The 57,179-nt window shown below is 54.0% G+C and carries 53 protein-coding genes and 1 riboswitch (2 of these 54 only partly in view); of the genes, 29 read left to right on the top strand and 24 right to left on the bottom strand.

The features are described 5' to 3' along the window. Window positions 1–279, bottom strand: the 5' end (the start) of a protein-coding gene (locus tag ACX3P5_RS21895) for a BCCT family transporter (protein ID WP_458969385.1). Its footprint begins 1,713 nt before the window's first position; the window shows 279 of its 1,992 coding nt (coding positions 1–279); its start codon is at window positions 277–279; the stop codon falls past the left edge of the window. Window positions 280–632: 353 nt separating this feature from the next. Between ACX3P5_RS21895 and ACX3P5_RS21890 the strand changes: the two genes are divergently transcribed. From ACX3P5_RS21890 to ACX3P5_RS21880, 3 genes are all read left to right on the top strand, one after another. Then, a complete protein-coding gene (locus ACX3P5_RS21890; protein ID WP_233988257.1) occupies window positions 633–1,112 on the top strand; it encodes an OsmC family protein in 480 nt (159 codons plus the stop codon). A 425-nt stretch (window positions 1,113–1,537) separates the two neighbouring features. Continuing rightward, entirely contained in the window at window positions 1,538–1,903 is a 366-nt protein-coding gene (locus ACX3P5_RS21885) for a hypothetical protein (protein ID WP_233988258.1), read from the top strand. 37 nt (window positions 1,904–1,940) lie between these two features. Beyond that, window positions 1,941–4,013, top strand: coding sequence for a pyrroloquinoline quinone-dependent dehydrogenase (locus tag ACX3P5_RS21880; protein ID WP_458969478.1), 2,073 nt, complete (start codon window positions 1,941–1,943; stop codon window positions 4,011–4,013). Between the two features lie 731 nt (window positions 4,014–4,744). Here ACX3P5_RS21880 and ACX3P5_RS21875 read toward each other — a convergent pair. After that, the gene (locus ACX3P5_RS21875) at window positions 4,745–6,103 is read right to left on the bottom strand and encodes an esterase-like activity of phytase family protein (protein ID WP_233988260.1); all 1,359 of its coding nucleotides are present in this window, start codon (window positions 6,101–6,103) and stop codon (window positions 4,745–4,747) included. 182 nt (window positions 6,104–6,285) lie between these two features. Here ACX3P5_RS21875 and ACX3P5_RS21870 point away from each other — a divergent pair, with 182 nt between their 5' ends. From ACX3P5_RS21870 to ACX3P5_RS21855, 4 genes are all read left to right on the top strand, one after another. Beyond that, a complete protein-coding gene (locus tag ACX3P5_RS21870) occupies window positions 6,286–6,801 on the top strand; it encodes a GrpB family protein (protein ID WP_458969384.1) in 516 nt (171 codons plus the stop codon). Window positions 6,802–7,189: 388 nt separating this feature from the next. After that, window positions 7,190–8,155 (top strand): lysozyme inhibitor LprI family protein, encoded by a 966-nt coding sequence (locus ACX3P5_RS21865; RefSeq protein ID WP_233988262.1) that lies wholly within the window; start codon window positions 7,190–7,192, stop codon window positions 8,153–8,155. A gap of 414 nt (window positions 8,156–8,569) precedes the next feature. Next, on the top strand, window positions 8,570–9,613 hold the full coding sequence (locus tag ACX3P5_RS21860; RefSeq protein WP_458969383.1) for an NAD-dependent epimerase/dehydratase family protein: 1,044 nt from the start codon (window positions 8,570–8,572) through the stop codon (window positions 9,611–9,613). A gap of 279 nt (window positions 9,614–9,892) precedes the next feature. After that, complete coding sequence (locus ACX3P5_RS21855; RefSeq protein WP_233988264.1) at window positions 9,893–10,474, top strand: DUF6886 family protein; 582 nt, start codon at window positions 9,893–9,895, stop codon at window positions 10,472–10,474. Between the two features lie 88 nt (window positions 10,475–10,562). Here ACX3P5_RS21855 and ACX3P5_RS21850 read toward each other — a convergent pair whose 3' ends face one another. Further along, window positions 10,563–11,438, bottom strand: a complete 876-nt coding sequence (locus ACX3P5_RS21850) for a LysR family transcriptional regulator (RefSeq protein WP_458969382.1) — start codon at window positions 11,436–11,438, stop codon at window positions 10,563–10,565. Between the two features lie 131 nt (window positions 11,439–11,569). Between ACX3P5_RS21850 and gstA the strand changes: the two genes are divergently transcribed. The 3 genes from gstA to map all read left to right on the top strand — a co-directional run bounded on the left by gstA (window position 11,570) and on the right by map (window position 13,387). Then, complete coding sequence (gene gstA / locus ACX3P5_RS21845; protein ID WP_458969381.1) at window positions 11,570–12,172, top strand: glutathione transferase GstA; 603 nt, start codon at window positions 11,570–11,572, stop codon at window positions 12,170–12,172. 187 nt (window positions 12,173–12,359) lie between these two features. Continuing rightward, window positions 12,360–12,605 carry a ParD-like family protein gene (locus tag ACX3P5_RS21840; RefSeq protein ID WP_233988267.1) on the top strand — a complete coding sequence of 82 codons (246 nt, stop codon included), beginning with the start codon at window positions 12,360–12,362 and terminating at the stop codon, window positions 12,603–12,605. After that, on the top strand, window positions 12,602–13,387 hold the full coding sequence (gene map / locus ACX3P5_RS21835) for a type I methionyl aminopeptidase (RefSeq protein WP_233988269.1): 786 nt from the start codon (window positions 12,602–12,604) through the stop codon (window positions 13,385–13,387). The genes ACX3P5_RS21840 and map overlap by 4 nt, the downstream gene beginning before the upstream one ends. A 52-nt stretch (window positions 13,388–13,439) precedes the next feature. Here the strand turns inward: map and ACX3P5_RS21830 are convergent, their stop codons facing one another. Beyond that, on the bottom strand, window positions 13,440–13,748 hold the full coding sequence (locus ACX3P5_RS21830) for a hypothetical protein (protein ID WP_233988271.1): 309 nt from the start codon (window positions 13,746–13,748) through the stop codon (window positions 13,440–13,442). 219 nt (window positions 13,749–13,967) lie between these two features. Between ACX3P5_RS21830 and ACX3P5_RS21825 the strand changes: the two genes are divergently transcribed. Next, complete coding sequence (locus tag ACX3P5_RS21825) at window positions 13,968–14,189, top strand: hypothetical protein (protein WP_233988272.1); 222 nt, start codon at window positions 13,968–13,970, stop codon at window positions 14,187–14,189. Between the two features lie 191 nt (window positions 14,190–14,380). Then, the gene (locus ACX3P5_RS21820; RefSeq protein ID WP_233988273.1) at window positions 14,381–15,091 is read left to right on the top strand and encodes a RipA family octameric membrane protein; all 711 of its coding nucleotides are present in this window, start codon (window positions 14,381–14,383) and stop codon (window positions 15,089–15,091) included. Between the two features lie 294 nt (window positions 15,092–15,385). On the opposite strand, the gene ACX3P5_RS21815 is transcribed toward ACX3P5_RS21820, so the two are convergent. Continuing rightward, window positions 15,386–16,435 (bottom strand): NAD(P)-dependent alcohol dehydrogenase, encoded by a 1,050-nt coding sequence (locus ACX3P5_RS21815; RefSeq protein WP_458969380.1) that lies wholly within the window; start codon window positions 16,433–16,435, stop codon window positions 15,386–15,388. Window positions 16,436–16,542: 107 nt separating this feature from the next. On the opposite strand from ACX3P5_RS21815, the gene ACX3P5_RS21810 reads away from it, so the two are divergent. Next, window positions 16,543–16,935 carry a winged helix-turn-helix transcriptional regulator gene (locus ACX3P5_RS21810; protein ID WP_233988276.1) on the top strand — a complete coding sequence of 131 codons (393 nt, stop codon included), beginning with the start codon at window positions 16,543–16,545 and terminating at the stop codon, window positions 16,933–16,935. A gap of 55 nt (window positions 16,936–16,990) precedes the next feature. Here the strand turns inward: ACX3P5_RS21810 and ACX3P5_RS21805 are convergent, their stop codons facing one another. Continuing rightward, window positions 16,991–17,812, bottom strand: a complete 822-nt coding sequence (locus tag ACX3P5_RS21805; RefSeq protein WP_458969477.1) for a Cof-type HAD-IIB family hydrolase — start codon at window positions 17,810–17,812, stop codon at window positions 16,991–16,993. Window positions 17,813–18,067: 255 nt separating this feature from the next. Here ACX3P5_RS21805 and ACX3P5_RS21800 point away from each other — a divergent pair, with 255 nt between their 5' ends. Further along, window positions 18,068–19,330 (top strand): DUF1479 domain-containing protein, encoded by a 1,263-nt coding sequence (locus ACX3P5_RS21800; protein WP_458969379.1) that lies wholly within the window; start codon window positions 18,068–18,070, stop codon window positions 19,328–19,330. A 77-nt stretch (window positions 19,331–19,407) separates the two neighbouring features. Continuing rightward, on the top strand, window positions 19,408–20,157 hold the full coding sequence (locus ACX3P5_RS21795) for a DeoR family transcriptional regulator (protein ID WP_458969378.1): 750 nt from the start codon (window positions 19,408–19,410) through the stop codon (window positions 20,155–20,157). Here the strand turns inward: ACX3P5_RS21795 and ACX3P5_RS21790 are convergent. Beyond that, window positions 20,154–21,173 (bottom strand): LacI family DNA-binding transcriptional regulator, encoded by a 1,020-nt coding sequence (locus ACX3P5_RS21790; protein ID WP_233988279.1) that lies wholly within the window; start codon window positions 21,171–21,173, stop codon window positions 20,154–20,156. The two genes, ACX3P5_RS21795 and ACX3P5_RS21790, sit on opposite strands and share 4 nt — an antisense overlap. 255 nt (window positions 21,174–21,428) lie before the next feature. On the opposite strand from ACX3P5_RS21790, the gene ascF reads away from it, so the two are divergent. The 6 genes from ascF (at window position 21,429) to ACX3P5_RS21760 (ending at window position 27,803) form a co-directional block, all read left to right on the top strand. Beyond that, a complete protein-coding gene (ascF, locus tag ACX3P5_RS21785) occupies window positions 21,429–22,877 on the top strand; it encodes a PTS cellobiose/arbutin/salicin transporter subunit IIBC (protein ID WP_336756105.1) in 1,449 nt (482 codons plus the stop codon). A 32-nt stretch (window positions 22,878–22,909) separates the two neighbouring features. After that, on the top strand, window positions 22,910–24,340 hold the full coding sequence (locus tag ACX3P5_RS21780; protein ID WP_336756104.1) for a 6-phospho-beta-glucosidase: 1,431 nt from the start codon (window positions 22,910–22,912) through the stop codon (window positions 24,338–24,340). A 106-nt stretch (window positions 24,341–24,446) separates the two neighbouring features. Beyond that, window positions 24,447–24,549, top strand: a riboswitch (TPP riboswitch). Between the two features lie 95 nt (window positions 24,550–24,644). Next, on the top strand, window positions 24,645–25,340 hold the full coding sequence (tenA, locus tag ACX3P5_RS21775; RefSeq protein ID WP_458969377.1) for a thiaminase II: 696 nt from the start codon (window positions 24,645–24,647) through the stop codon (window positions 25,338–25,340). Next, window positions 25,337–26,083, top strand: a complete 747-nt coding sequence (locus ACX3P5_RS21770; protein WP_233988283.1) for an ABC transporter ATP-binding protein — start codon at window positions 25,337–25,339, stop codon at window positions 26,081–26,083. The genes tenA and ACX3P5_RS21770 overlap by 4 nt, the downstream gene beginning before the upstream one ends. After that, the gene (locus tag ACX3P5_RS21765) at window positions 26,080–26,844 is read left to right on the top strand and encodes an ABC transporter permease (protein ID WP_336756099.1); all 765 of its coding nucleotides are present in this window, start codon (window positions 26,080–26,082) and stop codon (window positions 26,842–26,844) included. Before ACX3P5_RS21770 ends, ACX3P5_RS21765 begins: the two co-directional genes overlap by 4 nt. A gap of 23 nt (window positions 26,845–26,867) precedes the next feature. Then, complete coding sequence (locus ACX3P5_RS21760) at window positions 26,868–27,803, top strand: ABC transporter substrate-binding protein (protein WP_458969376.1); 936 nt, start codon at window positions 26,868–26,870, stop codon at window positions 27,801–27,803. A 36-nt stretch (window positions 27,804–27,839) separates the two neighbouring features. Here the strand turns inward: ACX3P5_RS21760 and ACX3P5_RS21755 are convergent, their stop codons facing one another. Both ACX3P5_RS21755 and ACX3P5_RS21750 read right to left on the bottom strand, forming a co-directional pair. Then, the gene (locus ACX3P5_RS21755; RefSeq protein WP_458969375.1) at window positions 27,840–29,612 is read right to left on the bottom strand and encodes a sensor domain-containing phosphodiesterase; all 1,773 of its coding nucleotides are present in this window, start codon (window positions 29,610–29,612) and stop codon (window positions 27,840–27,842) included. Between the two features lie 164 nt (window positions 29,613–29,776). Then, on the bottom strand, window positions 29,777–30,988 hold the full coding sequence (locus ACX3P5_RS21750; RefSeq protein ID WP_458969374.1) for an FAD-dependent oxidoreductase: 1,212 nt from the start codon (window positions 30,986–30,988) through the stop codon (window positions 29,777–29,779). 165 nt (window positions 30,989–31,153) lie between these two features. Between ACX3P5_RS21750 and ACX3P5_RS21745 the strand changes: the two genes are divergently transcribed. After that, a complete protein-coding gene (locus ACX3P5_RS21745; RefSeq protein ID WP_458969373.1) occupies window positions 31,154–31,453 on the top strand; it encodes a YicS family protein in 300 nt (99 codons plus the stop codon). Between the two features lie 105 nt (window positions 31,454–31,558). Next, complete coding sequence (gene clcA / locus ACX3P5_RS21740; protein WP_233988290.1) at window positions 31,559–32,959, top strand: H(+)/Cl(-) exchange transporter ClcA; 1,401 nt, start codon at window positions 31,559–31,561, stop codon at window positions 32,957–32,959. A gap of 9 nt (window positions 32,960–32,968) precedes the next feature. Here the strand turns inward: clcA and ACX3P5_RS21735 are convergent, their stop codons facing one another. Both ACX3P5_RS21735 and ACX3P5_RS21730 read right to left on the bottom strand, forming a co-directional pair. Further along, a complete protein-coding gene (locus ACX3P5_RS21735) occupies window positions 32,969–33,493 on the bottom strand; it encodes a phenolic acid decarboxylase (RefSeq protein ID WP_262287746.1) in 525 nt (174 codons plus the stop codon). Between the two features lie 623 nt (window positions 33,494–34,116). Next, a complete protein-coding gene (locus tag ACX3P5_RS21730) occupies window positions 34,117–34,632 on the bottom strand; it encodes an SRPBCC family protein (protein WP_458969476.1) in 516 nt (171 codons plus the stop codon). 170 nt (window positions 34,633–34,802) lie between these two features. Between ACX3P5_RS21730 and ACX3P5_RS21725 the strand changes: the two genes are divergently transcribed. Next, window positions 34,803–35,744: a LysR family transcriptional regulator gene (locus ACX3P5_RS21725; protein ID WP_458969372.1), complete on the top strand. Its 942-nt coding sequence runs from the start codon at window positions 34,803–34,805 to the stop codon at window positions 35,742–35,744. A 320-nt stretch (window positions 35,745–36,064) separates the two neighbouring features. Here the strand turns inward: ACX3P5_RS21725 and ACX3P5_RS21720 are convergent, their stop codons facing one another. Together ACX3P5_RS21720 and ACX3P5_RS21715 are read right to left on the bottom strand one after the other, a co-directional pair. Further along, a complete protein-coding gene (locus tag ACX3P5_RS21720) occupies window positions 36,065–36,244 on the bottom strand; it encodes a con-10 family general stress protein (RefSeq protein ID WP_233988292.1) in 180 nt (59 codons plus the stop codon). Window positions 36,245–37,840: 1,596 nt separating this feature from the next. Next, complete coding sequence (locus tag ACX3P5_RS21715) at window positions 37,841–38,521, bottom strand: type 1 glutamine amidotransferase domain-containing protein (RefSeq protein ID WP_233988293.1); 681 nt, start codon at window positions 38,519–38,521, stop codon at window positions 37,841–37,843. 160 nt (window positions 38,522–38,681) lie between these two features. Between ACX3P5_RS21715 and ACX3P5_RS21710 the strand changes: the two genes are divergently transcribed. Then, on the top strand, window positions 38,682–39,599 hold the full coding sequence (locus ACX3P5_RS21710; protein WP_458969371.1) for a LysR family transcriptional regulator: 918 nt from the start codon (window positions 38,682–38,684) through the stop codon (window positions 39,597–39,599). Between the two features lie 108 nt (window positions 39,600–39,707). After that, window positions 39,708–39,923, top strand: coding sequence for a YdgH/BhsA/McbA-like domain containing protein (locus ACX3P5_RS21705; protein WP_031375549.1), 216 nt, complete (start codon window positions 39,708–39,710; stop codon window positions 39,921–39,923). A gap of 63 nt (window positions 39,924–39,986) precedes the next feature. Here the strand turns inward: ACX3P5_RS21705 and ACX3P5_RS21700 are convergent, their stop codons facing one another. From ACX3P5_RS21700 to ACX3P5_RS21675, 6 genes are all read right to left on the bottom strand, one after another. Continuing rightward, window positions 39,987–41,189 (bottom strand): MFS transporter, encoded by a 1,203-nt coding sequence (locus ACX3P5_RS21700; RefSeq protein ID WP_458969370.1) that lies wholly within the window; start codon window positions 41,187–41,189, stop codon window positions 39,987–39,989. Window positions 41,190–41,372: 183 nt separating this feature from the next. Beyond that, window positions 41,373–42,113 carry a nitroreductase family protein gene (locus tag ACX3P5_RS21695; protein WP_233988296.1) on the bottom strand — a complete coding sequence of 247 codons (741 nt, stop codon included), beginning with the start codon at window positions 42,111–42,113 and terminating at the stop codon, window positions 41,373–41,375. 82 nt (window positions 42,114–42,195) lie between these two features. After that, window positions 42,196–43,572, bottom strand: a complete 1,377-nt coding sequence (locus tag ACX3P5_RS21690) for a glycoside hydrolase family 10 protein (RefSeq protein WP_336756090.1) — start codon at window positions 43,570–43,572, stop codon at window positions 42,196–42,198. 120 nt (window positions 43,573–43,692) lie between these two features. Further along, window positions 43,693–45,828 (bottom strand): glycoside hydrolase family 3 C-terminal domain-containing protein, encoded by a 2,136-nt coding sequence (locus ACX3P5_RS21685; RefSeq protein WP_458969369.1) that lies wholly within the window; start codon window positions 45,826–45,828, stop codon window positions 43,693–43,695. A 65-nt stretch (window positions 45,829–45,893) separates the two neighbouring features. Beyond that, entirely contained in the window at window positions 45,894–46,979 is a 1,086-nt protein-coding gene (locus ACX3P5_RS21680) for an aldo/keto reductase (protein WP_458969368.1), read from the bottom strand. Window positions 46,980–47,779: 800 nt separating this feature from the next. After that, on the bottom strand, window positions 47,780–48,091 hold the full coding sequence (locus ACX3P5_RS21675; protein WP_233988300.1) for a type 1 fimbrial protein: 312 nt from the start codon (window positions 48,089–48,091) through the stop codon (window positions 47,780–47,782). A gap of 865 nt (window positions 48,092–48,956) precedes the next feature. Here ACX3P5_RS21675 and ACX3P5_RS21670 point away from each other — a divergent pair. Then, complete coding sequence (locus ACX3P5_RS21670; protein ID WP_233988301.1) at window positions 48,957–49,235, top strand: hypothetical protein; 279 nt, start codon at window positions 48,957–48,959, stop codon at window positions 49,233–49,235. Between the two features lie 159 nt (window positions 49,236–49,394). On the opposite strand, the gene ACX3P5_RS21665 is transcribed toward ACX3P5_RS21670, so the two are convergent. Continuing rightward, window positions 49,395–49,814, bottom strand: coding sequence for a bleomycin resistance protein (locus tag ACX3P5_RS21665; RefSeq protein ID WP_458969367.1), 420 nt, complete (start codon window positions 49,812–49,814; stop codon window positions 49,395–49,397). A 43-nt stretch (window positions 49,815–49,857) separates the two neighbouring features. Continuing rightward, a complete protein-coding gene (locus tag ACX3P5_RS21660; RefSeq protein WP_458969366.1) occupies window positions 49,858–50,745 on the bottom strand; it encodes a LysR family transcriptional regulator in 888 nt (295 codons plus the stop codon). 198 nt (window positions 50,746–50,943) lie between these two features. Between ACX3P5_RS21660 and ACX3P5_RS21655 the strand changes: the two genes are divergently transcribed. Further along, window positions 50,944–51,795 (top strand): Vmh family MBL fold metallo-hydrolase, encoded by an 852-nt coding sequence (locus ACX3P5_RS21655; protein ID WP_233988305.1) that lies wholly within the window; start codon window positions 50,944–50,946, stop codon window positions 51,793–51,795. 206 nt (window positions 51,796–52,001) lie between these two features. On the opposite strand, the gene ACX3P5_RS21650 is transcribed toward ACX3P5_RS21655, so the two are convergent. Next, on the bottom strand, window positions 52,002–53,417 hold the full coding sequence (locus tag ACX3P5_RS21650; protein WP_458969365.1) for an amidase: 1,416 nt from the start codon (window positions 53,415–53,417) through the stop codon (window positions 52,002–52,004). 110 nt (window positions 53,418–53,527) lie between these two features. Between ACX3P5_RS21650 and ACX3P5_RS21645 the strand changes: the two genes are divergently transcribed. After that, a complete protein-coding gene (locus ACX3P5_RS21645) occupies window positions 53,528–54,091 on the top strand; it encodes a TetR/AcrR family transcriptional regulator (RefSeq protein WP_458969364.1) in 564 nt (187 codons plus the stop codon). A gap of 76 nt (window positions 54,092–54,167) precedes the next feature. Here ACX3P5_RS21645 and ACX3P5_RS21640 read toward each other — a convergent pair whose 3' ends face one another. Together ACX3P5_RS21640 and ACX3P5_RS21635 are read right to left on the bottom strand one after the other, a co-directional pair. Further along, entirely contained in the window at window positions 54,168–55,358 is a 1,191-nt protein-coding gene (locus ACX3P5_RS21640) for an HlyD family efflux transporter periplasmic adaptor subunit (RefSeq protein WP_458969363.1), read from the bottom strand. Further along, a protein-coding gene (locus tag ACX3P5_RS21635) for a type I secretion system permease/ATPase (RefSeq protein ID WP_458969362.1) crosses the window boundary here: on the bottom strand, window positions 55,355–57,179 show its 3' portion. It continues 299 nt past the right edge of the window; only the last 1,825 of its 2,124 coding nucleotides appear in the window; its start codon lies beyond the right edge, outside the window; its stop codon occupies window positions 55,355–55,357. The genes ACX3P5_RS21640 and ACX3P5_RS21635 overlap by 4 nt, the downstream gene beginning before the upstream one ends.

The raw sequence follows: 57,179 nt of genomic DNA, 5'->3' as shown, positions 1-57,179 counted from the left end.
GAAATCGGGTTCAGAGTGATCGGGACCTAGTTTGATCTCACCAAACCGGGACATGCCCAGATAGGCGACGCTCATGAGTATCAGGGCAACAGTCAGAATGTAAAACCAGCTGGCATTGGCGAAGATGCCGCTTTGCAGCGCGCTGAGCTGCTTGTCGGCTTGTTCAGGGAAAATGGCAGCAAAAGCAACGATGATAAAGATCAATATGGCGGAGCTGTAAAACACCGGCGGATTGATTTTACTTCGCTGAGTGTGCTCTGTTATTTTTGATTGAGACATATAACCTCTCTGCTGGTGCATTTCTGAATGTAACAGCCATTATGGCAGAGCATATTAAAATTTCAGGGAAGGATCGGATTTTTATAGTTTTTTTTCCCCATACCGACTATTCCCGACAGGAGGCGTTACCGTCACTGCGGGTCGATGCGCGGGTTAACGGCGGCTGAAAAGACCCACCTTCACGACCGCGGGTAGATGATGACAGAAGTTCCTGCTGACCCTTCACGCAGAGGAATGGCTGCAGCATTCCCCGCCTTGCTTCAGGTATCGTTCATTGCGTATCAACAACAGTGGCCGATGCTTCATAGATTATCAGTCTATATCTTCATCATGCAGAGGAGTTCGGCAAAATAATGGAACACAGTTATAGATCACATATCGCGTGGACAGGTAACAGAGGCACGGGCACGTCAGGCTATCACTCCTATGCGCGGACATGGGATATCGCCATAACCGGCAAGGAAATCGTTCATTGCTCTAATGACCCATTGCTGGGCGGCGATCCGGGTAAAATGAACCCTGAAGATCTCCTGTTATCCTCGCTTTCAGCCTGCCATATGCTTTGGTATCTGCATCTCGCCTCCGATGCGGGCATCACCGTCGTGGATTATGAAGATTCACCGGTAGCCACAGGTGAAGTTTTAAAAGGGGGAGCAGGCCGCTTTATTTCAGCCATACTCAGGCCAAAAATTACGGTCCTGGCGGGCACAAATATCGATGCGGCAACGGCTATTCACCATGAAATTCATAAAGTCTGTTTTATTGCCAGATCGGTGAATTTTCCTGTTTTCTACCAGCCTGAATTTATCATCACTCCTTTGCCCTCTCCTTAATACCGATCTTTCATTACGTGGATGCCGGCTCTGTAAACCGGCACCCGCCAGCAGAGATGGCGGCGATGCGTCTATTATTTGCCGCAAGCGGCATGGCTGATATCCCGCCTGGTTAATAACCGCCGTTTGAACTGTGGCTGTGGGTCGAGGCGTTATAATTTGATCAAAAAGGCATCATTAATACGCACAATTAAAATAGCCATGATTGATCTAAGTCCGGTTTGTCAGCCATCGTGAATGCGATATCCGGTTGAGTCCCCCCAATAAGAAACCATCTTCTATACTCTGTTACGTTTAGTTAACTTTGCCGCTGTTCATCGTGCTGCGTGGGTTTTTTTAATCACCGTTTTGCGCGAAAGCTGCTGCCTGAACCCTTCAATACGCCATTTTTACTCTTTGTTCATTTCAACGGGGGACGTCCTGATATGTCGCAATCTCAACCCTCACGCCTGGGCAGCTTACTGCTGTTGCTGGCAGCCGTGATCGGCTTCGCGGTGGCTTTATACGCGTGGCTGACACCTCTCACCGGTGTTACCGGAACTATCGGAGCTCTGGGTGTGGCCATCGCCAGCGCCGTGCTGGCGTTACTGACCTTTCTTTTACGCGGCGCATCCCGCCGCGGCGCGCGCACTACGCTGATTGTTATCGTTTTTCTGATGCTATTCGCGATTGGTTTTGCAGCTGCGCTACTGCATCAGTACATCATTACGGCAGCAATGGTGGTCGGCCTGATTGGTCTGATTACGCTGAGCCGCAATTCCGTTCGTCACAATCATCGCGTCAGAGCCTGAGGAGCTGCCCGTGCATAATGATCTCTACTCTCCATTAATGAAAGTCAGCATCACGGCGCTGGCGCTGCTGTGCATACCAGTGACGCAGGCGCAGAAGCAGGATAACGCTGCTGAAGCCTCTATGGGCACCCAGGAAAAACTTAATGTGGATTCCGCCAATCAACAGGCGCCGGGAACCACTGAAACCACGGAAGAGGCGTCCACCGGCAAGCGTGACGGGCAGAAAGTCGAGTCTGCCAGTTCCGCCGCCAGCTCACTGGTGCCCTCTTCTGCCACCTGGGACAGCTTCCATGGTCAGCTCAACGCACAAAAATATAGTCCGCTGAAACAGATCACTGCGGATAACGTCAGCAAGCTGAAGAAAATCTGGGAATTTCATACCGGAGATGTCTCGGATGGCAAAGGTGACATCCCTGCCACCGTCTGGTCAGCAACGCCCATTTTTGCCAACCAGACGCTCTACATTGGTACTCCGTTTGATCGCCTGATTGCGCTGGACCCCGGTACAGGTAAAGAAAAGTGGCACTATGACACCAAATCCTCGCGCAAAGCTCTGACGCAGCCGGTACTGAAGAACCGCGGCGTCTCCTACTGGCAGGCCAGACAACCGGCTGCCGGACAAGCTTGTCAGAAGATCGTCTATATGGGGACCGTTGATGGCAAGCTCTTTGCGCTGGATGCCGATTCGGGGAAACCATGCAGTAACTTTGCTGACAACGGCGTGCTGGACCTTAATCAGTGGAACACGGTTAACGCTAAATACCCGCTATCTGTGCTGCAGCCGCCCACCGTCGTCGGCAACCATCTGCTTGTGGGCTGGGCTGGCAAAGACTGGGCTTATGCTGAAGCGCCTCCGGGCACTGTGTTTTCAATTAATGCGCAGACCGGCGAACGCGAATGGACTTTTGACGCTATTCCGGCCGATATCCGCAAACGCACCGGTACCGCCAACGTCTGGACACATATGTCTGCCGATGAGGCGCATGGCCTGGTCTATCTGCCGGTCTCATCCCCGTCTCCCAACTACTGGGGCGGTAACCGCGTCGATCCGATTCCGCTCGGCACCTCTACCACCGCGCTGGACATCAACACCGGTAAAGTGGTCTGGTCGCGCCAGTGGGTGCATCACGACGTGTGGGATTACGATATCAACTCGGCACCCACGCTGATGGATATCACCGTCAACGGCAAAAAGATCCCGGCGCTGATCCAGGCGACCAAGCAGGGTTTTCTGTTTGTGGTGAACCGTCTGACGGGTGAGGATGTCTGGCCTATAGAAGAGCGTCCGGTGCCTCAGGGCGATGGTTCGGTGCAGGGCGAAGTGCTTTCGCCAACACAACCATTCCCGACTAAACCTGCGCCACTGCTCGATCAATCGAAAAAGCCAGAGATCTGGAAACTGGCGGATATGGTGGGCGCCGGCCAGTGTTCACGGCTGTGGGATAAGCTGACCTATGAGGGAATGTACACGCCACCCACTACCAGGGGCGAAGGGACGCTAACCTATCCGGACAGTGCCGGGGGCGTTCAGTGGGGCGGCGTGGCGTACGATCCACAAAAACAGATTGCGATCGTGAACACCTCTCACATTGTGCAGTATGTGAAGCTCTATAGCCGTGAAGATTACGACAAAGCGGATAATGGTTCCGGCAACGAGAGCGGTTTTGCCCCGCAGGAAGGCGCACCTTATGGGCTGCGTCTGATGGTGGCGAACAACTGGCTGGGTATGCCGTGCTGGCAGCCACCCTTTGGTGAAATCGTGGCACTGGATATGCATACGGGTGACGTAAAATGGCGTCGTCCGGTTGGCGCTTCGCAGCAGTATGGCTTCTTTATGCCAGAAAGCTGGGGCTCACCCACCATTGGCGGTCCGGCTGTGACCGCGGGTGGCGTGATCTTTATTGGTGCCTCAATGGATGCCAAAGTTCGCGCTTACTCAGTAGATAATGGTGAAGAGCTGTGGTCCGATCAGGTTGAAGCACCTGCGGTAGCGAATCCATCGGTCTATGAGTATAAAGGCCGTCAGTATGTCGCCTTTGTCGCGGGGGGGAATACTATTCTCAAGGATCAGGTGGGCGATCAGGTGGTGGTTTATGCGCTACCGGAATAGTCGTTTATAAAAATATTGATGGAAACAGAATGGGGCCTCAGCGCCTAATGCCTGTCAGTTAAGCGACAGGTGATAACGCAGTCTGGTGCCGCTCAGGGGCTGGCGGTCCTCGCGCCGCTGCGCGGTACCTTCACTTCATTCGTCTGCCTGACGGACCGCCGGGGATGGCACATCCTGTGCCGCCCCGCCTTTCGCCCGCGTCCTGCGGGCTCTCCTGGCGAATGTTCAGCGCTGCGGATTGCCTGCCCCTGATCGGCCCCCGCCTGCTCTGAAGCTTCAGTGCGTGCTGTTAAAAAGGGCACGATGGTGAAGGCCTGAGCGCCTCTGCTGCTGAAAGGGCTATCCGCAGCGCTGAGGCGTGATGTTGGGCCAGAACGCCACGCCGGGAAGCGTGGCGAGTTCGGGGCCGGCCAGGGAAGGCCGATCCCCGAACGGTTCGTCGGCACGACGTCAAAGCTGAAGGTACCGCGAAGCGGCGCGAGGACGGCCCGGCAGCAGCAGAGGTGCTCAGGCCCGTACTCCGGCACGCTCGCCCAGACAAAAAAGCTGCCACGTCTGACCGTGACAGCCTTTGCACATTTAACCTTAACTGACAGGCATTAGGCCTCAGCGCCCCATTTTTTGTACCACAAAACGGCGGGAATGATCAGTGGATAGTAAAACCGGCTGCATCCGTCTCTTTTACAGGAGGTAATGCTATGAGGGAACGCAGCCTGGATTGAGAAGAGCGCTTATTTCAGCGGGTCCGCCAGTTTTATGATCAATAACTCGCTGTCCGACTCGGGTTTCTTCAGCGGCTTCACACCGATCGTCGTGGCAACCGGCTTATCATCGACTGTAAGCGATCCCTGTTCACTGACCCGATAATCCTTGCGCTTTTTACCTTCAACCGGATTTTGCATTACCGCTTTTACGCCGAAGTCATTGTCATTGGCGACCGCCAGCGTTTGATTGTCGATCAGCGCCAGCCCTTCGGCCTTCTCCTGCTGCCAGCTAAGTTGACGTAAATCGACTACCTGAGTTTTTGCGGCCAGCTTTATGCCGCGCTGTGCCAGGCTTTTCTGGTCGTCAAACTCCGGATACTCGCCAGGCTTATCGAAAGCGGCAAGATCGCTAGCGCCGCTGAGATCCACCTTATAGATAAGGTTGCGCATCGCGTCGTTTTTGTCGCTGCCTTGTTCAATCAGCAGGATATGCTGATTATCGAGCGCCACGATATCACCAATTTTCGCGTCGCTGTTTTTAGCATAAGCCTCGCTGTCGACAGGGTATCCATACATCGCAGTTTTGCCGGTCGCCGGATCGAAGCTGACCAGGCGGGTAAAGCGCGCCTGCTTTTTACTTTTACCGTCGATATCCAGCGTGCTCTGCACCGCGGCGATGATACGTCCATCCGGCATGCGGGTGAGCCCTTCAAAGCCACGATTCGGCTGGCGCCATTTAATAACGTTCGGCAGACCGCCCGCGATCGATTTCTCCCCTTCCGCGGCCTGCGGTCCGTGAATCGCCAGGATCTTGCCGCGCTGATCAACGTTAATCAGAAACGGACCATATTCATCGCAGAGCCAGTATCCGCCCTTCCCGTCCGTGGTAATGCCTTCGGTATCCAGACCACGGTTATCGCTATGCAGCATTTTCAACCTATCGCTTAGCGCGACTTCATTGGTGGAGCCGATGATGCCATCCTGTAGCGGTAATCCGTTAATATTGCCCTTATCGTCATGCAGCGGTCGGGCATCCGTGGCCACCGCTTTGCCGTTCTGCACCCGAATGGTCATCAGCAACGGGGCGAAGTCTGGCGTGACGAAAATTTTCGCCTCCTTTTTACCCACATCAGGCGAGTCAGCATTCGGCCCGCGGTCTGTGACGGTCACGAAGGTGAGCGCATCTCCCTGCTTGCCGGTAAACAGCAAACCGGAGCCGATCCCCACCGGCAAACCATTCGGAAACGCGCTGGCGAATGCGCCGTTGTAGCTTACGTGCGTACCTTCGGGAAAACTGACGATAGCGTGCTGGGTTTGTGGCTGCGCCGCCAGGGTTGGTAAAGAGAGCGCACAACCGATAACCAGAGGAATAATTTTTCTTTTCATATTGTTAGCATCCATAAAGGGAATCCAGCATCGTAAAGATTGAAAATGACAGAAAAATGATATGCCGATTAACAGTGGCAGCTAACAGGTTGATTTAACCTTGTTAAAACGCTGGCTGCTGAGGTGATGAACCTCTATCTGGCTATTATGATGAATATCTACGGGCAAACGAGGAGGTCTCTATGCGATCAGCTACTCTGGTGCCATACGATAAGCAGTGGCCTGTGATGTTTGACGCAGAAAGCTCACGATTAAAGGCATTGTTAGGTAAGTGTGTTAAGCATGTTTATCACATCGGCAGCACCTCCGTGCCTGGCCTGTCAGCAAAGCCCGTTATCGACATACTGCTGGAAGTTTGCGATATCAATGAACTGGATAAATACAACGCTGCAATGCTCTGCGCCGGATACGTTGCGCGCGGTGAGAACGGGATTGCGGGACGTCGCTACTTCACTAAGGGGGGTGATCGGCGTAGTCATCACGTTCATGCCTTTTCAGTCGGAGATATTCAAATATTGAGACATCTTGCCTTCCGTGATTACCTCAGAAAAAACCGAGATATTGCGGCGAATTACGCCGAGATAAAGCGTGTAGCAGCATCAAACTGTAACGATGCTCATCGTTACAGTGCATTCAAAGCAGACTTTATTGAGCATCATCTGCAACTGGCACTCATCGATCTGGAACGAGAAATATAAAGCCCTGTTCCAGCTACCTGCTGCTGTGGCTTTTGAATTGGTTATTTTATGAAAAGCCCTGAAAAGTGTGAGTGCGACTATGAGAAGCCGTCGCCGGACGGTTTTTTCACACCCTTCTGTTTCAGTTCGGCAAGATGGCCATGATTTACCGAAAAATTAATCAGTCAGCGTTATGTGCGGTCAGGCCGGTGCTTAATCTGATTCAAATTACTGACCTGCACACTCCATTCCAGAGTGAGGAATCCCTAAAGTTCGCCTAATCAGTGCCGATATGTGCATGTTATTGACCAGTGGTTTTGAATCAGGTTATCGAGAAGAGACAGATATTGCTTCAAGGATGATCTTCTGGCCGCTATCGATCTCAGACATTTTATCCTAAAGGGAACTCATGAGACTAAAATATGCCGCTCTGTTACTCGCTATAGCGCTATCCGGTTGTGACAACAATAAGGAAGTTATTGGCTGCTCTTCTGAAATGACGCAGTCTGCTTTCGTCGATTTAATCAGGAAAGCCGCTTATGAAGGCCTGTCTCAGCAGGTCGACGAATATCCAGACGTCACCAGCCAGACCAAAAGAAGTGCTCTGGAGAAAATCAAACTGGTGCTTTCTGAAATATCTACCACGTCCAGTGACTCAGGCAGCACAATGAAAACCTGTGAAGCCACGGTATCCATGACACTGCCTGCTGATGAATATTCTCAGCTCTCAGAAGCCTATCGTAAGAACTTTAACCGCAATCTGGATAAACAACTGGAAAGTCTTTCGCTTGAAAGCAACGCTAATGCGTTTTACAAGCGCATCAGTTACACAGCTCAGGCGACTGACGATCAAAAAAATGTATTTGTTAAAGCCTCCACGACAAATCCGGTATCGATGGGAATGGGGCTGATCACGGCATTGTCCATTATCAACCCAATTGTTGAGCAACAGAAAATCCAGCAGGCTAAAGATGTCCAGCAGCGCCTGATTGAGAGCCAGAAGCAGGCGCAACAGCAGGCTCAGTACGAAGCTCAGCAGCAACTCCAGAGACAGGCTCAGCTACAGGCACAAGAGAGATCTGAGCAACAGGCCGATCAGCAATCAATTCAGCAGCCACAGCAGCAGAACGCTGATAGTCTGACCCAGTCACGAATTTTATTCGCGAATGCCGACTCTGATTTGAATACGGCCTGGTCATCGTTAACCCCCGCAATGAAGAAGGAATTATTGCCCTCTCAGCGGCAGTGGATTAAAACCAAAGATGCCATGTGCGGCAAAATATCCATGCAGGGCAATGACGAGGAGCTAAAGAAAATGATCGACTGTCAGGCGCAAATGACGGTGTCGAGAACTGATTTCATTAAAAATCAATAATCCAGCAATAGACTTATTCTTCAGCATTGACGACCTGATGTGGCCAGCCATTTCGCTGGTCACATAAACTGAAGAATCTGAACAAAGGGTGCGCCATAAACCCCAAACCGCCCTACTGATAATGCCGCATTTTACGGTTCACCAGGTCTTACCATCTCCTTTACTCATGCTTTCCTGAAAAGCCTTCCCCTGTTTTTCCAGGTTTCCTATACCCATCCTGTCAGGCGAAAAATCTGGCTGTAGCGCCAGCAGATAAAGCGCGTCTGATGCCGCTTCGCCTGCTCACCGTTGTTTGACTCATGTTGTTATATGGATCACTTTTTAATAACTGCGTTCGGCAACGGCTCTGTTTGCTGTCAGCGCCTCTGTATGTTGCCGCTAAATCTTGTTATAGGAAACCAGACGGAGAACTGTATGAATGATAAGCACGTATTGCTGGTCGGTGCTGGCGGCGTAGTTGGCTTTGCCGCCCATGATTCCTTCCATAAAGCGGGCTGGCAAATCACTACCCTTGGGCGTTCGGCGCATAGCCCTCACCCTTCTCCTCATATCAGCGCTGACCTGACTTCTGCAGAAGATCTTAATCACCACCGGAAAGCGTTTGAAACCGTGACGCACATCTTTTACGCGGCATTGCGGCAGGATCCCAATCCGGGCGTGGAAGCGGATATCAATGCGCTGATGTTTGAAAATCTGATCGGCGCAGTACGATCGTCAGGCAATTCGCTGAAACATCTTCTCTTTATTCAGGGCGGAAAGGTTTACGGTGCCCATCTGGGTGTTTATCGCACTCCGGCCCGGGAAGAGGATAGCCGTCATTTTCCGCCAAACCTCTATTTCCGGCATGAAGACTATGCGAGAAAGATTGGCGATGAAGGTATCGGCTGGACTGCGTTACGTCCGGATATCGTTATCGGTCACTCATTCGGGTCGCCGATGAACCTGGGGAATTTGATCGGCGTCTACGGCACCATTTGCCGCGAAACGGCAACCGCTCTGCATTTTCCCGGCCCGGATGACGCTTATCGCAATACGCTGGTGAACGTCACTGACAGCCGCATTCTGGGTCAAAGCGCTGTCTGGGCTGCCGAAAATGCTAAATTCGGCGCATTCAATATCACAAATGGTGACGTGTTTCGCTGGTGTCACGTCTGGCCGAAACTGGCTGACTGGTTTGGCGTTCCGGTCGGCGAGGCGCAGCCTGTCTCGCTTAGCGAACGTCTCAGCGCGTTAAAGCCTCTCTGGTCATCCATCGCCGATAAGGCGCAACTGCAAGAGCACGATATCGATAAGCTGGCGTTGGGTGGTTTTGGTGACTTTATCTTTCATGTTGAGAAAGATGCCATATTTGACGTCACCAAAGCGCGCCAGGAAGGGTTTGACGCCATGACCAGGCGCTCGGATGAGGTGTTGATTGAACATCTGGCAGCGATGCGAAGCAGCAAACTTATTCCCTGAGAGCTCAGGCAGCCTGTCGTCTGGCAGGCTGCCGATTGAACCTGCTGAAACGGCGGAATAGTACAAGCGAGGCGCGCGGGATGTGGTCTGTCTGAGCACCAGGCCGGAAAATCGTCCACTTTGTGCCAGAGGCGCACATGTCACACATCAAGCCTCGCCTATGATCAGTCGCTGCCGACCTTAAAAAAATCAAACAAAGCGATCATTCATATCGATGAAACTTTATTTACCCAAAATGATGAGTTCGGAGTGTTGAGTACATTTTGAACGGAGCTCTAAGTGCGTCTTTTCCATTTCAGCGATAGACCTGATATCACTCTATTCCATCCTCGGCCAATAAGGGTTCATGTCGACCGTCCTGCAGGACAGGAGTGGCTAAACGGGCCACTGATATGGGCTACGGATGAAGCGCACGAACTACTTTATCTTTTCCCCAGAGAGTGTCCGCGCATCGTGTTTTGGCCATTACCTGACACAACCAGTGTTGACCTTGAACAATGGATGGGCAGCCAGTCCCGTGCCACTGCAATTGCCTGTATTGAGCATGAATGGCTCTCACGCTTTCAAAGTGGAAAAGTTTACAGATATGAATTGCCTTTAGACGACTTTGAGCCAACTGGAGAGGTCGGTATGTGGGTAGCACGAACGATTGTGATCCCGACTGATTTGAAGGTGATCTCTAACCTGGATGCTGAACTTGCATTACGAAATATCACGCTTCGTGTAATGGAGAGGCTTACGCCACTCAAAAGTATATGGCTGACATCACTTCACGCTAGCGGTATCAGATTGAGAAATGCACAAGACTGGGGCAAACCAGGTTGGATGCATTCGAAACCAGGTCGCCAGTTTGTTGTATAAATTCATAACGGGATAAGTCAGGGCCATAAGCAAACGTCAGGCTGCTATTCCTGGCGCGCATATTTACAAGCAAATGACGTCATTCATCTCATCGTCCTTTTCGTAATCCTGTAAGCAGGGCCTGGGTCGCACCAGACGCCTTTCCGGAAGCTGAACAAACCAGCCCGAATTCACGGTGTATGGAAGGTGTCACGGGTACCACGCGCAGATTGCGTAATTCTTCAGGCAGGGCTGATTCAGGTACAAGGGCGACACCCATGCCTTCAGCGACCAGCTTACAGGCGCTGATCCAGTCCCGTACGGTCACGCGGATGTCAGTAAGGTGCAAACCCGCCTTTTCCATCAGGCTTTTTCCATTCACCGCACATCCGCCTGTCGCCAGAATAAAGGGCTGGCCCGCCAGCTCCTCAAGCGTTATGCCATCAGCCCTGAGATGCCGTGCCTGCAGGTTACTGGCCTGCATGACCGCTACCCATGCATCCTGCCCTAAAACCACTTCTGCACGCCCCGGCACCGGGTTCATTACCACCCCCAGTTCAACCAGGTCTGCTGTAAGCCACTCCTCAACCTCCTCATCTGAGCCTTCCAGAATGACTACTTCAATGCCGGGATGCTGGCGCTTAAAGTCGCGCAGCAAACCGGGCAACCATGTCGACGTCACTGATGGAAAACTGGCCAGGCGAATGCGCCCGCTGGTCAATCCCCGGCTCTTATCAGCCAGCTCGCGGATGGCATTCAGCCCCGACAGCATATTTCTCGCCTGTTCAATAACCTGCTCCCCCAGCGCGGTAACACTGATATATCGGCGCTCACGCGTAAAAACCGGAAAACCCAGTGAAGCCTCCAGTTGAGCAATAGCCTGGCTGGCACCAGACTGCGTCATTCCTATCTCCTCTGCAGCGCGTGAGATATTGCGGGCATCCGCCACGGCTATCAGTAAGCGCCAGTGCAAAAGATTCATCATGGTTATCAGTAGCTCAGCTAATAGTTGATTGCTTAATCATTAATTTTACAGCGGAAACGGCGTCAAATACAGTGAACAGAGGATCGCGCAGCAGACCGCGCGGCGGCTATGCACTTTACAGGAAGACAACAATGAAACTTTATTACGCCCCTGGCACCTGTTCGTTATCACCCCACATCGTGCTGCGCGAACTGGAGCTGGAGTTTGAACTGGTCAAAGTAGACAACAAAAGCAAGCTCACCGCTGACGGACGTGACTTCCTGCGCATCAACCCAAAAGGTTATGTCGCTGCACTTGAACTGGATGATGGACAGATACTCACTGAAGGTCCGGCTATTGTGCAGTATCTCGCTGATCTAAAGCCGGAAAAGGATCTGGCTCCGCGAGCGGACAGTTGGGCCCGGGTGCGCCTGCAGGAATGGCTTAACTTTATTACCAGTGAGATACACGCTGGCTCGGCCCCCCTGTTCAACCCTGCGTTGACCGAAGACGTCAAAGCGATTTTTCGTGAGAAGCTCTTCCGGCGGTTCGATTACCTGCAGGTGACGCTCAGTGAAAAAAGTTATCTGACCGGGGCGTGCTTCAGCGTGGCGGATGCCTATCTTTTCACTGTGCTGGGCTGGTGTCAGTTTTTCGCCATCGAACTGAATCGCTGGCCTGCGTTGTCGGCATATATGGCAATGATCAGTGCCCGTCCCGCTGTGCAGGCTGCATTAATGGCTGAAGCATCTTAATAATGAGCAAGTTTTCGCTTAGCGATTGCATGGAAAATGGAAAGGGCCAATGATCAGCCTTCGAGGAGATCAAGCCAGACAACTATCTCTGGACCGGGCTAGTTTCGGAACAGCAATTTTCCCCTTGCATACCACGCCCCTGTCAGTATCTAATATATGAAACATATACGATTCATATAAGGCTGATATGGGCATCGTTAAAATTTCCGATCTGATGCATGAGAATCTGCGGATCGCCAGCCAGGCGATGAGTCGATCGATCAATGCACAGGCAGAGCACTGGCTAAAGCTGGGGATGCTGGCTGAGTTCTATCCGCAACTGACCCAGCATCAACTGGCGCAGATGCTGGTTCGACTGGAACTGGAAGGCAGTGCTGATATCCGACATTTATTTCATCAAGAAAGGCTCACTTCACAAGGAGATGTGTCATGAACAGCGTTAAAATTCATACAGCGGCTGAAATTGAGAAGGCGCGAGCGGCCGGCCATGCCGCAGCCCAGGTGCTGGCAATGATTACCCCGCACGTACGGCCCGGGATCACCACTGAAGAGCTTGATGATATCTGCCACGACTATATTGTGAATGAGCTGAAAGTGGTTCCGGCTAACATCGGTTACCACGGTTATACCCGCACCACCTGTACCTCGGTGAACCATGTGGTTTGTCACGGTATTCCTGCCAGCAAGAAGCTGAAGGATGGCGATATTGTGAATATCGATGTGGCGATCATCAAAGACGGCTGGTACGGCGATACCAGCCGGATGTATTTCGTCGGTACGCCGTCAGTACGCGCTAAGCGCCTGGTGGATATCACCTATCAGTCGATGGTGGCCGGCATTAAAACGGTCCGTCCTGGCGCGACGCTGGGCGACATTGGTGCGGCCATTCAGCGTGTGGCGGAATCGGCAGGTTTTTCGGTGGTGCGCGAATATTGTGGTCACGGTGTGGGCGAAATCTACCATACCGATCCGCAGGTGCTGCATTACGGTACGCCAGGTGAAGGTATGCCGCTTAAAGCCGGTATGATATTCACCATCGAGCCGATGATTAATGCCGGCAAAGCGGGCACCAGCGTACTGTCTGATGGTTGGACGGTGGTGACGAAAGATCGATCTCTTTCAGCGCAATGGGAACATACCGTGGCGGTCACTGAAGAGGGATTTGATTTGTTAACGCCGTGGCCGGAAGGCACCGGCGAATATGCGCCCATCTGAGCCTGAAGCCTGAGGATGACCTCAGGCTTACCCTTTTTACGCGCAAAGAGGATTATCTGCGGCCTTTTACCACTGAAGCTGCCCAGTTGAAATCACTCACTTCGCTGGCCGCCAGTGATGACGGTTTCTTTCTGCGCACGGGCTTTTTCTTATCCTTCTCTGCCTGCGCTTTCTCTTTTTCCAGCTTGCTCGACATAATCAGCTGTCGGGCTTCTGTATTGAATTCTTTCTCTTTTTTACTATCCGGCTCTTTACCGGTCCGTTGGCGATATTTCTGCACCAGCCCATTGAACGTTTCCTCTACAGCCAGTCGTTCATCAGCGTTGAACTGATCAATCGAGATCATCTTTTTGTCGTTCATAGCATCGTGTCCAGTGGTGAATTCACCGGCCAAGTGTACCGCATCTGAAGTGGGTACAGGTGGCTGAATCGCATTTATCCGCTAACACGCGCCTTCAGCAGCAGTCAGGTGCAAAAATGCGGACTTTGTCCCTGTTGAAATTAAGGATATCTCTTAATATAAAACTCATCTTTATCAGGTTTAATAGCAGTGACCACGTATTGCCGGGGAGCTGAAGCTATGGCAAAAGAGAACGATCGACTGTCGCAGGCGCTGTTGCGACGACATGGCATTGGCGTCAAACAGAAGCGCATTCATTTTCGCGGCAAAGATTTGCTGTTTCAGCTGCACAACGCCCATTACGAGGTGTTCAACGGCAGCCAGTGCATCGCAACACTTGATACTAACAACATCAATGATGCGATTAAGCAGTTCAAATTACGCAGTTCGCAGGCGGAGTAGCGGCCAGCGGGTGATTTACAGGGGCGATCTGCCGCCTGCGACCGGGTTCACGTCAGCGTTCTACACCACGTAAATGCCCCTATCGCTATGCGGCCGATGGGATGTCGTCGAATGCGCGGTTTAAGAAGTTTCTGTTCTTTCAGTCGAGGCTGATTAGAATAACCGGACATCCTTTCAGACACAGGTATCCGATGAAAATCACTATCCACAAAGAAGATGAGCAGTTCATGAGCAACTTCTTTGCTGCGCCCTGCCACGCTGTAGAAACAGACTCGCCGCAGGCTGCGCAAATTCAACAGTCGCTGCAACTGGCCGTTCAACAAAAAAACATCGAAGCCGAGGGTGACTGGAAGCGTACGCTGACTTTTCTGCTGCTGTTTATTTTTCTTTATGCGGCGCTGGGTGCCTCGTTAACGCTGGATCTCAGCAGCAGCACCGGCAGTCATAAAAGCATTACCTATGCGCTGGAAGCGATTCCGGTGCTGATCGCCTTTTCCGGCTTCTTCATTTCGATCCTGTTTGTATTTCTGACCCGCGCCAGCGCGCGCAAACAACGTAACTGGGAAAATACCATACGGGTGCTGGAGAAATATTCCATCGGCAACCTGTTTAAGGTGACCCATACTCAGGGCGCCGGCACCAGCAACTACTCGGTCGCTAACCTGACAATCTCCCTGGCGCTGTTTATTTGTCTGACCTGGCTGGTGATTTATAACTATCTCACCTTTACCACCAGTGGCGTGTTTGGCAGTGTGATCTCATTATTTATCAGCACTATGGTTTATGTGATTCTGGACATTCAGCTGCTCAAACCGTTCAGCCATGTCGCAGAACATGATGAAGCTGATAACGAGGATGCGGAGAAGAATCAGGCGATAAAAGAGCATAAATCCGACGAGTAACTTTCCCTGATGCAGCCTCACTACAGGCTATCCGGCACCTTAGTCGGGTAGCTTTTTTTTTGCCTGGCGGCGGGTGATTAGAGCACAAGGGTTATATTGGATTCTGTCAGAAAGAAGATTGCACTGAAGTCAGATGAGTTGTTATCCAATCGAGTAAAAAGTATGTTGTAACTATATTAGCTGTGCACTCATCACCTCTAACCGTCTTTCTTTCCGCGAGTCTCACCTGTGATCAACTGCGCGAGCCCGATATCCGATTGTTCACGGCCTGCCCTACCGCAGGCCGTGAAACCTTTACCAGCCGGTTTTCTGCATATCAATCACAAAGCGGTATTTCACATCGCTGGTCAGCATCCGCGCGAAAGCTGTTTCAATCTCTTCGCCCGTGATCATTTCAACATCGGCGGTAATGTTGTGCTGCCCACAGAAATCGAGCATCTGCTGCGTCTCTTTTATACTGCCGATTGAAGTGCCGCTGATGCTGAGACGGCGAAACACCATTGGCGTTACGTTCGGTGATGGATGCGGTTGATCGGGAATACCGACCAGTACCAGCTGGCCGTTGGTCTTTAACGTCGCAAGGTAAGGATCAAGGTCATGAGGTGCTGCCACACAATCCAGAATGATATCGAGTGAAGTCTGACACGCCGCCATTTGTCCGGCATCGCGTGAAACCACTACCCGATGTGCACCGAGCCGCCGCGCATCGGCGCCTTTTTCTGGCGATGTGGTAAACAGCGTGACTTCGGCACCCAGCGCACTGGCCAGCTTAACCGCCATGTGCCCCAACCCACCCAGACCGACTACGCCAACCTTATCGCCGGCTTTAACATTGAAATGGTGCAGCGGAGACCAGACAGTCACGCCCGCGCAGAGTAACGGCGCTACGGCATTCAGTGGCAGGTTATCCGGGATCGAGACCACAAAATTCTGGTCAGCAATCACCTGATCCGCATAGCCGCCATAGGTGTTGCCACCGGTATATTTATCAGTGCCGTTATAGGTCGGCGTGAAGCCGGTTTCGCAATATTGCTCTTCCTGCTGATGACAAAAATGACACTCACCGCAGGCGTCCACCATGACCCCGACACCGACAGTCTGACCCACTGCATAACGTGTGACGTTGTCACCTACTGCCGCCACCCGGCCAACTATTTCATGACCCGGAACTAAAGGATAACGGCTGACGCCCCATTCATTACGCGCCATGTGCAGGTCTGAGTGACAGACGCCACAGTAAAGCACATCAATTCTGACGTCATCCGGCTGCAGATCGCGTAGCTCAACCTGCCCCGTGTGTAATGGTTGAGTTGCCTGTGATGCAACCAGCGCATGAATTTTCATCTGTGGCCTCTTTGTAATGGTTGGGAACGAAAGCGGCACACTATAGACATCCGGTATCCATTTTGGTAGTAGTTACCATTTGGTTACCATCAAAGGAAGAACGTTTTATGCCGGTATGGGTTGAAGGAAAGCTCTGCTTCTATGCAGACTCACCGCCGCGGCGGCTGCTGGAATTGTTTGCCGTCAAATGGAGCACCATGGTGCTCCATGCGCTGTATCACTGGCCGGACAACCGCGCGCGTACCGGTGAGCTGGAGCGGAGTTTGCAGGGCATTTCAAAGAAGATGCTGATTCAGACGCTACGGGAACTGGAGCAGCGCGGGCTGGTTGCGCGTGAAGTGCATCAGGTGGTACCACCCAAAGTAGAATACAGCCTGACCGCACTGGGCCAGCGCTTTGCCGAACCGATTGAACAGATGTATCAGTGGGGTCTGGAGAATCAGGCGGCGCTGGATGAGATGGAACGCCATGCGCGTAATAAGCAGGATGTTACGGGGTGACGATCGCTTCGTCACCCGTGGCGATAGTGTCGCTTTTCAGCAATGCCGCCGAAACTCAGTCGAACGGAAATTCGCGAGCCAGCAGCCGGGAGATGACATTCAGCGCGCCTTCATCATTGTTGCTCTGCGTCTGGTAGCGCGCTACGGCTGCCACAGCGTCAACCGCATTGGCCATTGAAAAACTGAAGCAGGCCTGTCGCAGCATCTCTATATCATTGGCGCTGTCGCCAATCGCCAGCACTTCACAGTCGCTGATGCCCCATTTTTCCTGCAGCAGTGCGATGCCGTGCGCCTTGTGGCAACCAGGAATGATCAGGTCGATGAAGCCAAAGCCACTGGAGACCGGATGCATGATGTTCTCCAGCTCGCCCAGCTTGTCGTGCAGCCGTTGCAGTAAGGCGTCCACGCCTTCATGCGCCAGATTAAGCGAAAATTTGAAAATGGTGTCATCGATATCATACAAATCGTCACGCTTTTCCAGCCGGTGGTAATGATTCGCCAGCATCGCCAGCACCTCATCAGACGCGGAGGAGTGCACATAAGCGCCGTTACGTCCGCACACCACCAGCGCGATATCGGGTTCATGCGCCAGAATATCGAGGATCTGATGGACTTTCTCTTTGGCTAACTCGCCGCAAAAAATTTCTTCATTGCAGTCCGAAACCCACGCACCGTTTTCCGCTACAAAGGCAATCTCATCTTTTATGTCAGGGAAATAGCGCTGTAGCTGATAATACTGATTTCCACTCGCGACCACGAAACGGATGCCCTTCTGCTTCAGCAGCGCATACTGACGTGCGAACCGCTGGACGTTGTACTGTTTGTTGTCATCCAGAAAGGTGCCATCCATATCCACCGCAATCATCTTAACCGCCATCTCGCCTGCCCCTTTACCTGCGCCGTCATTTCCTTTCGGCTGATTGATTTGATTCATAAAGCTTACTCGCTGTGTGGATTATTGAGAATGCTAATAGTGAGTTTGTTAACGGCTTTCAGAGCGTTCCGGTAGGGAACTTGTGTTACAGCGCACGTTTTTTATGGTTACAACGATGTTAATCTCAGCCGTAATTTACGAATGAAGGTTAATTACTTTTCATCCGTAACTCAACCCTGACACGTTAAGGAGCATGAGATGACAACGAATTTCCGGGCTACACCGCTTCCTGCCGACGTTAAAGCGGCTATCCGACAGATGAAACAGCAGTTACGCAGCCAGATTGGTGATGTCGAGGCGTTGTTCCGCCAGGTGTGCGAAAGAATCGAAGCGGCCATTGGTGAGGCAAAAGCGGAGGAACAACGAACAGGCAGCGCCTGGCCCGTTGTACCGATGCAGGCCATCGCCGAAGGACGGGTTTCAGATGAAAGCCGGGCGCTGATAAAACGCCGCGGCTGCGTAGTCATCAAACAACATTTTTCCCGCGATCAGGCACTGGCGTGGGATAAGTCGATGCTCGACTACCTGGAACTGAATCACTTTGATCAGCAGTATCGTGGTCCCGGCGATAATTTCTTTGGCAGTCTTGAGGCGTCACGGCCGGAAATTTATCCGATTTACTGGTCACAGGCGCAGATGCAGGCGCGTCAAAGTGATGCCATGACGCAGGCACAATCCTTTCTTAATCGCCTGTGGACCTTCGACTCACAGGGAAAACAGTGGTTCGATCCCGATGTCAGCGTGATCTATCCCGATCGAATCCGTCGTCGACTGCCAGGTACCACCTCGAAAGGATTAGGTGCGCATACCGACTCCGGCGCGCTTGAACGCTGGCTGCTGCCCGCTTATCAGCAGGTGTTTGGCAAACTTTTTAGCGGTGATTTCGACGCCTACGATCCGTGGGATGCCGCGCATCGCACCGAAGTGGATGAATATGATGTGCCCGACACCACCAAATGCTCGGTATTCCGCACCTTTCAGGGCTGGACCGCCCTGTCAGATATGATTCCAGGCCAGGGCTTGTTGCATGTGGTGCCGGTACCGGAAGCGATGGCCTATGTTCTGCTGCGTCCACTGTTAGCCGATGTGCCGGACGACGAGCTGTGCGGCGTAGAACCGGGTCGGGTATTACCGATTAATGAGAAATGGCATCCTCATCTGATTGCCGGACTCAGTTCCATCCCGGCTTTAGAAGCGGGCGATTCCGTCTGGTGGCATTGCGATGTGATTCATGCGGTGGCACCGGTAGAGAATCAGCAGGGCTGGGGCAACGTGATGTACATTCCGGCCGCGCCGATGTGCGATAAGAATCGTGCTTATGCCCGCCGGGTAGCCCAGGCGCTGGAACAGGGTCGTTCGCCCGCTGATTTCCCGCCTGAAGATTATGAAACAAACTGGCAGCAGCGTTTTACGCTGGCCGATCTGAATCAGAATGGTCGCCGGGCGCTGGATTTAGCCTGATTTATCACCGCGCCGGGGTCCGGCGCGGTCTTTTCCCTGTTAAACTGCAGCAACTGTTTTTTCTGCGAAACTGGCTTATGAATCCGCGACATCATCAGATTATTCAACTGGTTAATACCCGGGGTACCATTGCGGTCAGCGAGCTGGCACAGCTGACGGGTGTCTCTGAAGTAACGGTGCGTCAGGATCTTACTCTGCTGGAGCGCGATCGCTTACTGCGACGGGTCCATGGCTCAGCACTGGCGCTCGACAGTGACAATGTGGGCACCCGCATGAATACCCGTTATCCGGTCAAACAGGCGCTGGCTAATCATGCCGCCAGCCTGGTGGCAGCCGGTGAGTCGGTGTTTATCGAAGGCGGCAGCACCAATGCCTTACTGGCGCGCGCGCTGGCGGATCGCAGCGACATTACGCTGATTACCGTCAGTCATTACATCGCCCAGTTACTGCGTGAGGCCGCCTGTGAGGTGATTGTGCTGGGAGGCCTGCTGCAAAAAAGCAGTGAATCGATGGTCGGCCCGCTGACCCGTTACTGCATTCAGCAGATCCACTTTCATAAAGCGTTTGTCGGGATTGATGGCTGGCATCCGGAGAGCGGCTTCACCGGTCGCAATATGCTGCGCTGCGATGTGGTGGATGCGGTGCTGGCGAAGGGCATCGATAGCTATGCGCTGACTGACAGCTCGAAGTTTGGGCAGATTCAACCCTATCCGCTGTCGCCAGGCTATCAGGTCCGGCATCTGATCACTGATGATCAACTCGATGCCCTGACCCTGCAACAACTGAAGGAACGAGACATTGATGTGATTCAGGTCAGTCCCGACTAAGCACGGCGACCGGGCCCGTCAGAGAGTGAATCACGCAGTATCAGGCTGCCGCTGAACGGAGGCCTGGGCCGCCATTCCCCGCCATCCAGCATGTTCACCAGCCGGCCAATGGTTTCGTTAATCATTTCGGTGACCGGCAGTTTTACGCTCGACAGCGAGGGTGTGATATAGGGTGCCAGCGGAATATCGTCAAAGCCCATGACTGAGACCTGTTGCGGTACCGCAATGCCGCATTCAGTCAGCCGCTTGATAGCCCCAATCGCCATCTCATCGTTGCTGGCGACTATCGCGCTGAACGCCACGCCGCGCGCCAGCAGGTGATCCACCGCAACCATGCCGCTCTGTGCGGTCCATTTCCCTGTCACAATCCGCTGCGGCTCAGCCGGAATATCTGCCGCCTTCAGCGCAGCCTGATAACCGGACAGCCGTTCCATGCCGGTCGGAGAATCCAGCGAACCGGTAATAAACGCAATATCCCGATGACCGTGAGTGACCAGATGCGTCACCGCGCTGGCGCTGGTCGCGTGCTGATCGACATAAATGCAGTAGCTGTCATTGACGCGCAGGCGGCGATTGATCACCAGAATCGGCTGGCGGTGCTGGGAAATAATGGCATCCAGCGCATCGATAGAGAGAAAACGCGGATAAATAATAATGCCGTCACAGCGCAGATCGAGCAGGAACTGGATCGCTTCCCGCTCCTGCTCAGCGGTATGTTTACCATCGGCCAGAATAAGCTGACGGCCCTGCTGTTCCATCATCCGCGCCGAATGCGCCATCAGTTCAGCAAAGTAACTGCCGCTATACAGCGTATTGGTGATCACCAGCCCAATGGTCTGGCTGGACTGGGTCGCCAGATTACGCGCCAGCAGATTAGGCCGGTAGTCGGTTTCAGCAATCGCCTGTAGCACCCGTTCGCGCTTCTCCTGACCGACATAGCCATTACCGGACAGTACCCGTGACACGGTGGCTTTCGACACGCCCGCCCGAGCTGCTACATCCTGAATCGTTGCCATTTAACCTGCTCCTTCACTGCGCATGATTGCAGTCTACCTAAGCCTCTCATTGTTGGAAATATTTTCGCTGGCGTAACCGCGCCCGGCTCACGATTTCGGGGTGAGCTACATCACAAAATTTAAAAGTGGTGATTTTTAGCGCTTGTCGCCGTCAGTAAAGATCTTCATGATTTTGTGAAACCGGTTTCCTATTCGCCGCTGACACAGGGCAAAAAAACATAACACTGACCGATTACCCTACAGAGAAGATCCCCCATGCCCAGAAACTATGACGAGGTTTCACGCGCGATTGTCGACGCGTTAGGTGGCCTCACCAATATCGAAGCGCTTACGCATTGCATGACCCGCCTGCGCTTTGTGGTCAAAGATCAGACCCAGGTCGATTTCGTCCGGCTGAAGGCCATCGATGGCGTAATGGGCGTGGTACATAACGACACCCAATGCCAGGTGATCATTGGCAATAATGTTTCGCAGGCGTATCAGGCGGTGATGCAGCTCGGCTCGCCCTCCGCGTCCTCATCGGCACCGGTTAAGCGTAAGCTGACGTTGAAAGGGATCGGTGCCGGCATTCTGGATGCGCTGGTCGGCACCATGTCACCGCTGATTCCCGCCATTATTGGTGGGTCGATGGTTAAGCTGCTGGCGATGATCCTCGATATGGCGGGCGTGTTTGAAAAAGGTTCATCAACGCTGGTGATACTGAACGTCATTGGCGATGGCGCGTTCTTCTTCCTGCCAGTGATGGTAGCGGCCTCGGCCGCGCTGAAATTTAAAACCAACATGTCGCTGGCGATAGCCATTGCCGGCGTGCTGGTGCATCCCAACTTCATTGACCTGATGGCGAAAGCGGCTCAGGGCCAGCCGGTGGAGTTTGCCTTTATCCCGGTGACCGCCGTGAAATATACCTATACGGTGATCCCGGCACTGGTGATGACCTGGATTCTGTCGCACATCGAGCGCGGCGTGGATCGCATTACCCCAGCCGTGACCAAAAACTTCCTCAAGCCAATGCTGATTGTGCTGATTGCCGCCCCAATCGCGATTGTGCTGATTGGGCCGATTGGCATCTGGATCGGTAGCGGCATCTCAGCGCTGGTCTATACCGTTCACGGTTATCTCGGCTGGCTGTCGGTCGCCATCATGGGTGCTATCTGGCCGTTGCTGGTGATGACCGGGATGCACCGGGTTTTTACCCCAACCATCATTCAGACCATTGCAGAAACCGGTAAAGAGGGCATGGTGATGCCGTCAGAAATTGGTGCCAATCTTTCGCTGGGCGGTTCGTCGCTGGCGGTGGCATTCCGGACTAAAAATCGCGAACTGCGCCAGACCGCGCTGGCCGCAGCGGCATCAGCGATCATTGCCGGCATTTCGGAACCGGCACTGTATGGCGTAGCGGTGCGGCTAAAACGTCCGCTGATCGCCTGCTTAATCAGCGGCTTTATCTGTGGTGCGGTGGCCGGGATTGGCGGACTGGCCAGTCATTCAATGGCCTCGCCTGGCCTGTTTACCAGCGTACAATTTTTCGATCCCGCCAACCCTATGTCTATGGTCTGGGTTGCCGCCGTGATGGTGCTGTCGGTGGTACTGTCCTTTGTGCTGACGCTGATTTTAGGTTTCGAGGACATCCCTGAAACCGAACCGTCGCCCGCGCCAGCAGCAACGCCTGCATCCGAGCGCACCAACGCGATTAACGCTAACTAATGGGCCATGCTGACCCGAAAACAGAGGATGTCATGTCTGAATCAAGATTCCCGCAAGGATTTTTATGGGGCGGTGCGTTAGCCGCCAACCAGGCTGAGGGTGGCTATCGTGAAGGCGGAAAGGGCTTAACCACCGTTGATATGATCCCCCACGGCCCGCATCGGATGCCGGTGAAACTCGGGCTGGAGCGGCGTTTCACCCTGCGCGAGGATGAGTTTTACCCCAGCCATGACGCCATTGATTTCTATCATCGCTATGCGGAAGACATCGCGCTGATGGCGGAAATGGGATTCAGCGTATTTCGCACCTCCATCGCCTGGAGCCGGCTCTATCCGAATGGTGATGAACTGACGCCGAATCCGGAGGGGATTGCCTTCTACCGCGCGGTGTTTGAAGAGTGCCGGAAATACAATATCGAACCGCTGGTCACCCTGTGCCACTTTGACGTACCGATGCATCTGGTGACCGAATATGGCTCGTGGCGGAATCGCAAAATGATCGACTTTTTTGCCCGCTATGCCCGCAGCTGTTTCGAGGCCTTTGACGGTCTGGTGAAATACTGGCTGACCTTTAATGAGATCAATATCTTGCTGCACAGCCCGTTCTCCGGGGCCGGACTGGTATTTGAGGCGGATGAAAATCACGACCAGGTGAAGTACCAGGCCGCCCATCATGAACTGGTGGCCAGCGCGCTGGTGACCCGAATCGCCCATGAGATTAACCCGGCGAATCAGGTGGGCTGTATGCTGGCGGGCGGCAATTTCTATCCCTGGTCAAGCAAACCGGAAGATGTCTGGGCGGCACTGGAGAAAGATCGCGAAAACCTGTTCTTCATTGATGTGCAGGCGCGCGGATACTATCCCGCCTATGCGGCGCGGCTGTTCCGTGAAAAAGGAGTCAGTCTGGAGATAGCCGACGGCGATGCGGAAATCCTGAAAAACAGCGTCGATTTCGTCTCGTTCAGTTACTACGCCTCGCGTTGCGCGTCGGCGGAGATGAACGAGCTTAACAGCAGCGCCGCCAACGTAGTGAAGTCTCTGACTAATCCCCATCTGACGCGCAGCGAATGGGGCTGGGGCATCGATCCGCTTGGGTTACGCATCACCATGAATATGATGTATGACCGCTACCAGAAGCCGCTGTTCCTGGTGGAAAATGGCCTTGGCGCACGGGATACGATTAACGCTCAGGGTGAGATTGAAGATGATTACCGCATCAGCTATCTGCGTGAGCATATCCGGGCGATGGGCGACGCCATCGCCGATGGCGTGCCGGTGCTCGGCTATACCAGCTGGGGCTGCATCGATCTGGTGGCCGCATCAACCGGCGAAATGAGTAAACGCTACGGGTTTGTCTATGTGGATCGGGACGACCTTGGCCGGGGAACGCTGGCCCGCAGTCGGAAAAAATCGTTCTGGTGGTATAAAAAGGTGATCGCCAGTAACGGTGAAGATCTTGAGTGACAACGTCACTGGCTTAGCCCGCTAAACCGCAGCGGTTTAGCGGTGCCATCGGCTGTTGCAGGCCGGCGGCGTGCCGTTGTATTCCGCTGACAATTATCGTATAACAAACGTCTCCGAGGGGTGTCCTGTTATGGGCTGAGATGGTGCAAACCGAACCCTTTGAACCTGATCTGGGTCATGCCAGCGAAGGGACGGGTCGGCAGAGTCTTCTGCAACATCTCCTGCATCATTGCCTGTTCTTCACCGTATGCCCGGATCTCCCTGAGTTAACACTTTTCGTTAACCAACAGTCACTGGAGATCCCATGTCACTTTCACTTTTTGAAACCGGCTTTTATGGCCGCCTGCGACAACGGGCTGGCGATCACTGGCACGCCTATGTCTCTCACGATTTTGTGCAGCAGCTCGCTCAGGGCACGCTGCCAGCGGCCGCCTTTCGGCATTATCTCACCCAGGATTATCTGTTCCTGCTGCATTTTGCCCGCGCCTATGGGCTGCTGGTCAGCAAACTGCACGATCCGGTCGCGCTGCGAACCGCAACGGCCTCTCTCAATGCCATCGTCAATGAACTGCCGCTGCATCGGGCTTACTGCCAGCAATGGGGGATCAGCGAAGCCGCGCTGCTCAGTCAGACCGAAGCGGTTGAAACATTCAACTACACCCGCTACGTGCTGGATGTCGGCCACAGTGGAGATGCGCTGGAGCTGCTGACCGTGCTGATGCCGTGCGTTGCAGGCTATGCCGAAATCGGCCTGAGGCTGTTACAGGCTCCCGCCACGCTGTTCGACGGTAATCCTTATGCCGCCTGGATAGAGAATTATGGCGATGCCGATTATCTGGCGGGCGTCAGAGCCTCACTGGCACTGTTCGAAACGCTGGCCCGGCAGCGCGCCGGCGCAGCGCGTTTTGAACGGCTGGCAACCCTCTTCACCACCGCCACCCAACTGGAATCCGCCTTCTGGCAGATGGGGCTCAATCATCAATCCCCTTTGTCACCATGAGCGACTCAGGAGCATTACTGCCGCCCGGCATCTCAATCCGTGACCTTTGCGTCGATTTTGCCGCGCATCGGCTGTTTGACCGGCTCAGTCTGGAGATTCTCCCGGCAAGTTTCACTGCCCTGCTCGGTGCCAGCGGTATCGGAAAGAGTACCTTAATGCGCGTCATCGCTGGCCTGACGCCGCCGACATCCGGAGTGATTAGCGGCAGTGATGGCCTGCCGCTGGCTGGCCGGATCGCCTGGATGGGCCAGCAAGATTTGCTCTATCCGTGGCTGAGCATTGAGCAAAATGTCTGCCTTGCCAGCCGTCTGAAGGGTGAAAAACCGGACCGCCTCTGGGCGCAACATCTGCTGGAGCGGGTAGGTCTCCATCGTCACGCAACGGCGCGGCCCGCGACGCTCTCCGGCGGGATGCGGCAACGGGCTGCGCTGGCCCGCACGCTGTATGCGCGCAAACCGATCGTCCTGATGGATGAGCCTTTTTCCGCACTTGATGCCCTGACCCGCCATCAGATTCAAACACTGGCGGCGGAGGTGCTGGCACATCATACCGTTTTGCTGATCACCCATGATGCGGCGGAAGCCTGTCGGCTGAGCCATCAGATGCTGATACTCAGCGCCTCCGGTCTGGAATCCTGTCAGCCGTTGCCGGGCCAGCCGCCGCGCGTGCCGAACGATATCGGCGTCATAGAGAGTCAGGCAGCCCTACTGCAAAAACTGTCACTGTCAGAGGTGGCCGGATGAAACAGCTTAACGGTTTAGCCAGAATGTGGCGCGGCATCACCCTGTTTAGTGGACTGATTGCGCTGTGGTGGCTGATCACCCTGACGTCGATTCCGGCGTTTCTGCTGCCTTCGCCCGTTGCGGTGGCACAGGCGTTATGGGCGAACAAAGCCTGGCTCGGCTATCACAGCCTGATTACCCTCACCGAGATCCTCTGCGGGATGATCACCGGCGTCGCGCTCGGCGCTCTGCTGGCGCTGGGCATGACGTTTTCGCCGCGTCTGCAACGCTGGATGATGCCGCTGGTCCTCACCAGCCAGGCGATTCCGGTGTTTGCGCTGGCTCCGCTGCTGGTGCTGTGGTTTGGCTTTGGCATGAGCGCCAAAGTGGCAATGGCGGTGCTGGTGATTTTCTTTCCGGTAACTTCGGCCTTTTATGATGGTCTGCGGCGCGTGCCAACCGGCTATCTGGATCTGGCGCAGACGCTGGGCGCATCACGCGCATCGCAACTGCGTCACGTCAGGCTATTAGCTGCGTTGCCTGCCTTAGCCACCGGATTACGAATGGCGGCGGCGGTGGCGCCGATTGGCGCGATCATTGGCGAATGGGTGGGTTCAGCAGAAGGTCTGGGCTATGTGATGCTGAACGCCAATGCCCGGATGCAGAGCGATATCTGTTTTGCTGCGCTGTTTATTCTGGTGCTGATGACGCTGGCGCTGTGGCTGGCCGTCGATGCCCTGCTTCACCGCCTGATCGACTGGGCTCCTGAGAGTGCCTCATGACCTCTAATCTGCGAGATAAACCAATGCTAAAACCTGTTCTGTCAGCGCTGATGATCAGCGCCGCCCTCTCCAGCCCGCTGCATGCGGCGGAAAAACTGACCCTGATGCTCGACTGGTATATCAATCCGGACCATGCGCCGATTATGGTGGCGCAGCAAACCGGCGCGTTTAAAGCGGAAGGACTGGAGGTAACGATCGTGCCGCCCTCCGATCCATCACTGCCGCCGCGACTGGTGGCGGCGAAGCAGGCGGACCTGGCCATAACCTATCAGCCGCAGCTGCACTTTTTTGCCGATCAGGGTTTGCCGCTGATGCGGGTCGGCACGCTGATCAATACCCCGCTGAATACCCTGATTACTCTGGATAAGACCGTGAAAAAACCGTCTGATTTGAAGGGAAAGCGGATTGGCTATTCGGTTAGTGGCATTGAACAGGCGACGCTCGATACCATGCTGCAGCACGACGGCGTGAAGTCCAGCGAGGTACAGCTGATCAACGTTAACTTCCAGCTGACCAGCGCGCTGCTGACCGGCAAAGTCGACGCGGTTATTGGCGGCTATCGCAATATCGAAGCGCTTGAAATCAGGCTACAGGGTAAACAGCCGGTGGTGTTTAACGTTGAGGATTATGGCGTTCCCGCCTATGACGAGCTGATTATTGTCGCTAACCGCGACGACGCGCATTCGGAGAAAATTAAGAAGTTTATGCGGGCGCTAAAACGGGGTGTGGCAGAATTAAAAGCGCATCCGGAAGCCAGCTGGCAGGCGTTTGCTGGCGCGCATCCTGAACTGAATACGCCATTAAATCATCAGGCGTGGCGGGTCTCACTGCCGCTGTTTGCAGACGACCCGGTTAAGCTGGACCGCGCCCGTTATCAGGCCTATGAGCAATTTTTATATGATAACCATCTGATCAAGCAAATCACCCCGGTTGAGCACTACGCCATCGGCGGTGACTGACCGATGAAGCCCGCAGCGGTGGCTGCGGGCTTCACATCAGAGCGGTTTCTGATACAGCCAGTGCTCAATATCACTGGCGGGCAGCGGTTTAGAGAAGAAGTAGCCCTGGATTTGATCGCATCCGTACTCCTTCAGTAACCCCAGCGTTGCCTCAGTCTCAACCCCTTCAGCCAGCACGGTATAGTTCAGCTCTTTCAGCATCTGAATAATCCGTTTGACGATGATTTTTGACGAGTCATCTTCCGCCATCCGGGAAATCAGCGACATGTCGATTTTGATCACGTCCAGCGGAATATCCTGCAGGTAGCTGATGTTACTGTAGCCGGTACCAAAGTCATCCAGCGAGATGACAAAGCCGTGCGATTTCAGCGCTTCCAGGCCATGAATAGCGATGTTATTCCCGGTGATCAGCTCATTTTCCAGACACTCAATGCCAATAACCGAGGCGGGCAGTTGCGCTGCCTGCAGTTTCGCCACCAGCGAATCGGCAAACTCTTTTTTCGAGAAATCCCGCTCGCTGACGTTAATCGACACCGGAATCAGGGTGTATTCACGGTTCCAGCGCGCCAGCTGATCGATAACATGGTCGATGACCCAGTTAGTCAGATCGGAAATCAGGTTGGTTTTGCCGGCTAAGGGGACGAACTCCGACGGGAACAGTTCGCCACGTTCTGCATGATGCCAGCGAATCAGGGCTTCCAGCCCCACCGTCTTGCCACTTTTCAGGCAGACTTTGGGCTGATAAGCCAGGTAGAGACCTTCATCTTTTTTCAGCGCCAGCGCCAGATCGTTCATGATCATGAAATCTTCAGTCCGGCGGGTATCGTAGCTCTCATCAAAAGACATTGTGCTGATACCTTCATCAATCGCTTCGTGCAGCGCACTGACCGCCTGACGGACCATCTCATTGGCACTGACCTGACCGGGCACAAAATCAGTTTCGCCGGTAAAAATATCCAGATCGAGGGTAATATTTTCTGCCAGATCCGCCTTCATCCCCTGCAGCACCTCAATCATGCTGTGTGCGGTATAACGACCTGACCAGGGCTGGATCACCGCAAAACGGCCGGGCGCGAATGAGTAAAGCGTTTCGCCCGCAGGCAAATCAAGCCGCGCAGTGACCTGCTCCGCCATCTGTCGCAGCAGTTTTTCCATCGGCGCGATGCCCACGGTGCGCGACAATTCATAGGCGCGTGGGATATCGATGCAGTCGATCAGGATCAGACGAAAGCGACTGTGGGGTGCGGTGACCGACAGTTGCTGAATATCGCGGATCAGCCGTGGCCGGTTAGGCAGATGGGTGATGACATCGGCGAAACCGGCATTGTTCCAGGCATCGAGAAACGAGGTCACCAGTCGGGCCAGCAGCTTCAGCGTGTCGAGCTTCTCTGCACAAAACGAATGCGGCTGAGTGTCAGTGACGCACAACGTACCCAGCACCGCACCGTCGAGGTTCTCAAGCGAAACCCCGGCGTAGAAACGGATATGCGGCTCACCTTCCACAAACGGGTGCACAGCAAAGCGTGAATCCAGCAGAGTGTCGAACACCACCAGATGCCCTTCGCCATCGATAACGTGGCGGCACAGGGACTCATCGCGGGTCGACTGTTTAAGGTCGAAATTGCGCGAGGCCTTAATATATTGATTATGGTCGTCAATAATCGAAATAAAACTGCCGGAGATCCCTAATACCTGGCTGGCCAGATGAACAAATTCCTCCAGCACCTGATCGCGGGTTTCATCAGGTGACAAGAGTGCTTTGACCGCATTGAGACGTTTTTCGTCACTGCCATTTTGATCGTTATGCACTGAAATATCCCCTATACAGGCGCAAAACCGAAAATAATCTCGCTTAATAAGACTTAATTAGCGCCCAAATTTCAGACAGGTAGCGATGCAGGCTGACATTAATTTCAGCGTGAAACAGTGTCGCATGATATCTGATCGCTGTCGAAACCATTTACTTCTTTCCTTTACTTGTGCAACAGCGGCGTTTCAGTACGGAAACCCAGCCCAATCAGTCGGCCAAAGACAAAACGCAGAAACGGCAGGCGGCGGATTATCGCCGGGATTTTACTGCCCTGGGTCGATTTGCGTCTGGCCTTATTACGGCTCATTTTAATTTGCAGGAATTGCGTCGCCACCGTGGGAAATTGCCGACGCTGCTGGACCTTTTCCAGATCGCGCAGCGTCAGTTCACCGGCCAGCAGCGGCCCGGTAAGCAGATTGGCCGTCGCCACCGCGTCCTGAATCGCCAGATTGACGCCAACGCCACCAATCGGTGACATCGCATGAGCGGCATCACCAATGCATAACACGCCAGGCCGGGCCCACTTATCCAGCCGGTCAATGCGAATCGACAGCAGCTTAAACTGATCCCAGTGAGTGATTTCGTTGATGCGTCCGGCACCAAACGGCGAAATCGCCGCAACTTCAGCAAGAAAAGTCTCAAGGCCGGCGGCTTTTTTCGTCTCAAATTCGCCTTTCGGAATCGTCAGGCCGCACTGCCAGTAGTCACCGCGATCGATCACGATAAAGTTTTGCCGCGGACCTTTGTGTCCCATGCCAGACACCGGATCGTCTGGCTGTTTGCTCAGCCGGAACCAGATAACATCACGCGCAACGCCGAATGTCTGGCTGGTGAGTGCGGCTCGCGCTCTGACCTGTGAGTGACGACCATCGGCGCCGATCACCACTTTGCAGCGGATATGCAGTTGCTGATCGCCGCGGCTGGCGATCACGCCGCTGACGCTGTCATGATCGTAGAGAAAATCTTCAAACGCCGTTGATTGCAGCAGCGTAAAGCCGGGGTAGCGGGCGCTTTCTGCTGCAAGGAAATTCAGGAAATCCCACTGCGGCATAAAGGCGATAAAACGGCACTGCACCGGCAGTCGCGAGAAATCCGCCATGGTGATGTTCTGGCCCGCGATCTCCGCCTCCAGTTTTTCCGCGCACTGATGCGGCAGCTTCAGTAAACCTTCTAATAAACCGAGCGCAGCCATGATCTCCAGCGTCGAGGGATGAATGGTGTCGCCGCGAAAATCGTGCAGGAAATCGGCGTGCTTTTCGATGACGACGACCCTAAGACCCGCACGGGCAAACAGATAGCCCAGCATTAATCCGGCCGGGCCGCCGCCGACGATACAACAATCTGCGGCAAGAATTTCAGTGGAATGTGGCTGCATCTCTGCTCCCTGTAGCGCCAGTATTGCTATGATTAGTGAGTCAATTGCGGCTCGTTGACTGCAATCCGTTAACGATATTGCTTTCAGGCTAATCACTCATCGCAATGAATGCTAACTGAAAACGGCTGAAGACCCGCTCAGATCTGCAACCCTCCGGAGATCATCATGATTAAAGTGGTACGCACCGCCCTGATTATTTCACTGCTGTTTAGCCCGCTGGCGATGGCTAAATCGGCTTATGAAACGCTGAAGTTTGCCCTTCGGGAACAGCAGATTACCGATGATTTGCGTCAGAAATGCCAGTTGCCACCCGACCTTTCAGATGACGCCCTGCGCCAGACCTTCCTGAATGACCCGCAGGATAAAACGCCGTTAATTGCGGCAGCGCAGGCGCTTAAAAATAACGATAACTCAGCCTACCGCGAACGGATGGCCCAGGTGGTATGTCCACCGCAGGCGGGATAACCGGCAGCGCTTCAGATCGGCAAGGCATTCGCATGATGTTTTGTATTCCCGGCGTCACTCAGTACACTGTGAGGTCTGGTCTGATACAAACAAGAACTTTCCCGCATGAATGAAGAATCACCGCAGTCGGTGTATGTTCCCCGCACGCTGGCTGCGCGCAGCCGGATGTTTCGTGCTTTGCTCTATCGCGATAAAACCCCACTGGCGGTGCTGTTCTGTGCCGCGCTGGTTGGTACGCTGGTCGGTCTGGCTGGCGTGGCGTTTGCCAGCGCAGTTCAGGCGATACAGCAGTGGCGAGCTGATAACATCTCTCCGGCGCTGCTGCAGGGCGCGTCGCTCTATGCAGTCGCGTTTGCAGTCTCAGCCGTTCTGGCGATGGTCGGCTATTTTCTGGTGAAGCGTTTTGCCCCTGAAGCGGGCGGCTCAGGCATCCCTGAAATTGAAGGGGCGCTGGAGGAGTTGCGACCGGTGCGCTGGTGGCGAGTCATTCCGGTGAAGTTTTTTGGCGGTCTGGGCACGCTGGGCGCCGGAATGGTGCTGGGCCGGGAAGGCCCTACCGTTCAGCTGGGCGGCAATATTGGCCGGATGGTGATTGATATCATTGGGCTGCGCAGCAACGAGACGCGTCATACGCTGCTGGCGACCGGGGCGGCGGCGGGTCTGGCAGCCGCCTTTAACGCGCCGCTGGCCGGTATCCTGTTTATTATCGAAGAGATGCGCCCTCAGTTTCGCTATAACCTGATCTCGATAAAAGCGGTGTTCACCGGGGTGATCATGGCGAGCATCGTTTATCGCTGCTTTAACGGTGAGCAGGCGGTGATCTCGGTGGGCAAACTGGCAGATGCGCCGGTACAGACGCTGTGGCTCTATCTGGTGCTGGGGATGGTGATTGGCCTGGTCGGTGTCGCATTCAATCGTCTCATATTTCTGACACAGGATCTGTTTGCCCGCCTGTATGCCGGTAAAACGGCTCGCGTCCTGCTGGCTGGCGCGCTGCTCGGTGGCGGCTGCGGTGTGATGTCACTGCTGTTTGCGCCGGGCGCGGGCGGCGGTTCAGAACTGATTCCTCAGGCGGTACATGGAATCTTTCCTCTCGCTCTGTTGCTGCTGATTTTTATCGTCCGGCTGATCACCACGCTGCTTTGCTTTGGCTCCGGTGCGCCGGGCGGCATCTTTGCGCCGATGCTGGCGCTTGGCACGCTGCTGGGTACTGCGTTTGGGGTGGTGATGACCGGGCTCTTCCCGCTCTACCAGCTCGATCCTGGTACCTTCGCTATCGCCGGTATGGGTGCGCTGTTTGCCGCATCAGTGCGTGCGCCGCTGACCGGCATTGTACTGGTGCTGGAGATGACCGATAACTACCAGCTGATTTTGCCGATGATTATTACCTGCCTGGGCGCCACGCTGCTGGCACAGTTTCTTGGCGGCAAACCTCTTTACTCCTCAATACTGGCCCGGACGCTGGCACGGCAGTCGCCGGTTACCCGCCCGCAGCAGGACGGGTAACCTTATCGCTTACTTACCGTCAAAAAAGTCGCTGGGCAACTGGCCCGGCGCTTTATTGATCACCTCATCGTTGTCTGCGCCCTCATTTTTCATATAAGTGACCTCAGCAAACTCAGGAATAATGACGTAGGGATAAGCGGGACCTTCATCGCGGAAGCGATGCATGTCTTCTATAAAATCGTTCTGATAACAAATCGTCTTCTCCGGATGCTGACCTTCGCCAGCAATCCACTGCGGGAAAAAGATGGTGCCGTGAACGATCTTACGTGACAGATCAAACAGCAGGCTGACGCAGGTTCCGGTAGGTTCATGCCAGTCAACCTTATAAATGCCTGGCGCAAACTGCACCGCATTCATTTTCTGATTAGTCACCCAGCGACCGCCCACCAGCCCCTGATGAATGCGGTAATCGCAGGTGGTTTCATTACGTGCATACCATTCATATTTCCAGCCGTTGTCGTAGGTGTAGACAAAGTGCGTGCCGACAAACTGAGACAAATCAGTGGAAAGCGTGTTAATGGAATCAGAGCTCATATTAGTCCCTTACATCATCAGATATTTTTAAAATAACGGGAAAGTAACAGGCATTATTCATCAACCAGGTAATTCACCCTGGATTAATTAATATGGCTCAGGAAATTATTTTTACCATGTGAAACTGTAAAAAATGGCAAGATGCGGCTGGCTGAAAGTTTCTTTTTAAAAAAACCTCAGGAACAGGACGTGCTTAACACAATGATATAGATACAGTTTATATTACATATTTCAGCAGGATTTATTTACACTTCATCACAACTAATATCGTCGTTTTCATAGCACTCCTCTCCGTAAATTAACAGCCTGAAAACGATTTAATTTCAGATTACAGAGTGAGACCTGCCAAACGTTATTCCTTTAGGAATATTTTGAAGCAGGCGTCATCGTCACGCATCAGCAAAAAAATTCTGGCGCGACTGCGATGAGCCTTTGTCATGGTCCTGATTTTCCGTAAGTGCCGGGAGACGGATAGCCGCAGCGCAAGGCCTCTCTCCGGCAACCGATCAATCGCAACGGATGTCGATAACATGGCGGGCGCACTGTTCGGTGCGCGAATCTGCCGCTGGCTAAAGGGATGGCAGGTTTGGGTCTGAGCATGAAGGCGGATCAGCTCGTCCGGCTCAGGCTTTAGCCGATGTTGCCGCAGCCACCAGCCCATCCAGCCACTCCTGATGTCCATTGATCATCGGATTTGGTTTGGTGACGGCTAACTCGCGGGCCGGTTGTCCGTTTTGCGTCTCCTGAGTCAGAATCCGTACCCGGTTACCCGGCAGAACTTCAATCAGCCAGGCATGCAGCACATCAAGGCGATCGGCGGCACCGGGTTCACCTGCCCAGCCATGCCAGGCCAGACGTGCGGCCTCACCTTCAGCTGGCGCCACACATTCAGTGACCTGCGCTTCTACCGGAAAGCCAAAGGTCTCGAAATAGAAGCGCACGCCCTGCTCCAGCACCGGGCCTTTATGGTCATAGAAACGAGCATTGGCTGAATTGGCATAATAATCAGACCAGCGCACCGGTTCACTCAGTAAGTGCCAGATATCTTCGACGGTCAGATCCTTCACGATCACTTCATTCGAGCAAAAGTTATCGGTGTAACCCGGGACAAAACCTTCTGGCCAGACAATTGCGTTCATTTTCATTTTTTCGACCCTCATTCAGTTTGGAAGCTGCATCGCCGGGTGTTGCAGCGGACAGGCTTAGTGTCGGGCGAGCCATGAAATAACGCCAATCGCAATATATTATCTATGATATTATTTTAACTAATATCATAATGCCAATGCTGGCTGGCCGGTTGTGAGGAAAAATGGGCACCACACTTCAGAACGTGGATTTGAATCTGTTGAAAGCGCTGGATGCATTACTGGATGAGCGCAGCGTGACCCGTGCCGCTGAACGCCTGTCGCTGACCCAACCAGCGGTAAGCGGCATGCTTACCCGGTTGCGTGAGAGCTTTAATGATCCGCTGTTCACCCGTGCGCAGCGCGGTATTGTGCCGACGTTGCGGGCGCTGGAACTGGCTGGTCCGGTTAAAGCGATTCTGGCGGAAGTGGATGAGCTGCTCCAGCCGCAACAGTTTGATCCGTTAACCGCTGAAATGACGATGCACATCGCAGCGACAGATTATGCGCTGCGTGCAGTCGTTGTCCCGTTCATGGCTCAGCTGCGGCGCGAAGCGCCCGGAATCCGGGTTGCTGTGGTGCCGGTCAATAATGCGACATTGCAGGAGCAGTTTGAGCGCGGTGAGGTGGATATGGCCTTGCTGACGCCGGATACGACGCCACAGGAGTTGCATAGCCGGCGACTGTTCGACGAAGAATATGTGTGTCTGCTACGCGACGATCACCCACTGGCAGCAGACGGACCGCTCACCCTGGATGCCTTCTGTGCGTATGATCATGCGCTGGTTTCTTATCCCGGCGGGAGTTTCTCTGGCGTCACCGATGAGGCGCTGGCAGCGCTTGGCCGCCGCCGCCGGGTCACGCTCTCTGTCTGCAGCTTTCTGGTATTACCCGACATTCTGCGGCTGAGCGACTTAATCAGTGTGGTGCCGCGTCGCCTTGCGCTTAACGGAGCCGGTCTGATCATCCTGCCGCCTCCTCTGCCTGTTGCTGGCTTTACCAAAACCCTGGCCTGGCATGAACGCACCCATCGTCATAAAGGCCATCAGTGGCTACGCCAGTTGCTGATCTCGACGGCCAGCGAGGCGACAGATTTGGTTACATCCACGACTCGTTCAGTAACATAAGCGCAACGGAACAGGATTTTTCAGCTCTGGTGGGCGTTAAAAGTGATGACAGAGAAATAATCATATCGAAGGGTTTAGCGCTATGCTATTAAACCAGAGGGATTTATTGATTACAGAAGAATGAAAAACTCAGAAAATAACGAAACGGCGAATCTGATAACATTAAACAGAGAGTAATCAGGTTTAACTAACCGGAAAATAAGATGACGCTGCAGGTGACGGAAAAATAACGAAGCGTTTTTTTTATATCGAAACGGTAAAACGACAGGCCCCGGCAGAGCGCCGGGGCTGATGGTTAAAAAGACCCTATAGTCGGCTTTTTATTCGGACTTACGTCCACCACCATGGCTGTTTTGGCCACCTTTTTTACCGGCTTCTGAAGCCTTTTCACGGTCATTAGCGAAGTTACCGCCGCTGTTATGTCCGCCTTTTTTACCTGCTTCAGATGCTTTCTCACGATCCTCTGCGAAGTTACCTGAACCACCACGATGTTCGGCCATAATTTCCTCCTGAACATATTGTCATTTGATTAATGGCAACCAGCATAATTCTATTACGCCAGCCGTTTTCGTGTTGCAGTGATAAGTCTAGCCGGGCCTTTGCGACCTGCAAGGCTATTACAAACAGCGGGGACGGATTTCTATTTAGGCGAAGCGATAGCGATATATCCGCAAGCAAAACGGGAAGCGGTTAAAAGTATATTGATGATAATAAGTTACTCGTCATCGATATATGTTTTTCCTCTGATAGCGGGTTAACATTTTTTTACTTTTGATTAAAAAATTAAACGCGATGTAAAACGTAGCGGCTTACGACTGGCGGAACTGAACAGCAAAAAGCGGGCCTGAAAAAGCGCTCCCTGGGTCATCGAAACGTTGATCAGCACATCCTCAGGCCGGTTATGACTGGCCGCACCCGCTGACGTGAGCGCGATTGTGAAAATGAACGCATCTGTCTCAGGTCGATCAGCCAGCACGACGCATTCTGGTATCCGGTTTCGCCCGACTGGAAGTGCTGATGCTGCACATAGAGGAAGTAATAAAGAGATTCAACAGGAAGAAGATTACCAGCAACGACAGTAACAACGAGCCGATACCCGGCTATGCACGAGCTGGAGATGAAAAGGATCACTGTTGCTGAAAGGAAAGTTAGCGTGCAGTCCGCAGTGTGACCGATACTTTTACCCATAACACCATGCTTTATCGTCAGCGGCTCCAATGATAAAAGCCCTGACTGAGATAGCCAGGGCTTTTAAGGTACTGCCAATTTAACATTTACCATTAACGAACTTAATTGAGACTTACTGCTTAGGTACTGCTATTTATGAACAGGTCCTGCGGATAATAACGAATACGAAATGTCACTCATTATCATTAGCGGTTTTCACCACCTGATAGTCTTTTATGAGACAAAGACAGGTCAGGCCCGGATAAACCTGCACCCCCCCATCGCGATATATACTCTTTGATGCGTTGCCTTACTTTCATTACGACGTTTAAACCGCAATCGTATCCTGTCGTAACGTAAACGTTCAGAACTACGAGGCCTTACATCATCGCGACTACTTCTTACTTCAACTTCAAGCACTTACAACAAACTTACTACAACACAACATACTGCTACAGAATCTAACGGTAACGCGATACAACAGTGCTATTAATAAATGACTCGATATAACAGGAGTGGTGACTAATTTAACTCAACCTTCAACTTACTATTTCTCTATCAGAGACGGCTTGTTTACCTCTGATGTGTCTTACTTTACGTTTTTAAATTTCAAAGTCAACACTGTTTTTAAAGACATGTTTATATCGTCAGTAGCGCCAGCGGGTCAGAAATAGCCCTTGGGAGCCAGGCATAATAAGCCGCAGCTTTTAACAACGCGGCTAAATATAGATCTCTAACCTATCAACCATTAATAATTAGCTGGGTGATTATATCATTTTGTGATGCCTGTTTACTTCAGCGCTGAGCAGAGCATGGAGATGACAGCAGGATGGCCTCACCAGAACACGCTGGCTACTGATATCGCAGGCAAAAAAAGGCACCTTGACGGTGCCTGACAGGATTGATGCTGCGCACTACACGCCGTGACGTTAGCCAGCCAGATTTTTCAGCAGCAGCTGTGCGGTTTCAACCGAAGAACCTGGGTTCTGACCGGTGATCAGCAATCCATCCTGTACAGTATAAGATGACCAGTCATCTCCGCGGGAGTAGATACCGCCATGCTGTTTCAGCACGTCTTCTACCAGGAATGGCACCACATTGGTCAGACCGACACCCTCTTCTTCAGAGTTGGTAAAGCCGGTCACTTTTTTTCCTTTCACCAGCGGTTCGCCATCAGCCGTTTTGACATCACGCAGTACGCCAGGTGCATGACAGACCAGCGCAACCGGTTTACCCGCCTGCAGCGTCTGCTCAATCAAAGCGATAGAGTTTTTGTCATTGGCCAGATCCCACAGCGGACCGTGACCACCCGGATAGAAGACGGCGTCAAACGCGTCCTGAGAAACAGAGTCCAGACGGACAGTAGAGGCCAGTACCGCCTGAGTCTCTTTATCACCATGAAAACGACGAGTCTCTTCGGTCTGGAAATCCGGCTCATCACTTTTAGGATCGAGTGGCGGCTGACCGCCTTTGGGTGAGGCCAGCGTGACATCCACGCCTGCATCGGTAAAGGCATAATATGGGGCAGCGAACTCTTCCAGCCAGAAACCGGTTTTCTTGCCGGTGTTGCCGAGTTCATCATGTGAGGTCAGTACCATTAAAATTTTCATATTTGCTCCGTCTATGTGCATCGGGTCAGGCTAAGGTTAGGGTTCGGAACCGGCGACAAAACCACCGTGTTCTCTGTTGACCGGACCATCATCACCTGGCTGAACATATTTCTGAAATTTATTTCTTCAATTTCAGCTATTCACGTAGCATTATAGCTCAATGAAATACGATCTGAATTTACTGCCTGTCCTGCTGGTGATGATGGAAGAGCGCAACGTCACCCGCGCTGCGGAGCGGCTCGGTATTACCCAGCCGGCGCTCTCCAATGCGCTAAACCGCCTGCGGGAAACGCTTAACGATCCGCTGTTCATTCGCGAGCGCTACGGTATGCGCCCTACCCCCAAGGCTGAGCAGCTGGCACAGGTGGTTGCGGCTTCGCTGGGCGCTATCGATCAGGTTATCCTCGATCAGCAGGATTTTGATCCGCACTCTGCGACCCGGCTTTTTACCCTGGCTCCGAATAGCTACGTTGAATTTGTCATGATGCCGACCATCGTATCGCGGCTGCGGACTATCGCGCCGGGTATTCGCCTGCGGCTGACGCCGTTTGGCAACGACGTGACCGAAACCGGCGTGATATCAGGTAACACCGATATGGTGCTGGGACGCATCATTGATCCGCCTGATAATCTGGTGGTGCAGCACCTGATGAGTGAGGGGCTGGCGTGCGTGGTGCGTGCCGATCATCCCGACGTCACTGACCGGCTGACTGCGGAACAGTATGAAGAGCTCAGGCACGTTAACGTGCTGCCACCTGGCCGGATGCGGGCCGGCTTATACCAGGCGCTTGAACAGCGCGGTCTGCGCCGTCAGGTTGCCGTTTCAGTCACCCATTTTCTGGCGGTGCCGGAAATGATTGCGGTAACTGATTATTGTGCAACGCTGCCGCGCCTTATCTGCCAGCATCTGGCAAAAGATACGCGGCTTAAAGTTCTGCCTGCGCCGGTCGATCTCGGCACATTTCCGGTCGAGATGGGCTGGCACGCGCGTTACCGCGACGATCCGGCGCACCGCTGGCTGCGTCATTTAATGACGGAAGTCGCGCAGAGCCTGGCCGAAGGCTCTGCAAGTAGTTAGCGCGATCATCATTACCGCACTAATTGTCACTATTGATATGGTAACCTGGGTTATTATTTTTCCCATCGGAGGCCAACAACCTCCTCACTAACCCAAAGGAAGATGACCATGAAAACCATTAAAGCTACTTCGATTGCCGCCCTTGCCGCTCTTTCACTGATCTCCTTCGGCAGCTTCGCTCAGAGCGTGTCTGTCACCTCATCAACCCTGGATGGCGCGGAAGCTAAAATCGCTGCCCAGGCTCAGGAACAGGGCGCGCAGTATAAAATTACGGAAGCGAACACCAACAACCGTGTTCACATGACCGCAGAACTGTATAAATAACGGATGGTCGCAAACGGATTTGCCAGAAACGGCTGCCCAATGGGCAGCCTTTTTTGTTTCTGCTCAGGCGAGACGGATGGCGCGTGCAGGCCCGCTGAGCCACCACAGGATAACCGCGGCGAGTGCGATGGCACCCAGTACGTAGAAAGCGATGCTGTAAGAATAACGTGCGGCAATGACACCGGTCATCGCCGGACTGAGTGCAGCGCCCGCGCCCTGCATCAGCATAATCACGCTCTGACCGGCATTCACATGGCCGGTACCGCGCAATAACGAAACGATATAACCGGGCACCGCTACTCCCAGTATGCCGGCCGCCATGCCGTCCAGCATCTGCACCGGAATCACAAATATCGGTTCGGCAAAGCCGGCGGCTATCAGTGCCCGCAACGGTAAAATCAACAGCGCCACCATAATCAGCCGGCGATAGCCCTGCTGACCAATCCGTTTTGACACCCAAAGCGCCACCGGTATCATCACCGCTTGCGATATCACCACCGTTGCTGCCGCGTACAGGCCAGGGCTGACCGCCGATTGCGCGCCCGCTGCAGCCACACGCATACTCAGCATCGGCAGTAATGCGGCATTGGCAAGATGAAACAGCAGCAGCGTAATGCCGGCTATCAATAGCGCTGGCTGGCGCATCAGCGTTGTTATTCCCGTGGTCGGGTCAGACTGTTGATCCTTTTCATATCCCCGCGCTACCTGATGATCAATTTCATCGCCGCGAATGGCCAGCGTCGCTACCGCAGCAAAAATCGCCATCAGCGTCATCAGAATAAATACCGCACCCATTCCCCAGTACCAGGCGGAGAAACCTGCCAGCAGTGCAGCGACGGTATTGCCGCCATGGTTGAAAGCTTCATTGCGGCCCATCTGCTGATTAAATCCCTGCTGACCGGTTAATCCGAGTGTGATACCCGAGACCGTAGGGCCGATAAAAGCCGCTGCAACGCCCGCCACAACCTGCGACACCATGGCGGTCCAGCTCTGATTGCTGTACCACAGCAGCAGTGTCGCAATGGTAATCACCAGGCAACCCAGCAGAACGATCAGCTTCTTCTGCCGGGTGGCGTCCGCTGCGATCCCAGCAGACAAGGTGGCAAGCAGCCCGGCGATACCGCCACAGGTCATCACCAGGCCGATTTCATCGGCCCGCCAATGCCGTTCGGTCAGAAAAATGCCTAAAAACGGGCCCAGACCATCCCGGACATCGGCCAGAAAAAAACTCATCAGGCAAAGTGCTGAGAGAGAACGCTGTGACATTGGATTTCCCTGCAGAGCGCGGCGCAAAGCCTTAGCGCTTCGGTTAAAAGGGAAATTATGGGTGACACCGCGTAAAGTCACGGAGCGTTATAGTAACAAAATGAAAAAAGGCCATCCGTAATCGCTGTTACGGATGGCCCTGAGTGCGGCAGATATCAGACTGTCAGCGTTATAGCCCGGCCATTACTTATCGTTGCCAAAACCCTGTTTAAGCAATGCAGGCAACACGTTCGGAAAATAGATGTTTTTATAGTAACCGCTGACGCTTTCGCTCCAGCTTTCACCGTCACTGCGACCGATGTTTTTCCAGTGCTGTACCATTTCGTCGTTATAGGCGGCAATGTGCTGCGACATGTGCTCCGTGCGATAGGTCTCTTCATGGCGGAAGGTCGCCATAGGAAGACGCGGTTTCTGATGCGCAGGCTGATCAACGTGACCGATGACCACACCGGCAATCGGGAAGGTCAGAGGTGGCAGTTCCAGCAGCGAAATCATCGCCTGTGGATCGCGACGGATACCGCCAATCGGGACAATCCCCAGACCTTCCGCTCGCGCGGCGGCCATCACCGAGCCGAGCGCAATGCCGATATCAGTCGAGCCGGAAACGATGCTTTCAATGCTCTGATGAGCAATCTGCTGCTGATCGATGGCCGATATCGCCAGATCCGATTTATGCATATCGAGCACAAAGGTAATGAACACCGGTGCTTTAGCAATCCACGGCTGACCGCCGGCTATTTCGGCGATCTGCGCGCGCCGGCTGGCGTCACGGGTGACCACCACGGAGACCTGCTGCGAGTTAACCGATGTCGGTGCGCGATACGCGGTACTGATAATACGATCCAGTACGGCATCATCGACAGGTTGTTCTGTAAAACTGCGTTCACTTTTGTGGCTGGTAAAAATATCGATCAGGTCGCTCATAGTTCCCCCATATAAAACATGAGAATAGCAGTATTCACAGTAAGAAAACTTAACCGCACTGGTCATCCGGTTGCGCCCGATGTTAGCGACCCCAGCGGCTTCTGAGATATCCGACCGCCTGCTGGGTTTGCGGCTGGTTGAGGTAATTTTCCCGGAACAAAATGGTGCCATCGATATTCGGGTTGGATTCATTCAGATCAAGCTGCTTTTTCAGCTCAGGCACGCCGCCCTGCCGCGTCCAGTCAGGCTCAATTTTCGACGGCTCGCCCACTTTATATAGCGCCAGACCAATATAGAGTCGGGTTTTAGTCGGCTTCACCACCTCAGCCCACCAGTTAGCTAATACGTCGTAACGGGCCGCCTGGCGTGAAAACGGCCAGTAGAGCTGGGGAGCAATGTAATCCAGCAGCCCCTGCTGAACCCAGCGACGGGTATCCGCATAGGCTTCGTCGTACGCCGCCGCCCCGCGCGTATCCGAACCGGCAGGATCGTGGGACAGGTTGCGCCAGACACCAGCCGGGCTGACGCCAAATTCGACATCCGGCTTCAGTTGCTTAATGGTGCGGGAAACCTGCTCGATCAGCTGCTGCGTATTGTGGCGGCGCCAGTCGGCTTTAGAGGCAAAACCCTGGCCCCAGCTGCGGAATGTCTGGCTGTCATTGAGCATCGAACCGGGCGATTCGGCATAAAAGTAATCATCAAACTGCACGCCATCTACCGGATAATGAGCGACTACTTCCGCCACAATGCTGGTGATCCAGTCACGTACAGCCGGAATGCCGGGATCAAGCACGTAACGATCCCCGGCGGTGCGAATCCAGTCAGGATGCAGCACGAATACGCTGGCCGGATGCAGCGACAGAGTACGATTCAGCGCGCTGACGGTTGAAGGTTTGGTATTCACTGACACGCGGTAGGGATTGAACCAGGCGTGTACCTTAATGCCGCGTTTATGCGCCTCATCCAGCATAAACTGCAGCGGATCGTAGCCGGGATCTTCACCGATTTTGCCGGTCAGCAAATCTGACCACGGCAGAATTTTTGATGGCCAGAGCGCGGTTGCATCGGGTTTTACCTGAAAGAACACCGTATTGATGCCGAGACTTTTCAGGTTATCCAGCTTAGCGATTAGCGCCCGCTGCTGCTGACTGATGCGCTGGGCGGCGGGAATGCCGTTGACCGATTCCACCGGCGGCCAGTCGAGACGCGAAACGGTGGCTAACCAGACGCCGCGCACCGGTTGTTTTATCTGCGGCTGAGGAGGCTGAGGCGTAACTGGCTGCGGTGACTTTGTCACTGGCGGAAAAGGCGTAACCAGCGAACGTGGTGGTTGAGAGGCGCAGCTGACCAGCAGCAGTGCAGCAGCCAGCGCTGCGCCTCGCCTGATCAAGGTCCCGGTCAGGCCGGGACGGGAATAAACGGCAATGATGAACTCCAGTAAAATCTGGTCAGGTCGCAAAAGGGACATTCTCGGCGAGCGGGATTAAAAGTCAATGCGTTAGCACAAAACCACCGGTGAAACAGCCACTGCCACCGTCCCGCTCTGCCTTTCAGCGCCCTGCCGCCTCATTTGGCGCTGTCACGCCGTCACCGTCAGGGTGAGGCTGATGCCTTCATCAAGCGCATTGTCAGCCAGCCTGAACTGATATTCACCTGTCATCTGCTGCCAGTCCCGGCTGCTGACGTCGAACGCAGCGAGACAACGGGGTTCAATTCCAATCGGTATCGTCCGCTCTTCGCCCGCTTCAAGCATCACTTTCTGAAAGCCTGCCAGTCGCCACGTCTGGCTGGGATCACTGATGCGTCGGCCGTAGAGCTGTGCCACCGTTGCGCCAGCCCGATCGCCCCTGTTTTTGATCACGACGCTGGCGTGCAGTCGCGCATCCTGCTGGGTGATCTGCAGGCTGTGGGCGGTAAAGTGGGTATAGGAAAGACCATAACCAAAGGGAAACAGCGGATTCAGTTTCTCCCGTTCAAACCAGCGGTAGCCCACATCTGCGCCTTCAATGTTGTAATCGACATGAAACACGCCACCGCGCAGCGGCTCGCCGGGATTGGAGGTGGTGGTAGTCGGATCGGTCATCGCCGGGCGCGGCAGTTGATTTTCATCTTGCGGGAAGGTTACCGGCAGCCGTCCGGATGGATTCACCCGCCCAGACAGCACGCCGGCAATCGCCTCGCCGCCACCGGAACCGGGATAAAACGCCGCCAGCACCGCGCCGACTTCATCCAGCCACGGCATTTTAACCGGGCCACCCGACTCTGCCACCACAATGGTGCGGGGATTAGCCCGTGCCGCGGCATAGATTAGTTGATCCTGTTGGTCTGGCAGCGTCAGATCGGCCAGATCCTGCCCTTCAGTATTCCACGACTCAACAAACACTATCACCGCATCAGCGGCGGCGGCCTGGCTGGCAACGGCGTCGTGATCGTGGCCTTCCAGATAATCCACCTGTGCGGCACCCAATTCACAGCGGATGGCGTGTAGCGGAGATGAGGGATGATAAACTTTTGGCACCGCCACGCCCATGATAGCGGCCCCTTGTTCGGCATAATGTCCAACCGGCGTAACCGAAGAGGAACCACCGCCGGATAACACCCCTTTGTCCGCATGGCCGCCCACCACCAGCAGACGCGGCAGATTCAGCGCCAGCGGCAGGCAGCGATCACTGTTTTTCAGCAGTACGATGCCGTTTTCCGCCGACCGCTGGGCGATCAGCCGATGGGCACTGTAATCAATCGGCACGCCCGGCGTGGCGGGAAAGTCTATCGCCCCGACGGCAAACAGGCTTCTTAACTGCCGTCTGACCATCTCATCCAGTCGCTCAGCCGGAATCCGTCCCTGTTCCACCGCCTGCCTGAGTGGATCGCCAAAGAAGGGCTCCGGGTCCATGTTGCTGCCGGACTGTACATCCAGCCCGGCCAGCGCGGCCTTGTCGGTGGAATGGGTTGCGCCCCAGTCCGACATCACCCAGCCTTTAAAGCCCCACTCCGTTTTCAATACCTGCTGCAACAGGTGACGGTTTTCACTGGCCCATTCGCCGTTGACCAGGTTATAACCCGGCATCACGGCACCCGGCTCGCCCAGTTCAATGGCGATCCGGAACGCCAGCAGATCCGACTGTTGCATCGCCTGTTCATCAATATCGGAACTGGCCAGCACGCGCCCGGTTTCCTGCGCATTCAGCGCAAAATGTTTCACGGTGGAAACTACGTGCTGTGACTGAATGCCTTTCACCGAATGGCCAGCTATGATCCCGGTCAGCAGCGGATCTTCTGAGATATATTCAAAGTTGCGGCCACCTCGCGGTTCGCGGATCAGATTGGCACCGCCTGCCAGCTGCACATTAAAACCTTTGGCATGGGCTTCTCGCCCCAGCATGTTGCCGGTGGTTTCGGCCATCGCCGGGTCAAACCCCGCGCCCAGCAGTAGCGATGAGGGCAGCGCCGTGGCATTGTCACCAGGCCGCACGTTCGCCAGGTTCCCGACGCCCAGGCTGGCGTCCGATTGTTGCATTGCCGGAATACCCAGCCGCTCAATCGCCGGATAGCAGGCCGCTGACCCTAAAGCTCCCGGAACCGGGGCTTCACCCGGCGCCGGGATCGCCATCGGTCCGCTGAGCCAGCGCATTTTTTCGTCTAGGGTCATCTGTTCCAGAACGCTTTCGGCGCGTTCATCTGCGCTCAGCGACCGGTCCTGCCAGCGGAAAGTCATGGTTTTGCTCCCTGAAGTGGGTGGTGGACAGTAAAAAGGCCACCTGACGAGGTGGCCTGTGGACATTATTTGCGGGCCTGATCCTGACGTTCATCCAGCGTCTGACGGTACTCATCCAGGAAAACCTGCTCCGCGGGATCAAGACGATCCATACCGCTGGTAAACCGATGCCAGTAAGGATACTGCGGTGCCGGGCGCGTCACCTTTTCAATGCGCTGCCGCTGCGCCTCGCTGAGCTGAAGGTCAAAAGCGGCCAGGTTCTCGCGCAGGTGCGCTTCTGTCCGGTTACCGACAATCAGCGAGGTAATCGCCGGTCGGGTCGCCAGCCACGCGAGGCAAACCTGCGATATCGAAGCGTTAAGCTCTGCGCCCACCCCGGCGAGCACGTCGATAATGTCATATGCCCGATCCATGTCATGCACATAGGGTTCAGGCCAGCCGCTTCCCTGCCGCGTTGTTGCAGGTGCTTTGCTGTGGCGGTTCACGGCACCGGTTAACAGTCCTTCTCCCAGCGGTCCCCACACCAGCGTGCCAATATCCTGATCCAGCGCCATCGGCAGCAGTTCGTACTCCGCTTCGCGCGACTCCGGCGTGTAGTAAATTTGCTGGCTGATGGGCTTCATCAGCTGGTTAACTTCGGCGCTGCCCAGCGTTTTCATCATCTGCCATGCCGTGTAGTTCGAAGTGCCGAAGTAACGAATCTTGCCGCTTTTCACCAAATCTTCCAGTGCGCGTAACGTCTCTTCAACCGGCGTAATGCCATCCCAGTTGTGAATCTGGTAGAGATCGATGTGATCGGTTCTCAGACGTCGCAGGCTGGCTTCGCAGGCTCTGATCAGATGATAGCGGCTGGCACCGCTCTGGTTCGGCCCGTCGCCCAGCGGGCTACGAGCTTTGCTGGCGATAATCAGCCGATCGCGCTTGTCGCCCAGCGCTTCACCGACCACTTCTTCGGCCCCACCCATCGAATAGAGATCGGCGGTATCAATCATATTGACGCCGTGATCCAGGGCGATATCGATGAAGCGTCGTGCTTCAGCGGCATTCACATTGCCGGCTTTTTCAAAGCCCGCTTTTCCGCCGAAAGGCACCGTACCCAGTACAAAGCGCGAAACCTGTAATCCGGAATGACCCAGTTTTCTATAGTGCATTTACCTTCCTCCTTTACCGCTTACAAAGGCGAACGTATTCGCAATATTGAGCTTCTGCCCGCACTGGCGCAGGCAGAATTTATTCTGCTGTCAGCGCGATCGAACCGTGTCTGACCGTTTTCGCTCTGCCACACAGAATAGCACTTTTGAAGTTTATTAATTTAATCAAGGGCTTAAAGGAAGTATTCCTGACGTGGCCTGCTGCCAGCCCGCGCTTCCGTCAGCAACAGGAGGCGGCAGTTATTCAGAAGGCGCAGTGCAGCGGATTGAATACCATCCCGGCGGCGGCCAGACAGGCCTTCAGCGGACCGAACGCGTCCTGACACTGCCAATCGTTGACGCAGGCATAGCCGGGTAGCCGTCCGCGTTGCTGCTGTGGATGCATATCATATTGCGATAAGGGCTGGAGTTTGACGCCCCGCGCCAGCGAACCATTCAGCCAATCCGTAATACCGGATAAAGCGTTGTGTTAAAGGTGCCCAGGGGTTGAGGGATAACAGACTGCCTTCTTCCTGCAACGACCGGTTAGTCGGGCAGGTCAACGCAGCGTGAGCCAGTTATTAATCCTGGATTTGAAATCCATTCGATATTAACCCTGACTTCAGCATGGCTTTATTGGGTGCGGTGTTAAAAAGCAGAATGGCGGCGGTAATCTCCTCGCGATAAATTAATTAGCAGGCAATCAATCACGCTTCTTTTTTGTTAATTCATTCTATCTGGCTTGCGTCTATCAGCGGCAAATAAGCCGCTGATATCGTTGCCGGGCCGCATTTTACTCTTTCAGGAGGAAATAAAGGGGATCAGAGGTAGGTAACTGTAACCATGCCCTGCCGTTTAGCGGCATCAAGCCATTTCGTTTCGACTGTGAATGGCAATTGACCCATCTTTTGCGATTTCGTCATATCCAGGGTGCTGACTACCATTTTACCGGTCATCGGATCGGTACACTGAAGTGCCGCCGGATTCTGCATCACATTCATATCACAGGAGCCATTAACAATCGCTCCGCTGAAGCTAATAGTGCCGGAGGAAGACAAACTTTCTGCGCTGGCACTTTGTCCGAACAATGTAAAAAGCAGTGTGGCTAAGCAGGCGTTTAACGATAATTTCATTGCGCATTCTCCTGAGTGTGTCAGACCGTTATCGGCATTCACCGCGGTATATTGAGGCCAGCGATAAGAAAAAGAGGTAAGGAAACCCTCAGCGTGATGACTACCCTGCTGAATGCGTCATTACAGGGCGTTAAATAGCCGAATGTGACTTGACTGAATAAATTAAGACGTAGATGAGTATAGCTCAGCCGCTGGGCTTTGAGATTTTTCTTAGCATTTTTATTTAACGTCTCTGCTGGTCGTGATCAGCGTTCAAAACTCAGGCTGGTGATTATCATTAAAGCGCTAACCATTTTTTTTCGTCAGCCTCATCATTTCGCTGCTGGACATCAAATGAATATATCGCGGTGCAACGCCGTTCCCTTTCAGCCAGGCACAGACCGGGTTACCAACGGCTGTGCTGAGCCTGCCGCACAGCGGCAGGTTTGCTGGTTATGTTGTTGACGGACGAAACGGGTTGAGTCGCGGCCAGAATCTGCCGTTTACACTTTTAGAGCGAGCCGATTGAGGATCGTGCGTAACGCACTTTACATTTAAAAAAACATTGCGTAACGCCGCACTCCTGCTCATTGCTCCATGCCCTACGTTTTATTTTTTAATGGTTAATTTTTTAGCGCTGGAAATTAACAACATATTTTCAAAGATCTATTTTCCGAAACAGATTCAGCACTGAATAATTGCGCTTCCATAGAGCCCCTATCGAGTCAATCGAATAAAATCCATACTTCAAATGCCGACCTGAATTTTAAATTAGCTTATGGCAATACTCGCCTTCGATTGATGACTCGCTGGCCTCAATACTTTGCTGATAGAATTAGCACGCTGTTAATTTTAGCCGCACAACCTAAGTAATAAGGACGTTAAAATGCGTAAGTTAAATGTTGCAGAGATGAATGCCGTCAGCGGTGCAGATATTGGCTATGCCAGCCTGATGGGCATGTGGAATGATGCTGGCCTGAACTCAGGCATTTTTAATTACAATCGCGCCGCCAAAAGCATTAATGAAATTGGCCTGGCCAGCGCGACAGAGAATAAAAGCTGGGAAAACTCCGCCATCGGAGAAGCTGGCTGGACCCTCAACGGTTATGGTGAGAAAGTAACCTGGTTTAACAACGGTATGTTTATGGCCTTTCAAATCGGATAATATCATTCCGGACAGAGAGTAAACCGACCTGCATTAAAGTAAAGGCCTCAGGCAATGCTTAATAACGAGGCCTTTAACCAGAAATATCATTCCGTCATAATATTCGCCACCTGACCAGATCAGTAACCCGCTAGGATTGTTTCTCAGTCACTCTTTGGATCAGGAGATAAACTGACTGAAACGCAGTAGATAACCATCCGGGTCCTGCACCAGACACTCCCGCTGACACGCCGTTGTCTCGCCGATAACATAATAATTATCCTGCAACGGCCGGAATAGCGGAATGCCATTCAGTTTCAGGCTCGATACTATCGGTTTAATATCATCAACCTCGATCTGAAAGTTAACGCCACGTCCAAACGGTCTTTCCAGTGGCCCCGTTTTCCAGCCCTCTGCGTGATATTGCTCAATCATTAACTGTGCGTCGCCGATGCTGAGATAAGCGAAGGGGGGATCTTTGCGCTGGTTCATCAGTTCAAAGCCGAGTATCTCGACATAGAAATGTAATGAAGCCGCGAAATCAGATACGGTCAGCTCAGGCACCATAGGGTTCCAGTAGGTCGGTTGTTCATGACTCATTTTCAGCACCTTTTATGCTGTCAGTTAAGATCAGCGATGGGTCTTATCCGCTTACCTGAGCGATGGTTTTTTTCAGTTCATCCAGAAACAGCCGCAGTGCGGCGGACTGATGTTCGCGCGACAGATAGAGCCCCCAGATGCCGAACGTCTGCGGCTGATAATCCGGCAAGATCTGAACCAGCTTGCCGCTCTCCAGGCTGCTGCGCGCTTCCTGCTCCGGTACCATCGCCACGCCACAATCGGCGATAGCAGCGTCACACAGCAGCGATGAAATACCGGCACTGAAATTCCCGCGCACGGCAACGGCGATCTTTTCACCCTGCGGTGCGGTAAAATGCCAGCTTTGGCCGGCAAAACGACTGTAATAGAGACAATTGTGAACCGCTAGCTCTTCTGGCGTCTGCGGCGTTCCCTGTTTTGCCAGATAAGCCGGTGAAGCACACAGCACCGAACGGCACTCACCCAGACGGCGTGCGATGGCACCCTGCTCCGGTGCATCGGTAATGCGGATGGCCAGATCGATCCGCTCACCAATCAGGCTGACCGGCTGATTGTTAATTTCCAGTTCAATACGCAGCACCGGATAACGGGCCAGAAAGTCAGGAATAGCCGGGCCGACAAGATGCGTCGCAGTAAAATGCGCGCAGGCAATGCGCAATGTACCGGCAGGTGAAGCCTGCGTCGTCTCCTGCTCTATCTCTTCCGAAAGTCGCGCCAGTTGACGGGTTCTCAGCAGGATAGCTTCGCCAGCCGGAGTCAGGGTTAAACGACGCGAAGAGCGGTGCAGCAGACGGGTACCGGCCCACTTTTCCATCTCCTCCAGATAGCGGCTGACCATTGGTCGTGAGATCCCCAGCGCCCGTGACGCCGCACTTAAACTGCCCAGCTCACATATCCGGTTAAACACTGCCGCTGCAGTCACGCGATCCATCTCATCACCTGTACGATTTATGAAACTCAGCATCTCTGATTGCGGGAATTCTACCAGATAACAAAACCGGTAAAATAGCGCGCTCTCTCCCGCAGATAAAAAACACCAGTGGCTGAGCCATCAGCGACGCCTGCGGACTCTCCCGGCGCGGCGCTGAAATTTGTCAGGCAAGCACGCCCGCAACATGAAGGATAAATAATGAAAAAGACGCTGTTACCGTTCACCCTGATTCTGACCGCCACTGCGGCCACTGCGGCCCCGCTTCATTTCGACACCTATAACCCGCAGCACAACGGGGTTTTTGCCGTCTCCTCCACGCTGGTCAGCGGCCCGAAAGAAGCCATTCTGTTCGATGCGCAGTTCAGCACTCTCGACGGTGAAAAATTGGTTGAGATGATTAAACGTAGCGGGAAAACGCTGAAGGAGATTGTGATCACCTCTGGCGATCCTGATTTCTATTTTGGTCTGGAACCGATCGTGAAGGCCTATCCTGACGTGAAGGTGGTTGCGACGCCCGGCGTGGTAAAGCACATTCAGCAGACACATCAGGCCAAGCTGGCCTGGTGGGGACCTCAGATGAAACAAGGAGCGCCGGATAAGCTGACGCTGCCTGTCGTCACCCATCAGACCCGTTTCAGCATCGATGGTGAAGTGCTGGAGCTACGTCATCCTGATGAATATGCCGCTTACGTCTGGGTTCCGTCTGAAAAGACCATCCTGGGTGGGACGGCGATTTCATCCGGCATTCATGTCTGGACCGCCGATACGCAATCGGTGCAAAGCCGCACCGCCTGGCGCAACGTGCTGACTGAAATGCAGGGACTGCAGGCGAAAAACGTCATTCCTGGCCACTACCTCGGCGAACGTCCTGCCGGTAGTCAGGCTATCGATTTTACGCTGAAGTATCTTCAGAGTTTTGACGCGGCGCTGGCGCAATATAAAACCTCACCGCAGGTTATTCACGCGCTGAAAGCCGCCTGGCCGCAACTGGCCGAAGAAGGTTCACTGGCGCTGAGTGCCAAAGTGAATACCGGCGAAATGACCTGGTAAGCTGAAACGGTTTTTTACTGTCGGCTCTTTTCGGAAACGACGGATCATCAGCGCCACAGGCAAACCGATCAACATCTGAACCCGGCCCGGCAACACAACGCGGATACACAGGCTGAGAGGAAATCTGACCGGGTGCGCAGGCGGTAAATAATCAGGAAGAGCCAGCTAGCCACACTTCCGCTCGCTGGCTTGATTAAGATTTAACTTTATCCCGGCAGTCCGGGATGCAGTCCCTTAACCGGACTTAGCATTTCCAGCCGGGTAGCAACATCAAAAATCGTCGCTTCGTCATGCCACCTGCCGGTAATCTGAATGTTGATCGGCAAACCCTCACGACTTCGGCCAAAAGGCAATGCGATGCCGGGTAAGCCGGTGACGTTGAGCGGGACGGTTGCGCCTTGCAGCCAGGTTGCGTCGACGGTCTGACCCTCTATCACCAGTTGCCCGATATCATGTTTGTGGGCCGGAATCGGTAATACCTGGGTAATCAGCGCATCGTAGCGCGAGAAGTAATCTGCATAACCATCACGAATCCGCTCTGCGGCCTGTTCCGCTTCGATGTAGTCATGCAGCGGCGTATCGGGCAGCGACAGCATAGTTCTGGCCATTTTATAGATCTCACTCTGATCCCGACCCGCAACCGCGGCGGCAAAAGCGGGCTTCATCTCCATCACATGCAGGCGATTGAATACCTCCAGCGCAAAATCCCGTTCCAGTGCCGGAATACTCACCGGCTCAACCTGAACGCCGGTCTGCTCAAGGGCGCTGGCAGCAGCTTTTACCACCGCGGCCACGTCGGCATCAACCGGTCCAAAGCCTGGCCCGGTCATCCAGCCAATGCGCAGTGGACGATCATTCTGCCCCGTCCTGCCTGGCCCTTTTTGTCCGGCAAGGCTGGAAAAGGCATCCTGCCCATCCGGACCCGTCAGCAAGGAGAATGCGAGCGCAATATCACGAACTGAACGGGCCATCGGTCCGACATGCCAGAAACGGCGCGGAGCCCGTGGCCAGATGCCGGTCATCGGTATGCTGCCGTGAGTTGCTTTGATCGAGGTGATACCGGTTTGTGACGCCGGACCCCGGACGGAAATGGCCAGATCGGTACCCAGTCCGAGCGGAGACATGCCGGCAGCAATGGCAGCCGATTCACCGCCGCTTGAGCCACCGGGCGTGCGGCTCAGGTCCCAGGGATTATTGGTGCGGCCGCTGAGTAAATTGTCACTCTCAATCCAGTAGGAAAATTCGGGTAAGTTGGTTTTCGCCAGCAGAATAGCTCCGGCCTGTTTAAGCCGCGCCACGCTGGTAGCATCCTGGGCCGGCAGACGATGTTTAAAAATCGGTGAACCACGCTGGGTCATCACGCCAGCCGTATCGATCGAGTCTTTCACGGTAAAGGGCACACCGTGAAGCGGGCCCAGCGGCTGGCCTGCGCGAACCGCCTGCTCAGCCAGTTTGGCCGCTTTCAGCGCATCCCCTGCCAGCGTTACGATCGCGTTTATCTGCGGATTCGTTTGTTCGATTCGATCAAGGTGAGCGTTAACCACCTCAACCGGTGAGACGTCACCGTTGCGAATCAGTTCAGCCAGCGCGGTGGCATCGTTAAAGAAGAGTTCGTTTTGCATTTTCATTTCCCTACCTGTCAGTTGGTAGGGAAACAATAGACCGGCTATTTTCTGCTGTCAACAACTACCTGCCAGATGGTAGGATGAGATTATTGTCGCAGGAGGAACCGATGAGTAAGAATGCAAAAGAAGCGATTTTGTCTGCCGCACGCAAAAGTGCCCAGGCGCACGGCTATGTGGGCCTCAATTTTCGCGAACTGGCGAGTGAAGTGGGAATCAAAGCAGCCAGCATCTATCACCATTTTCCTGGCAAAGCGGAATTAGGGGCTGCCGTCGCCAGACGCTACTGGGAAGACACCGCCGCCGATCTTGAGGCGCTTCGTGAATCGAACCCGGATGCGCTGGCCTGTCTGCGGCACTATCCGCATATTTTCCGTCGTTCCCTGGAAAGCGAAAATCGCCTCTGCATGGGCAGTTTTATGTCAGCCGAATATGACGATCTCCCGGAGGCGGTGAAAACCGAAGTGCAGCATTTTGCGGATATCAATGTGGCGTGGCTCGCCTCGCGGTTGCAGAAAGCGGGCGCGATCCCGGCGGAACAGAGCCTGCCGCGGGCGCGGGCCATCTTCGCCGCGGTGGCCGGAGCCCAGCTGATGGCCCGCAGCCGTTCCGACATTGCGCTGTTTGATCAGCTGATCGCGGATTATCAGGCTGCCGGCCTGTTACCCGCTTAAATCACGGCGCCGCGAACCGCCTTCGCGCGCTTTCCCGGCCAAAAAAAACCACCTCCGGGGAGGTGGTTCGGGGCGATTATCGTTCGCGCAATGCTTCGCGGGCGCGATTAAGCGGTTTGAGCAGATATTCCATGATCGTTTTGCTGCCGGTATGGATTTCACCCATCGCGATCATCCCTGGATAAACCGGAAACTTTTTACCTTTTTTGTTCACCAGATAATCTTTATCGGTGCGGATATAGACACGGTAAAAATATTGATCGCGATGAACCTCATCCTGAATGGTGTCAGGCGATATCGAGGCGACTTTGCCTTCCAGCCCGCCGTAGATGTTGAAGTCATAGGCAGTCAGCTTAACTACAGCGCGCTGTCCGGGCGTGATAAAGGCGACATCGCGGGGCGCAATCTGCGCCTCAATGATCAATTGCTCATCCAGCGGTACGATCTCCATCAGGTTACCGCGTTGCGGAATGACGCCACCCACGGTTGTCACTTCGATATCTTTAACAATGCCTCTTACCGGTGCGACCACCACGGTGCGTTTCAGTGAGTCGGCGCGGCCGATGATAATGGAACGCTGCGAGGCGGCTTCAGCATTCGCTTTTGCCAGTTCCTCACGCGCCCGAACGATATACTGATTCTCGGCATCGCTGAGTTTGTTATTCAGCTCATTCGCCTGCCTTTTCAGCCGCAGCACCTCCACGTTACTGGCGGCCCCTCTTGAAACCAGAGAAGAGGTCAGCTGCAGTTCACGATTCACCAGACTTAACGCTTCGCGAAGCCCGCTTACCGTCTTTTCCAGGTTTTCACGGCGCGATTGATACAGTGCCGTTTCTGCCGCCACCAGCGCCGGATCTTCCAGCACCTCTGGCGGAAATATCAGCGCGGTGCCTGCCGTTTCAGCCTGTAATCGCGCAGAAGTTGCCAGCGCTGCCCGCAGCCGCCCGGTACTCTCCTGCAAACCGGAATCGATCTGGGTCGGGTCCAGCAGCGCCAGCACCTGACCCGCTTCCACCACATCCCCTTCGTGCACCTTGAGTTCTTTCAGTATTCCGCCTTCCAGCGACTGAATAATCTGCTCATGCGAACTGGGGATCACTTTACCCACGCCCACCGTCACTTCATCCAGCTCAAAATTTGATGCCCAGAAGAAGAACAGCAGCAGCATCACCATCACGGACATCACAATCAATCCGCCAGATGAGAAACCCCGCCGTGCAGACTGACGCTTCTTTTTCTTAATAACAGTGTGTAGAGAGTTCATCATTTTGCGGCTCCCTGAGTGCTAAGGTTGACTCTGCCCTGATGTGGCGCAGGCGTCGGTGAACGGGATACCAGCATCTCTTCTTTGGTGCCATCCCGGACGATTTTGCCGCTGTCGATCAGCAGAATACGATCGACCAGTTGCAGCGCAGCCGGGCGATGGGTGGCAATGATCAGCGTACGGTTACCCATCCAGGCTTTGAGTTTTTCAATCAGGTGCTTCTCTACCCCGTCATCCAGCCAGGCTGTCGGCTCATCCAGCAGCAGCACGCTGGGCTGACGCAGAATGGCGCGCGCCAGTAAAAGCTGCTGCCGCTGCCCGCCCGATAACCCTTTTCCTCCCTCCTGTAACGGATAATCCATGCCTTCCGGCAGCTGACGAATAAACTCAATGGCTCCGCTGATCTCCAGCGCCTGTAACATCTCCTCTTCCGTCGCCAGCGGCATCCCTAAACGAAGATTCTCGCGGATCGTGCCGAAGAACAGGGAGGATGTCTGGCTGACCAGCCCCACATCGCGACGCACATCCAGCGGATCAATCGAAGAGAGACGCACGCCGTCGAGCAACAGTGCACCTTCACCAGGCCGCAACAGACCCGCCATCATTTGCAACAGGGTGGATTTACCGGAGCCGTTGCGCCCCAGCAGCGCCACTTTTTCGCCCGCCGAAATCAGCAGCTTATCCACGGTGATCACCGCATTGGGTGATTGGGGATCGTAGCGATAACTGATGTCCGAGAAGCTGAACTCGCCGTAAATACGTGGCCGATGGATCTGAATGCTGCGTTCAGGCTGATCGACCTCGCTTTTCAGCAGGTTTTCAAGCCCCTCGCGGGCGACTTTAGCTTGCTGCCAGCGACTGAAAATCATCGTCAGTTGCCCCAGCGGCGCCATCATGCGTGACGCCAGCATCGAGCAGCCAATCAGCACACCGGTGGAAAGGTCACCGTTCATGGCAAAGAAAGCCCCCACCAGTACCACGCCGATATAGGCTACCGTCTGGACTTCACTGGTCCAGCTCATCAGCAGGCTACTAATAAAGCGCTGTTTTTTAGACGATTTACTGATCGCCTCATTCAGATGATTCCACTGATTCTGAAAATAGGGCTCAGCGCGCAGCAGTTTGATGTCATCCATGCCCTGGACCGCTTCGACCAGCATGGCATTGCGAACCGCGGACTCACGCATGGTGGCTTTTGAAAGTTTCGCCAGCGAAGACTGCGCCAGCAGACCAGGGATAATAATCAACGGCAGCGCCGCCAGCGGCACCAGCACCAGCCATCCGCCCAGCAGCCAGAGAATAAACAGAAAGATGATCAGAAAAGGCAGATCTGCGATAGCGGAAATCGTGGTTGAGGTAATCAGTTCACGGATCTGCTCCAGCTCGCGGATTTGCGCAATAAAAGAGCCGGTCGATTTAGGTCGCAGGTCATTACGGATACGTAACGCATGGCCAAAGACCCGATCGGATATCCGCAAATCGGCGCTTTTCCCTGCCATGTCCGAAATATGGGTCCGGACAATTCGCATGATAAAGACAAAGGTCAGGGCGATCATCACGCCACCGAACAGCACCCACAGTGAAGGGATCGACTGTGACGGAATCACCCTGTCGTAGACCTGCATGGTAAATAACATCGCCGAGAGGCCGAGCACGTTGGATATCAACGAGGCAAACATGACGTTAACGTAAGCCGGCCACTCTTTCAGAATGGTTTGCCACAGCCAGTCAGCACGGTGCGGTTTGATATAGTCATCGACACGCGCATCCGGCACCGAGGTTTCCGGCTTGGCCAGCAGCACCCGCTGCGCATGCTCCGCCAGT

The organism is Pantoea sp. S-LA4 (assembly GCF_054482835.1).
Note: the sequence above shows the minus strand (reverse complement) of the source record. Positions and strands in the feature narration are given on the sequence as shown.

What these genes read in the sequence shown, in the direction of transcription:
- ACX3P5_RS21890 (WP_233988257.1), top strand. Translation starts at nt 633, where the DNA reads ATGGAACACAGTTATAGATCACATATCGCGTGGACAGGTAACAGAGGC.
- ACX3P5_RS21885 (WP_233988258.1), top strand. Translation starts at nt 1,538, where the DNA reads ATGTCGCAATCTCAACCCTCACGCCTGGGCAGCTTACTGCTGTTGCTG.
- ACX3P5_RS21880 (WP_458969478.1), top strand. Translation starts at nt 1,941, where the DNA reads ATGAAAGTCAGCATCACGGCGCTGGCGCTGCTGTGCATACCAGTGACG.
- ACX3P5_RS21875 (WP_233988260.1), bottom strand. Translation starts at nt 6,103, where the DNA reads ATGAAAAGAAAAATTATTCCTCTGGTTATCGGTTGTGCGCTCTCTTTA.
- ACX3P5_RS21870 (WP_458969384.1), top strand. Translation starts at nt 6,286, where the DNA reads ATGCGATCAGCTACTCTGGTGCCATACGATAAGCAGTGGCCTGTGATG.
- ACX3P5_RS21865 (WP_233988262.1), top strand. Translation starts at nt 7,190, where the DNA reads ATGAGACTAAAATATGCCGCTCTGTTACTCGCTATAGCGCTATCCGGT.
- ACX3P5_RS21860 (WP_458969383.1), top strand. Translation starts at nt 8,570, where the DNA reads ATGAATGATAAGCACGTATTGCTGGTCGGTGCTGGCGGCGTAGTTGGC.
- ACX3P5_RS21850 (WP_458969382.1), bottom strand. Translation starts at nt 11,438, where the DNA reads ATGATGAATCTTTTGCACTGGCGCTTACTGATAGCCGTGGCGGATGCC.
- gstA (WP_458969381.1), top strand. Translation starts at nt 11,570, where the DNA reads ATGAAACTTTATTACGCCCCTGGCACCTGTTCGTTATCACCCCACATC.
- ACX3P5_RS21840 (WP_233988267.1), top strand. Translation starts at nt 12,360, where the DNA reads ATGGGCATCGTTAAAATTTCCGATCTGATGCATGAGAATCTGCGGATC.
- map (WP_233988269.1), top strand. Translation starts at nt 12,602, where the DNA reads ATGAACAGCGTTAAAATTCATACAGCGGCTGAAATTGAGAAGGCGCGA.
- ACX3P5_RS21830 (WP_233988271.1), bottom strand. Translation starts at nt 13,748, where the DNA reads ATGAACGACAAAAAGATGATCTCGATTGATCAGTTCAACGCTGATGAA.
- ACX3P5_RS21825 (WP_233988272.1), top strand. Translation starts at nt 13,968, where the DNA reads ATGGCAAAAGAGAACGATCGACTGTCGCAGGCGCTGTTGCGACGACAT.
- ACX3P5_RS21820 (WP_233988273.1), top strand. Translation starts at nt 14,381, where the DNA reads ATGAAAATCACTATCCACAAAGAAGATGAGCAGTTCATGAGCAACTTC.
- ACX3P5_RS21815 (WP_458969380.1), bottom strand. Translation starts at nt 16,435, where the DNA reads ATGAAAATTCATGCGCTGGTTGCATCACAGGCAACTCAACCATTACAC.
- ACX3P5_RS21810 (WP_233988276.1), top strand. Translation starts at nt 16,543, where the DNA reads ATGCCGGTATGGGTTGAAGGAAAGCTCTGCTTCTATGCAGACTCACCG.
- ACX3P5_RS21805 (WP_458969477.1), bottom strand. Translation starts at nt 17,812, where the DNA reads ATGGCGGTTAAGATGATTGCGGTGGATATGGATGGCACCTTTCTGGAT.
- ACX3P5_RS21800 (WP_458969379.1), top strand. Translation starts at nt 18,068, where the DNA reads ATGACAACGAATTTCCGGGCTACACCGCTTCCTGCCGACGTTAAAGCG.
- ACX3P5_RS21795 (WP_458969378.1), top strand. Translation starts at nt 19,408, where the DNA reads ATGAATCCGCGACATCATCAGATTATTCAACTGGTTAATACCCGGGGT.
- ACX3P5_RS21790 (WP_233988279.1), bottom strand. Translation starts at nt 21,173, where the DNA reads ATGGCAACGATTCAGGATGTAGCAGCTCGGGCGGGCGTGTCGAAAGCC.
- ascF (WP_336756105.1), top strand. Translation starts at nt 21,429, where the DNA reads ATGCCCAGAAACTATGACGAGGTTTCACGCGCGATTGTCGACGCGTTA.
- ACX3P5_RS21780 (WP_336756104.1), top strand. Translation starts at nt 22,910, where the DNA reads ATGTCTGAATCAAGATTCCCGCAAGGATTTTTATGGGGCGGTGCGTTA.
- tenA (WP_458969377.1), top strand. Translation starts at nt 24,645, where the DNA reads ATGTCACTTTCACTTTTTGAAACCGGCTTTTATGGCCGCCTGCGACAA.
- ACX3P5_RS21770 (WP_233988283.1), top strand. Translation starts at nt 25,337, where the DNA reads ATGAGCGACTCAGGAGCATTACTGCCGCCCGGCATCTCAATCCGTGAC.
- ACX3P5_RS21765 (WP_336756099.1), top strand. Translation starts at nt 26,080, where the DNA reads ATGAAACAGCTTAACGGTTTAGCCAGAATGTGGCGCGGCATCACCCTG.
- ACX3P5_RS21760 (WP_458969376.1), top strand. Translation starts at nt 26,868, where the DNA reads ATGCTAAAACCTGTTCTGTCAGCGCTGATGATCAGCGCCGCCCTCTCC.
- ACX3P5_RS21750 (WP_458969374.1), bottom strand. Translation starts at nt 30,988, where the DNA reads ATGCAGCCACATTCCACTGAAATTCTTGCCGCAGATTGTTGTATCGTC.
- ACX3P5_RS21745 (WP_458969373.1), top strand. Translation starts at nt 31,154, where the DNA reads ATGATTAAAGTGGTACGCACCGCCCTGATTATTTCACTGCTGTTTAGC.
- clcA (WP_233988290.1), top strand. Translation starts at nt 31,559, where the DNA reads ATGAATGAAGAATCACCGCAGTCGGTGTATGTTCCCCGCACGCTGGCT.
- ACX3P5_RS21735 (WP_262287746.1), bottom strand. Translation starts at nt 33,493, where the DNA reads ATGAGCTCTGATTCCATTAACACGCTTTCCACTGATTTGTCTCAGTTT.
- ACX3P5_RS21730 (WP_458969476.1), bottom strand. Translation starts at nt 34,632, where the DNA reads ATGAACGCAATTGTCTGGCCAGAAGGTTTTGTCCCGGGTTACACCGAT.
- ACX3P5_RS21725 (WP_458969372.1), top strand. Translation starts at nt 34,803, where the DNA reads ATGGGCACCACACTTCAGAACGTGGATTTGAATCTGTTGAAAGCGCTG.
- ACX3P5_RS21720 (WP_233988292.1), bottom strand. Translation starts at nt 36,244, where the DNA reads ATGGCCGAACATCGTGGTGGTTCAGGTAACTTCGCAGAGGATCGTGAG.
- ACX3P5_RS21715 (WP_233988293.1), bottom strand. Translation starts at nt 38,521, where the DNA reads ATGAAAATTTTAATGGTACTGACCTCACATGATGAACTCGGCAACACC.
- ACX3P5_RS21710 (WP_458969371.1), top strand. Translation starts at nt 38,682, where the DNA reads ATGAAATACGATCTGAATTTACTGCCTGTCCTGCTGGTGATGATGGAA.
- ACX3P5_RS21705 (WP_031375549.1), top strand. Translation starts at nt 39,708, where the DNA reads ATGAAAACCATTAAAGCTACTTCGATTGCCGCCCTTGCCGCTCTTTCA.
- ACX3P5_RS21700 (WP_458969370.1), bottom strand. Translation starts at nt 41,189, where the DNA reads ATGTCACAGCGTTCTCTCTCAGCACTTTGCCTGATGAGTTTTTTTCTG.
- ACX3P5_RS21695 (WP_233988296.1), bottom strand. Translation starts at nt 42,113, where the DNA reads ATGAGCGACCTGATCGATATTTTTACCAGCCACAAAAGTGAACGCAGT.
- ACX3P5_RS21685 (WP_458969369.1), bottom strand. Translation starts at nt 45,828, where the DNA reads ATGACTTTCCGCTGGCAGGACCGGTCGCTGAGCGCAGATGAACGCGCC.
- ACX3P5_RS21680 (WP_458969368.1), bottom strand. Translation starts at nt 46,979, where the DNA reads ATGCACTATAGAAAACTGGGTCATTCCGGATTACAGGTTTCGCGCTTT.
- ACX3P5_RS21675 (WP_233988300.1), bottom strand. Translation starts at nt 48,091, where the DNA reads ATGAAATTATCGTTAAACGCCTGCTTAGCCACACTGCTTTTTACATTG.
- ACX3P5_RS21670 (WP_233988301.1), top strand. Translation starts at nt 48,957, where the DNA reads ATGCGTAAGTTAAATGTTGCAGAGATGAATGCCGTCAGCGGTGCAGAT.
- ACX3P5_RS21665 (WP_458969367.1), bottom strand. Translation starts at nt 49,814, where the DNA reads ATGAGTCATGAACAACCGACCTACTGGAACCCTATGGTGCCTGAGCTG.
- ACX3P5_RS21660 (WP_458969366.1), bottom strand. Translation starts at nt 50,745, where the DNA reads ATGGATCGCGTGACTGCAGCGGCAGTGTTTAACCGGATATGTGAGCTG.
- ACX3P5_RS21655 (WP_233988305.1), top strand. Translation starts at nt 50,944, where the DNA reads ATGAAAAAGACGCTGTTACCGTTCACCCTGATTCTGACCGCCACTGCG.
- ACX3P5_RS21650 (WP_458969365.1), bottom strand. Translation starts at nt 53,417, where the DNA reads ATGCAAAACGAACTCTTCTTTAACGATGCCACCGCGCTGGCTGAACTG.
- ACX3P5_RS21645 (WP_458969364.1), top strand. Translation starts at nt 53,528, where the DNA reads ATGAGTAAGAATGCAAAAGAAGCGATTTTGTCTGCCGCACGCAAAAGT.
- ACX3P5_RS21640 (WP_458969363.1), bottom strand. Translation starts at nt 55,358, where the DNA reads ATGATGAACTCTCTACACACTGTTATTAAGAAAAAGAAGCGTCAGTCT.